This window comes from Sphingobium nicotianae (assembly GCF_018603885.1).
Taxonomy (GTDB): Bacteria; Pseudomonadota; Alphaproteobacteria; order Sphingomonadales; family Sphingomonadaceae; genus Sphingobium; species Sphingobium nicotianae.
Genome location: NZ_JAHGAW010000003.1, coordinates 111,712 through 167,249, shown reverse-complemented (window position 1 = coordinate 167,249; position 55,538 = coordinate 111,712). Strand labels below are relative to the sequence as shown.

The 55,538-nt window shown below is 64.3% G+C and carries 54 protein-coding genes and 1 tRNA gene (2 of these 55 only partly in view); 27 read left to right on the top strand and 28 right to left on the bottom strand.

The window, feature by feature from the left end; genetic code table 11:
• Positions 1–1,491: the 5' portion of a SulP family inorganic anion transporter gene (locus KK488_RS05305; RefSeq protein ID WP_214622103.1), read on the bottom strand. It extends 222 nt beyond the left edge of the window; the window shows 1,491 of its 1,713 coding nt (coding positions 1–1,491); it begins with the start codon at positions 1,489–1,491; its stop codon lies beyond the left edge, outside the window.
• Positions 1,488–1,754, bottom strand: a complete 267-nt coding sequence (locus tag KK488_RS05300; protein WP_214622102.1) for a helix-turn-helix domain-containing protein — start codon at positions 1,752–1,754, stop codon at positions 1,488–1,490. Before KK488_RS05300 ends, KK488_RS05305 begins: the two co-directional genes overlap by 4 nt.
• Positions 1,755–1,980: 226 nt before the next feature.
• Between KK488_RS05300 and KK488_RS05295 the strand changes: the two genes are divergently transcribed.
• The 4 genes from KK488_RS05295 (at position 1,981) to KK488_RS05280 (ending at position 4,763) form a co-directional block, all read left to right on the top strand.
• Positions 1,981–3,357 (top strand): class II 3-deoxy-7-phosphoheptulonate synthase, encoded by a 1,377-nt coding sequence (locus KK488_RS05295; protein WP_214622300.1) that lies wholly within the window; start codon positions 1,981–1,983, stop codon positions 3,355–3,357.
• Positions 3,358–3,499: 142 nt separating this feature from the next.
• On the top strand, positions 3,500–3,934 hold the full coding sequence (locus tag KK488_RS05290; protein WP_214622101.1) for an RrF2 family transcriptional regulator: 435 nt from the start codon (positions 3,500–3,502) through the stop codon (positions 3,932–3,934).
• Complete coding sequence (locus KK488_RS05285) at positions 3,931–4,419, top strand: GFA family protein (RefSeq protein ID WP_214622100.1); 489 nt, start codon at positions 3,931–3,933, stop codon at positions 4,417–4,419. The genes KK488_RS05290 and KK488_RS05285 overlap by 4 nt, the downstream gene beginning before the upstream one ends.
• Positions 4,416–4,763: an arsenate reductase gene (locus KK488_RS05280; protein ID WP_214622299.1), complete on the top strand. Its 348-nt coding sequence runs from the start codon at positions 4,416–4,418 to the stop codon at positions 4,761–4,763. The genes KK488_RS05285 and KK488_RS05280 overlap by 4 nt, the downstream gene beginning before the upstream one ends.
• Before the next feature lie 46 nt (positions 4,764–4,809).
• Here KK488_RS05280 and KK488_RS05275 read toward each other — a convergent pair whose 3' ends face one another.
• On the bottom strand, positions 4,810–5,472 hold the full coding sequence (locus KK488_RS05275; RefSeq protein WP_250890100.1) for a hypothetical protein: 663 nt from the start codon (positions 5,470–5,472) through the stop codon (positions 4,810–4,812).
• Between the two features lie 266 nt (positions 5,473–5,738).
• Here KK488_RS05275 and rpsT point away from each other — a divergent pair, with 266 nt between their 5' ends.
• Positions 5,739–6,002, top strand: coding sequence for a 30S ribosomal protein S20 (rpsT, locus tag KK488_RS05270; protein ID WP_214622099.1), 264 nt, complete (start codon positions 5,739–5,741; stop codon positions 6,000–6,002).
• A 63-nt stretch (positions 6,003–6,065) separates the two neighbouring features.
• Here the strand turns inward: rpsT and KK488_RS05265 are convergent, their stop codons facing one another.
• From KK488_RS05265 to KK488_RS05255, 3 genes are read right to left on the bottom strand one after another with little or no spacing between them, the layout of a single operon-like run.
• On the bottom strand, positions 6,066–6,962 hold the full coding sequence (locus tag KK488_RS05265; RefSeq protein WP_214622098.1) for a transglutaminase family protein: 897 nt from the start codon (positions 6,960–6,962) through the stop codon (positions 6,066–6,068).
• A gap of 10 nt (positions 6,963–6,972) precedes the next feature.
• A complete protein-coding gene (locus tag KK488_RS05260; protein WP_214622297.1) occupies positions 6,973–9,459 on the bottom strand; it encodes a circularly permuted type 2 ATP-grasp protein in 2,487 nt (828 codons plus the stop codon).
• A 5-nt stretch (positions 9,460–9,464) separates the two neighbouring features.
• The gene (locus KK488_RS05255) at positions 9,465–12,806 is read right to left on the bottom strand and encodes a transglutaminase family protein (RefSeq protein WP_214622097.1); all 3,342 of its coding nucleotides are present in this window, start codon (positions 12,804–12,806) and stop codon (positions 9,465–9,467) included.
• A gap of 232 nt (positions 12,807–13,038) precedes the next feature.
• Here KK488_RS05255 and KK488_RS05250 point away from each other — a divergent pair, with 232 nt between their 5' ends.
• Positions 13,039–13,296, top strand: a complete 258-nt coding sequence (locus KK488_RS05250; RefSeq protein ID WP_214622096.1) for a hypothetical protein — start codon at positions 13,039–13,041, stop codon at positions 13,294–13,296.
• A gap of 9 nt (positions 13,297–13,305) precedes the next feature.
• Here KK488_RS05250 and KK488_RS05245 read toward each other — a convergent pair whose 3' ends face one another.
• Positions 13,306–13,716, bottom strand: a complete 411-nt coding sequence (locus tag KK488_RS05245) for a hypothetical protein (RefSeq protein ID WP_214622095.1) — start codon at positions 13,714–13,716, stop codon at positions 13,306–13,308.
• A gap of 68 nt (positions 13,717–13,784) precedes the next feature.
• Here KK488_RS05245 and KK488_RS05240 point away from each other — a divergent pair, with 68 nt between their 5' ends.
• Complete coding sequence (locus tag KK488_RS05240; protein WP_214622094.1) at positions 13,785–14,387, top strand: TetR/AcrR family transcriptional regulator; 603 nt, start codon at positions 13,785–13,787, stop codon at positions 14,385–14,387.
• A 61-nt stretch (positions 14,388–14,448) separates the two neighbouring features.
• Here KK488_RS05240 and lldD read toward each other — a convergent pair whose 3' ends face one another.
• From lldD to KK488_RS05215, 5 genes are all read right to left on the bottom strand, one after another.
• Positions 14,449–15,594, bottom strand: a complete 1,146-nt coding sequence (lldD, locus tag KK488_RS05235; RefSeq protein WP_214622093.1) for an FMN-dependent L-lactate dehydrogenase LldD — start codon at positions 15,592–15,594, stop codon at positions 14,449–14,451.
• Between the two features lie 31 nt (positions 15,595–15,625).
• The gene (locus tag KK488_RS05230) at positions 15,626–16,093 is read right to left on the bottom strand and encodes a nuclear transport factor 2 family protein (protein WP_214622092.1); all 468 of its coding nucleotides are present in this window, start codon (positions 16,091–16,093) and stop codon (positions 15,626–15,628) included.
• Positions 16,094–16,170: 77 nt separating this feature from the next.
• Entirely contained in the window at positions 16,171–16,317 is a 147-nt protein-coding gene (locus tag KK488_RS05225; protein WP_214622091.1) for a hypothetical protein, read from the bottom strand.
• A gap of 178 nt (positions 16,318–16,495) precedes the next feature.
• Positions 16,496–17,599 carry a PEPxxWA-CTERM sorting domain-containing protein gene (locus tag KK488_RS21270; protein WP_432653838.1) on the bottom strand — a complete coding sequence of 368 codons (1,104 nt, stop codon included), beginning with the start codon at positions 17,597–17,599 and terminating at the stop codon, positions 16,496–16,498.
• Positions 17,600–18,273: 674 nt separating this feature from the next.
• Positions 18,274–20,178 carry a winged helix-turn-helix domain-containing protein gene (locus KK488_RS05215; protein ID WP_214622090.1) on the bottom strand — a complete coding sequence of 635 codons (1,905 nt, stop codon included), beginning with the start codon at positions 20,176–20,178 and terminating at the stop codon, positions 18,274–18,276.
• Between the two features lie 368 nt (positions 20,179–20,546).
• On the opposite strand from KK488_RS05215, the gene KK488_RS05210 reads away from it, so the two are divergent.
• A complete protein-coding gene (locus KK488_RS05210; RefSeq protein ID WP_214622089.1) occupies positions 20,547–20,849 on the top strand; it encodes a UrcA family protein in 303 nt (100 codons plus the stop codon).
• A 22-nt stretch (positions 20,850–20,871) separates the two neighbouring features.
• Here KK488_RS05210 and KK488_RS05205 read toward each other — a convergent pair whose 3' ends face one another.
• The gene (locus KK488_RS05205; RefSeq protein ID WP_214622088.1) at positions 20,872–21,441 is read right to left on the bottom strand and encodes a carboxymuconolactone decarboxylase family protein; all 570 of its coding nucleotides are present in this window, start codon (positions 21,439–21,441) and stop codon (positions 20,872–20,874) included.
• Positions 21,442–21,724: 283 nt separating this feature from the next.
• Between KK488_RS05205 and KK488_RS05200 the strand changes: the two genes are divergently transcribed.
• The 4 genes from KK488_RS05200 (at position 21,725) to KK488_RS05185 (ending at position 27,190) form a co-directional block, all read left to right on the top strand.
• Positions 21,725–23,104, top strand: coding sequence for an MFS transporter (locus tag KK488_RS05200; protein ID WP_214622087.1), 1,380 nt, complete (start codon positions 21,725–21,727; stop codon positions 23,102–23,104).
• Positions 23,105–23,643: 539 nt separating this feature from the next.
• Positions 23,644–26,169, top strand: coding sequence for a TonB-dependent receptor (locus KK488_RS05195; RefSeq protein ID WP_214622086.1), 2,526 nt, complete (start codon positions 23,644–23,646; stop codon positions 26,167–26,169).
• Between the two features lie 72 nt (positions 26,170–26,241).
• Complete coding sequence (locus tag KK488_RS05190) at positions 26,242–26,631, top strand: carboxymuconolactone decarboxylase family protein (protein ID WP_214622085.1); 390 nt, start codon at positions 26,242–26,244, stop codon at positions 26,629–26,631.
• Positions 26,632–26,674: 43 nt separating this feature from the next.
• Positions 26,675–27,190: a nuclear transport factor 2 family protein gene (locus tag KK488_RS05185; RefSeq protein WP_214622084.1), complete on the top strand. Its 516-nt coding sequence runs from the start codon at positions 26,675–26,677 to the stop codon at positions 27,188–27,190.
• A gap of 8 nt (positions 27,191–27,198) precedes the next feature.
• On the opposite strand, the gene KK488_RS05180 is transcribed toward KK488_RS05185, so the two are convergent.
• Positions 27,199–28,557 carry an MFS transporter gene (locus tag KK488_RS05180; protein WP_214622083.1) on the bottom strand — a complete coding sequence of 453 codons (1,359 nt, stop codon included), beginning with the start codon at positions 28,555–28,557 and terminating at the stop codon, positions 27,199–27,201.
• A 21-nt stretch (positions 28,558–28,578) separates the two neighbouring features.
• A complete protein-coding gene (locus KK488_RS05175) occupies positions 28,579–29,529 on the bottom strand; it encodes an amidohydrolase family protein (RefSeq protein WP_214622082.1) in 951 nt (316 codons plus the stop codon).
• 266 nt (positions 29,530–29,795) lie between these two features.
• On the opposite strand from KK488_RS05175, the gene KK488_RS05170 reads away from it, so the two are divergent.
• On the top strand, positions 29,796–30,254 hold the full coding sequence (locus KK488_RS05170; protein WP_349356852.1) for a MarR family winged helix-turn-helix transcriptional regulator: 459 nt from the start codon (positions 29,796–29,798) through the stop codon (positions 30,252–30,254).
• 86 nt (positions 30,255–30,340) lie between these two features.
• On the opposite strand, the gene KK488_RS05165 is transcribed toward KK488_RS05170, so the two are convergent.
• Together KK488_RS05165 and KK488_RS05160 are read right to left on the bottom strand one after the other, a co-directional pair.
• Positions 30,341–31,534, bottom strand: a complete 1,194-nt coding sequence (locus tag KK488_RS05165) for an LLM class flavin-dependent oxidoreductase (RefSeq protein WP_214622081.1) — start codon at positions 31,532–31,534, stop codon at positions 30,341–30,343.
• Positions 31,531–32,343, bottom strand: a complete 813-nt coding sequence (locus KK488_RS05160; protein ID WP_214622080.1) for an alpha/beta fold hydrolase — start codon at positions 32,341–32,343, stop codon at positions 31,531–31,533. Before KK488_RS05160 ends, KK488_RS05165 begins: the two co-directional genes overlap by 4 nt.
• Before the next feature lie 170 nt (positions 32,344–32,513).
• Here KK488_RS05160 and KK488_RS05155 point away from each other — a divergent pair, with 170 nt between their 5' ends.
• Positions 32,514–33,425 carry a LysR family transcriptional regulator gene (locus tag KK488_RS05155; RefSeq protein WP_214622079.1) on the top strand — a complete coding sequence of 304 codons (912 nt, stop codon included), beginning with the start codon at positions 32,514–32,516 and terminating at the stop codon, positions 33,423–33,425.
• A gap of 25 nt (positions 33,426–33,450) precedes the next feature.
• Here the strand turns inward: KK488_RS05155 and KK488_RS05150 are convergent, their stop codons facing one another.
• Positions 33,451–34,377: an amidohydrolase family protein gene (locus KK488_RS05150; RefSeq protein ID WP_214622078.1), complete on the bottom strand. Its 927-nt coding sequence runs from the start codon at positions 34,375–34,377 to the stop codon at positions 33,451–33,453.
• A gap of 205 nt (positions 34,378–34,582) precedes the next feature.
• Here KK488_RS05150 and KK488_RS05145 point away from each other — a divergent pair, with 205 nt between their 5' ends.
• The 5 genes from KK488_RS05145 (at position 34,583) to KK488_RS21265 (ending at position 40,048) form a co-directional block, all read left to right on the top strand.
• The gene (locus tag KK488_RS05145; RefSeq protein ID WP_214622077.1) at positions 34,583–35,482 is read left to right on the top strand and encodes a cupin domain-containing protein; all 900 of its coding nucleotides are present in this window, start codon (positions 34,583–34,585) and stop codon (positions 35,480–35,482) included.
• 63 nt (positions 35,483–35,545) lie between these two features.
• Complete coding sequence (locus tag KK488_RS05140) at positions 35,546–36,280, top strand: HpcH/HpaI aldolase family protein (protein WP_214622076.1); 735 nt, start codon at positions 35,546–35,548, stop codon at positions 36,278–36,280.
• Between the two features lie 219 nt (positions 36,281–36,499).
• Positions 36,500–37,231, top strand: coding sequence for a response regulator (locus tag KK488_RS05135; RefSeq protein ID WP_214622075.1), 732 nt, complete (start codon positions 36,500–36,502; stop codon positions 37,229–37,231).
• Entirely contained in the window at positions 37,228–38,967 is a 1,740-nt protein-coding gene (locus KK488_RS05130; RefSeq protein WP_214622074.1) for a sensor histidine kinase, read from the top strand. Before KK488_RS05135 ends, KK488_RS05130 begins: the two co-directional genes overlap by 4 nt.
• 10 nt (positions 38,968–38,977) lie before the next feature.
• Positions 38,978–40,048 (top strand): lectin-like domain-containing protein, encoded by a 1,071-nt coding sequence (locus KK488_RS21265; protein ID WP_250890098.1) that lies wholly within the window; start codon positions 38,978–38,980, stop codon positions 40,046–40,048.
• 143 nt (positions 40,049–40,191) lie between these two features.
• Here KK488_RS21265 and KK488_RS05120 read toward each other — a convergent pair whose 3' ends face one another.
• Both KK488_RS05120 and KK488_RS05115 read right to left on the bottom strand, forming a co-directional pair.
• A complete protein-coding gene (locus KK488_RS05120; protein WP_214622073.1) occupies positions 40,192–40,485 on the bottom strand; it encodes a hypothetical protein in 294 nt (97 codons plus the stop codon).
• Between the two features lie 411 nt (positions 40,486–40,896).
• A tRNA-Ser gene (locus tag KK488_RS05115) sits at positions 40,897–40,988 on the bottom strand.
• Positions 40,989–41,528: 540 nt separating this feature from the next.
• Here KK488_RS05115 and KK488_RS05110 point away from each other — a divergent pair.
• From KK488_RS05110 to KK488_RS05095, 4 genes are all read left to right on the top strand, one after another.
• Complete coding sequence (locus KK488_RS05110) at positions 41,529–42,551, top strand: M23 family metallopeptidase (protein WP_214622072.1); 1,023 nt, start codon at positions 41,529–41,531, stop codon at positions 42,549–42,551.
• On the top strand, positions 42,535–42,909 hold the full coding sequence (locus tag KK488_RS05105) for a bactofilin family protein (RefSeq protein ID WP_250890097.1): 375 nt from the start codon (positions 42,535–42,537) through the stop codon (positions 42,907–42,909). Before KK488_RS05110 ends, KK488_RS05105 begins: the two co-directional genes overlap by 17 nt.
• A 113-nt stretch (positions 42,910–43,022) precedes the next feature.
• Entirely contained in the window at positions 43,023–44,567 is a 1,545-nt protein-coding gene (locus KK488_RS05100; protein ID WP_214622070.1) for a flavin monoamine oxidase family protein, read from the top strand.
• Between the two features lie 57 nt (positions 44,568–44,624).
• On the top strand, positions 44,625–44,846 hold the full coding sequence (locus KK488_RS05095) for a KTSC domain-containing protein (RefSeq protein ID WP_214622069.1): 222 nt from the start codon (positions 44,625–44,627) through the stop codon (positions 44,844–44,846).
• Here the strand turns inward: KK488_RS05095 and KK488_RS05090 are convergent.
• Complete coding sequence (locus KK488_RS05090) at positions 44,843–45,391, bottom strand: GNAT family N-acetyltransferase (protein WP_214622068.1); 549 nt, start codon at positions 45,389–45,391, stop codon at positions 44,843–44,845. The two genes, KK488_RS05095 and KK488_RS05090, sit on opposite strands and share 4 nt — an antisense overlap.
• Positions 45,392–45,398: 7 nt before the next feature.
• Complete coding sequence (locus KK488_RS05085; RefSeq protein ID WP_214622067.1) at positions 45,399–46,979, bottom strand: peptide chain release factor 3; 1,581 nt, start codon at positions 46,977–46,979, stop codon at positions 45,399–45,401.
• An 88-nt stretch (positions 46,980–47,067) separates the two neighbouring features.
• Here KK488_RS05085 and KK488_RS05080 point away from each other — a divergent pair, with 88 nt between their 5' ends.
• Complete coding sequence (locus KK488_RS05080) at positions 47,068–47,748, top strand: hypothetical protein (protein ID WP_214622066.1); 681 nt, start codon at positions 47,068–47,070, stop codon at positions 47,746–47,748.
• On the opposite strand, the gene KK488_RS05075 is transcribed toward KK488_RS05080, so the two are convergent.
• A complete protein-coding gene (locus tag KK488_RS05075; protein WP_214622065.1) occupies positions 47,729–48,598 on the bottom strand; it encodes an aldose 1-epimerase family protein in 870 nt (289 codons plus the stop codon). The two genes, KK488_RS05080 and KK488_RS05075, sit on opposite strands and share 20 nt — an antisense overlap.
• Before the next feature lie 154 nt (positions 48,599–48,752).
• Here KK488_RS05075 and KK488_RS05070 point away from each other — a divergent pair, with 154 nt between their 5' ends.
• On the top strand, positions 48,753–49,055 hold the full coding sequence (locus tag KK488_RS05070) for a hypothetical protein (protein ID WP_214622064.1): 303 nt from the start codon (positions 48,753–48,755) through the stop codon (positions 49,053–49,055).
• Positions 49,056–49,129: 74 nt separating this feature from the next.
• On the top strand, positions 49,130–49,678 hold the full coding sequence (locus KK488_RS05065; protein WP_214622063.1) for a hypothetical protein: 549 nt from the start codon (positions 49,130–49,132) through the stop codon (positions 49,676–49,678).
• Positions 49,679–49,843: 165 nt separating this feature from the next.
• On the opposite strand, the gene pheT is transcribed toward KK488_RS05065, so the two are convergent.
• From pheT to rpmI, 5 genes are all read right to left on the bottom strand, one after another.
• Positions 49,844–52,246, bottom strand: a complete 2,403-nt coding sequence (gene pheT, locus KK488_RS05060; protein WP_214622062.1) for a phenylalanine--tRNA ligase subunit beta — start codon at positions 52,244–52,246, stop codon at positions 49,844–49,846.
• Positions 52,243–53,340: a phenylalanine--tRNA ligase subunit alpha gene (gene pheS, locus KK488_RS05055; RefSeq protein ID WP_214622061.1), complete on the bottom strand. Its 1,098-nt coding sequence runs from the start codon at positions 53,338–53,340 to the stop codon at positions 52,243–52,245. Before pheS ends, pheT begins: the two co-directional genes overlap by 4 nt.
• Positions 53,341–53,434: 94 nt before the next feature.
• Positions 53,435–54,052 carry a LysE family translocator gene (locus KK488_RS05050; RefSeq protein ID WP_214622060.1) on the bottom strand — a complete coding sequence of 206 codons (618 nt, stop codon included), beginning with the start codon at positions 54,050–54,052 and terminating at the stop codon, positions 53,435–53,437.
• 119 nt (positions 54,053–54,171) lie between these two features.
• A complete protein-coding gene (gene rplT / locus KK488_RS05045) occupies positions 54,172–54,534 on the bottom strand; it encodes a 50S ribosomal protein L20 (RefSeq protein ID WP_214622059.1) in 363 nt (120 codons plus the stop codon).
• A gap of 12 nt (positions 54,535–54,546) precedes the next feature.
• A complete protein-coding gene (rpmI, locus tag KK488_RS05040) occupies positions 54,547–54,750 on the bottom strand; it encodes a 50S ribosomal protein L35 (RefSeq protein WP_007711873.1) in 204 nt (67 codons plus the stop codon).
• Positions 54,751–55,028: 278 nt separating this feature from the next.
• Between rpmI and KK488_RS05035 the strand changes: the two genes are divergently transcribed.
• A protein-coding gene (locus KK488_RS05035) for a universal stress protein (RefSeq protein WP_214622058.1) crosses the window boundary here: on the top strand, positions 55,029–55,538 show its 5' portion. The gene runs 285 nt beyond the window's last position; 510 of the gene's 795 nt are visible here — the first part of the coding sequence; it begins with the start codon at positions 55,029–55,031; its stop codon lies beyond the right edge, outside the window.

Genomic DNA, 55,538 nt, shown 5'->3' with positions numbered 1-55,538 from the left:
CACGTCCGAAAGATCGACCACATAGGCGCGCGGATGCTCTCCGAGGCGGTCCAGCGTCGCGCCGACCATGCCGGCCGAGCCAAAGAAGAAGGCTCCGGAAATGCGGCAGAAAGCGATGTCCGGATCACCGGCGGCAGGATTGATCACGCTCGGGCCATTGTCACTGTCGGCGCGATCCCCCTCGATTATCGGAGCGCCGCTTTCGATCGCGACCGCCTGGGCCATGCGCTGCAGCGTGATGATGGCGCCGAGCGAGAAACCGACCAGGATGCCGAGGCCGAGATCGCGGAAGATGACGACGAGGAAGGTCACGACCAGCACCAGCGCCGCGCCGCGCGAGGCACGGAACAAGGTCGTGATCTCGTCGCGTTCGATCATGTTCCAGCAGACGGTCGCGAGCAATCCTGCCAGCCCGGCGAGCGGAATGTAGCTGGCGAGCGGCGCTGCGACCAGAATGAAGGCCAGCAGGAACAGCGCATGCAGCATGCCCGCGACGGGGCCGCGCGCCCCGGCGCGGACATTGGTGGCGGTGCGCGCGATGGTGCCGGTCACGCAGAGGCCGCCGAACAGGGCGGACGCGCAATTGGCCGCGCCCTGCGCCACCAGCTCGCAATTGGAACGGTGGCGCCCGCCGCTCATGCTGTCCGCCACCACGGCCGAAAGCAGGCTCTCGATGGCGCCCAGCAGGGTGAAGGACAGCGCCGAGGGGAGCAGCGCCGTCACGCGCGGGAGCGAGAGATCGGGAAGATGCGGGACCGGTAGCGCGCGCGGAATGCCGCCAAAGCGCGAGCCGATCGTCTCGACCGGAAGATGGAGCGCCAAGGCCAGCACGGCCGTCACGGCGACCGCAATGAGAAAGCCCGGCCAATGCGGTCGCCAGACACGGCAGGCAAAGATGATCGCGATGGCGACCAGCGCGATGCCGACGGCCGCGGCATTGACCGTCGGCAACGCAGCCGCCAGCACTTCGATCTTGGGGATCAGCTCGCCGGGCTCCGGGCCGGACAAGGTCAGGCCGAGCAGATCCTTGATCTGGCTGGCGAAGATGATGATGCCGATGCCCGCGGTGAAACCGACGGTCACGGGATAGGGGATGAACTTGACGAAGGTGCCCAGGCGCAGCCAGCCGACCGTCATCAGCATGAGCCCCGAGAGGAAGGTCGCGATCAGCAGGCCTTCCAGCCCATGCCGTGCCACCGTCGCGGCGACCAGCACGATGAAGGCGCCCGCCGGTCCGCCGATCTGGAAACGGCTGCCGCCGAGCAGCGAGATGAGGAAGCCGCCGATAATCGCGGTGTACAGCCCACGCTCCGGGCTGACGCCGGAGGCGATCGCAATGGCCATGGAGAGCGGCAGCGCCACGATCGCAACGGTGAGGCCGGCCACCGCATCCGCGCGAATCCCGGCAAAGTCATATCCCTCGCGCAGCACCGTCACCAGCTTGGGTGTGTAGAGCTCGGCAAAGCTTGGCGACGCAGCTCGCGCGTTCACGCCGGATCCCTCCGGGCGCGGAGGCGCAGGCGAACGCCACGGCCACCCTCCGGGCTGGGCACATCGTCTCCGATCAGATCGACGCCGGCCCGGCCCAGCGCCTCGACCACCTTGACCAGGCTATCGACATTGCCCCGGACGTTGCCATCACTCGTTTCCATTCGCCGGATCGTGGGCAACGAGACGCCCGACAGTTCGGCCAGTTGGCGCTGGTCGATGCCGAGCAGAGCCCGCGCGGCGCGCATCTGAGTCGAAGTCATCACGAGTCGATCATATCAGATCGCAGAACTGATATCTAGAATATCGATATCGATGATTTTAGCAGCAGTCATGCTCGACAATCGATCAATAATCCCGGTCCCGCTTCGCTGCCGGACGGCCGGACGATGGGGAAGCAATCGCCTTGCTTCGCAGGCCCCGAAAGCGTAGGGGCTTGCCCCCGGCCCGCCGCACCCCATTTTGGGGCGCGTGGACGCATGGAGCCTTGAGATGAAGACGGCGAACTGGAGCCCCGCGAGCTGGCGGGACCATGAAGGGCTGCAAATGCCCAGCTATCGCGACGCGGCCAGTTTGGCCGCGACGGAGGCGCAGCTTGGCAATTTCCCGCCGCTCGTCTTTGCCGGCGAGGCGCGTAGCCTCAAGGCCGATCTTGCCAGGGTCGTTTCCGGCGACTCCTTCCTGCTCCAGGGCGGTGATTGCGCCGAGAGCTTCGCCGAGTTCCATCCGAACAATATTCGCGACACGTTCCGCGTACTGCTCCAGATGGCGGTCGTGCTCACCTTCGCCAGCAAGCTGCCGATCGTCAAGGTCGGCCGCATGGCGGGCCAGTTCGCCAAGCCGCGCTCGGCCCATACCGAGACGATCGATGGCGTCGAGCTGCCGAGCTATCGTGGCGATAATGTGAACGACATCGCCTTCACGGCGGAAGGTCGCGAGCCCGATCCCGAGCGGATGATCCGTGCTTACAATCAGTCGGCCGCCACGCTCAACCTGCTGCGCGCCTTCTCGACCGGCGGTTATGCCAGCCTCGACCGCGTCCATGGCTGGATGCTCGACTTCATGGGCCGCAGCCCCTGGGCGAGGAAATTCCGCGAGATGGCGGACCAGATCGGCACGGCGCTCGACTTCATGCGCGCTTGCGGGCTCAGCCCGGATACCGTGCCGCAGCTCGGCGCGACCAGCTTCTACACCAGCCACGAGGCGCTGCTGCTTGCTTATGAGCAGGCACTGACCCGGCAGGATTCGCTGACCGGTGACTGGTACGACACCAGCGCCCACATGCTCTGGATCGGCGATCGCACACGGTTCGAAGGCAGCGCCCATGTCGAATATCTGCGCGGCGTCGGCAATCCGATCGGCATGAAGTGCGGGCCGAGCCTCGACCCGGACGCGCTGCTGCGCCTGCTCGACATCCTCAATCCCGCGCGCGAGCCGGGCCGGATGACGCTCATCACCCGCTACGGTCACGACAAGATCGAGGCCGGCCTGCCGCCGCTCGTCCGCGCCGTGATGCGCGAGGGGCATCCGGTCGTCTGGTCGTGCGATCCGATGCACGGCAATGTCATCAAGACCAACAACGGCTACAAGACGCGGCCGTTCGACCGCATCCTGGCCGAAGTGCGCGGCTTCTTCGCCGTGCACCGTGCCGAGGGCAGCTTCGGCGGCGGGATCCATGTCGAGATGACCGGCCAGAACGTCACCGAATGCACCGGCGGCGCCATGGACGTGACCCAGATGGACCTGGAGGATCGCTACCACACCCATTGCGATCCGCGCCTTAACGCCGGTCAGAGCATCGAGCTGGCTTTCCTGCTGGCCGAGATGCTCAACGACGAGTTGGCCGAGCGGCGCAAGGTGGCGGCCTGATCATTTGACGTCATCCCAGCGAAAGCTGGGATCCCGTGCGACAGGGCGCTGCGTGTCCGGAGGAGACCCCAGCTTTCGCTGGGGTGACGCATTGTTGCCCAACCCCCTTGCACTGCGCGCATTCTCTGCCAAATAGGTGGATATGCTTTCGCAACGCACTCGCTATTCGATCCGCGCGCTGCAGCATCTCGCGCGCCATTATGGCGAGGGGCCGATTCAGCTCGCTGACATCGCCAGCGCGCAGAATATCCCCGGCAAGTTCCTGACCGTCATCCTCTCGGAGCTGAGCCGCGCCGGCCTGGTCGCGACACGCCGCGGCCGCGATGGCGGCTACTGGCTCGCTCTGCCGCCGATCGACATACGCTATGGCGACATCTTTCGCCTGACTGACGGCGCCCTCGCGCTCGTCCCCTGCGCCAGCCGCTTCGCCCACCAGCCATGCAAGAATTGCGTGCCGGAGGAGGAATGCGAATTGCGCCGCATCATGCTCAAGGTGCGCGACGAGACGGCCGCGATCCTCGACACGCTGACGCTCGCCGACAAGTTCGAGGTAGCGGGCGAGGGCGAGGCCGCGTGAACCGTCTCGATATCGCGGTCACGGGTGGCTGCCAGTGCGGCGCGGTGCGCTACGCATCCAGCCAACTCATGGACAATGCCCATATCTGCCATTGCCGCATGTGCCAGAAGGCGGTCGGCAATTTTTTCGCGGCTCTGGTTGGCGCGCCGAACGACAGGCTTGTCTGGACACGTGGCGAGCCCGCTATCTTCGCCTCGTCGGATCTCGCCGATCGCGGCTTCTGCGCTCAATGTGGCACGCCGCTCTTCTATCGCGGCAAGGGCAGCCCGCGCACTGGCCTCACCATCGGCTCGCTCGACGATCCCAGCCTCGCGCCGCCGCGGGTGCAGGTGGGCATGGAAGGACGCCACGCCTTCTTGGATGACCTCCTCCACCTGCCCGACGAAGGCACGACCGAGGAAGATATGATCGAGGAAGCGCCGCTGATTGCTGCCAGCAATCACCAGCATCCCGATCACGACACGGAGCAATGGCCACCTCGATGACGATCACCCTGCACGGCATCCCCAATTGCGACACCGTCAAGAAGGCGCGGATATGGCTGGAGAGCCGGGACGTCGCCTATGCCTTTCGCGATTACAAGAAAGTGCCGCCGAGCGCGGCGGAACTGAAAGGCTGGACCAGCGAGAGCGGCTGGGAGTCGCTGCTCAACAAGGCAGGAACGACATTCAAGAAGCTACCGGATGGCGACAAGGTGGACATTGATGAAGCGAAAGCCATTGCCCTGATGGTTGCCCATCCGTCAGTCATCAAACGGCCGGTGGTGACGGGCGCGGGGCCGCTGCTTGTCGGGTTCAAGCCCGAAAATTGGGCGAGCCGCTTCGGATGATCCAAAACTGACCCGGCTTCCGTCTGGGGAAGCCGGGCCGGAGTGTTTACGGTGTGCGCGTGGTGATCGTCGTGGTTTCGGTCGCCGTCCGCGTGGCCACGCGGGGGGCGGCCTTGCGGGTCACTTTCACGACCTTCCTGGCGGACCGCGCTTTGGTAACCGGGGCCTTGGTCTCAGTGGTCACGGTCGTCTCAACCTGATTGGCGGCAGCCGCGTTGGCGGCTGCGACCGCGACATCGGCGCGCGCAGCCGATGCAGCCGCGGCCTGCTCCGCATTGGCCGCGCGTGCATTGGCATCGGCGGCCTGCGCCTGGGCCACCGAGGCGTTTTGCTCGGCCTGCTGAGCGCGGGCCTGGATGTCCTGTGCCTGCTGCGCCTGGGCATTGGCCTGGTCTGTCTTGATCTTCTGAGCCTCGCCCAGTGCCGCCTCCGCAATGGCGGTCGCACGATTGGCCTCTGCAATCGCCTCTTCCTTGCGGCCGGCGGAGAGATCTTCCTTGGCCGTGTTCAGCGCCTTGCGCGCTTCGGCCTGCCGCTCCGGCAATGTGGTGGCGACGCCGGCGGCGTCACCTGCCTGGATGCGGCCCTCGGCATGAGCGATCGCGGTCCGGGCACGGTCCGCCTTGCCTTCGGCGTGCGCTGGCATACCGAGCGCGAGCATCATCGCCATCCCGGCGGCAGCCGGGACGTATAGCTTGGATCGAAACATGAGTGCGTCCTCTTCTGATTTTCGACGTGCGGAAAACGTCGGGTGCGACGCGTCGTTCCCGCTCCGGTCACTAAGCGACACTCATCAGGGGGACGACTGACCTTTCCAGCACGCCGAAAGGATTGCATTTGCACATATTCACGCCACACAAGGCGGTTGACGATCAACCCATTCACAGCTAATGGCCCGGCCTTCGCGCGGGCTTGCTGGGTCCATCCCATGGATTCGCGCTGCGCACATCAACAGATTCAAGTTCGAGGAACAGAATGGCCAATACGCCTCAGGCAAAGAAGCGCATCCGTCGCAACGCGAACCGCGCCGCGATCAATGGTGCGCGCACCAGCCGCATCCGCACGCTCGTCAAGAAGGTCGAAGCGGCGCTTGAGGCCGGCGACAAGACGGCGGCTCAGGCTGCGCTCACCGTTGCCCAGCCGGAAATGGCGCGTGGCGTCGCCCGCGGCGTGCTTCACAAGAACACTGCCTCGCGCAAGTTTGGCCGCCTCACCAAGCGCGTCGCCGCGCTCGGCTAAACCTTCAATCCAGTCTTCTGGATTTTACGAAACGGCGTCGGGTCTCCGGCGCCTTTTTCGTGCTCAGCTCACCGCCAGTCGCGCATCGATCGGCGATACATCGACCGAATTGTACGTCTTCTGCGACGCACCACCTACGAACACCCCGTCGATCGGTGAAATATCCGAATAGTCCCGCCCCATGCCGACCACGAGATGATCGGCATTGGCCAACACGCCATTGGTCGGATCGATACCAACCCAGCCGCGCTGCGGCCCGCACCAGAGCGCAACCCAGGCATGCATCGCATCGGCGCCGACCAGGCGCGGCTGGCCCGGCAGCGGATACGTGCGCAGATAACCGCTCACATAGGCGGCCGGCAGACCGACCGAGCGCAGCGCGACGATCAGCACATGGGCAAAATCCTGGCATACGCCGCGCCGGATCGAGAAGGCATCCTCGACCGGCGTATCCGCCTCGGTCGCCTTGGTGTCATAGACGAAACCGCTTTTGATCGCCCGCGCGAGCGCCAGGCCGCCGGTCAGGCAATCGGCATCGGACGGCAGTTGCGGCCTCGCCCACGCCATGATCTCGGGGACCAGCGGCAGCAGGCGCGATGGAAACAGATAATGCGCCGGTGCCATCAGGCCGGCATCGCGCTCGGCCAGCGCCGCCTGCGCGACATCCGCGATGGACATGGTCTGGACAGCAAGGTCGAGCTGGGCATCGCCGACATCGGCTATGAAGGTCGATCGCACTTCGAGCGTCTTGACGGGCTTGAGAATTTCCACCCGTGTCAGGTTGAACGGATAGGCGCCAGCCCGCTCCTCGCGCTTCTCCGGCAACGGATCGATTGCCAGCTTATAGGACTCGACACGCTGGCCAGGCCAGTCGATCGGCATCAGCCGCAGGTTGAAATGCGCCACCCGCACCGGCGGTTCATAGTCGACGCGGATGATATGGCTGACCTTGTATCTCATGCCATATCCTTCATGCGAGCCTCGTCATGCCGGAAGCGCGCGGCGCGTCCTCGCCTTTCAGGAAGAAGCGATCGCTGATCCGGTCGGACAGGTCGAGGAAAAGCTGCTCGATGGCGTCGAGGTCGCCGGCGGTCAGAGTCACGGCATCCGTGGCGCGCAGGCGGGCCGCGATGGCCGTGGCCAGCTGCACGGGTGGCTCCGGCATGCCATCGTCGCGCAGGGTCGGCAGGGCGAGCAGATGCTCCAGGATCGTATCGGCCTGGAAAGCGAGCGAGCGCGGATTGCCCGGTTCCAGCACCAGCATGTCGCGCACCGGCACCAGCGCGAGCCCGGCGAGATAGCGCGTGCGGTAACTGATCTGGCAATCGCACAGATCGAGCAGCAGATTGAGGTCGTGCGCGCTGGCCTGATCGCTGGCGAAGGTCTTGACCAGCCGGCAGATGTGGATCGCTCGCTCCATCCGCCGCCCCATGTCGAGGAAACGCCAGCCGGCGCCCCGCACCATGTTCTCGGCGGCGAGACCCGACAGCGCCGCGCAGCGATCCAGCAGGCGCGCGACATGGGCGATGAGCAGAGGCGTCTGCCCCTGCCTCACCGAGCCGATCTGCTGGTTGAGCAAGCGCCAGAAGTCGATCGCGAGGCGCTCGCGTAGCCCTCGTCCGATCGATTCGGCCACCGCGAACAAGGTGTGGACGCTGCCCGGCATCGCGGGATCGCCAAGCGCATCGACGCAAAGGGTGTTCATCCCCGCCTTCAGCGCATCCTTGCGCGCCGCACCCCAGGCGATCAGCGTGCTGGCGACCCGGTCCAGCGTCATCTGGTCGAGGCTCGATCCCGTCTCCCCCTCGATGCTGCCGCCGATCAGGCCGCGCACCATGCGCAGCACCATCTCGCCACGCTCCAGATAGCGCGCCAGCCAGAAGAAGTTGTCCGCCGCCTTGCTTGGCAATGTGCCCGCGATCCGGCGGATCGTCACCGGCGCGCTTTCGAGCAGGGTCATCGAGCTTTGCGGCTCGTCCGCCACGATGCACACATCGGCCGACATGTCGCCCTCGCCCATCAGCACGGCGCGCATGTCATCATGGGCGGCGAGGCGCGCGAATCCTCCCGGCATGGCGCGCCACCGTCCCTCCGGATCACGAGCAAGAAAGGCGCGCAGGATGAAGGGTCGCGGCAGCAGCTCGCCATTGACCAGAGCGGGCGTGGTCGACAGCTGCACGAGTTCCTGTCCGATATAGTCCATTGCCCGCCTGTCCAGCTCGGCGAGCAATGTCGCTCGCTCCTCCCTGGTCAGTCGCGCTGCCAGGCGGATGCGACCGTGCGGAATGGCGGGAATGGGCCGACCGAACGCCGAGCCGACGACCAGCATATCGACACGGTCCCGAACATAGGCCCGCTCGGTCTCCTGACCGCACCACCATGTCGCGACGTTGGGGATGCGCAACGGTTCGCCGAGCAGTGTCTCGCACAGGCGCGGCAGGAAGGCCGCCAGCGCCGGCGTCTCGACCACGCCAGCGCCCGGCCAGTTGGCCATTGCGAGATTGCCGTGCCGGATCGCTTCGAACAGGTCCGGCACCCCGATGGTCGAGCGTGCGTCGAATGCGAGAGGGTCGAGAAGATCCGTGCCCATCCGCCGCCAGAGCCCATCGATTCGCTTCACGCCCTCGATCGTACGCACGAGAAGTTGGCCATCGCGCACCGTCAGATCGTCGCCCTCGACCAGCAGGATACCAAGATAGCGCGCGAGGTGCGCCTGCTCGGGATAGCTCTGGTTGAGCCGGCCTGGGGTCAAGAGCGCGATGCGCGGATCGCTGCGCGGGCTGATCGCCGCCAGACCCTGGCGGAAGTCCGCGAAGAATGGCGCCAGTCGCGCAAAGTTCATCGCCCCCAGGGCGTCGTCCGTCGCGCGCGTCATGGCGAGGCGGTTTTCCAACGCATAGCCGGCGCCGACGGGCGCTCGGACGTAATCGGCCAGCACGCGCCACTCGCCATCCGGTCCGCGTGCCAGATCGACTGCGTAAAATTGCAGCCGGTGCCCGCGCGGCGGCGGAACCTCATGCATCTGCCGCCAATATTCCGGGCTGCCAGTGATGATCGCGGCGGGCAGCACCCCATCAGCCACCAGCCGCGCTTCGCCATAAATGTCGCCGAGCACGGCTTCGAGCAGGTCGGCGCGCTGGGCGAGGCCATTCTCAAGCCCTTGCCATTGCGAGGCGTGCAGCAACATCGGAATGGGGCTGAGCGGCCAGACCCGCTCCTCGACCTCGCCGGTCAGGCGGAAGGCCATGCCGAGGTCGAGCACCTGCTGGCCGGCCCGCTCGTTGAGCGCCGCGAGGCTACCGCGCTCCGGCGCCGCGAGCGCCGCCAGCATGTCTGCCCAGTGCTGCGCCATGCCGGTCTCGTCCCGCGCGCTCAGCATGAGGTCGCTGCGGCTCGCCTCGCGCCGATAGCGGCGCAGGGCGAGATCGATGTCCGTCTCGACCGTCGCGCCTTGCATGTCGCTCACAGGGTCGCGGGCCTGCGCAGATCCAGCGTCAAAGGAAATTCTCCCGTCCTCTCCTCGGGCGGCAGCGCCATCGATCCGGGCGTATGGCCATGATCCTGGAACCGCGCCTTGCACCGGGCTTCCGCCTCATAGGCGTTGATCGGCACGTCATCATAATTGCGCCCGCCCGGATGCGCCACATGATAGACGCAGCCGCCGAGCGAGCGCCCGCTCCAGGCGTCGAACAGGTCGAAGGTCAGCGGCGCATTGACAGGCAGGCGTGGATGCAGGCAGTCGGCCGGCGCCCAGGCCTTGTAGCGTATACCGCCGACCGCCTCGCCATAAACGCCCGTCGGCGCCATCGGCACCCGGCGACCATTGCAGGCGACAATGTGCCGTCCCTCGACGAGGCCGCTGACCCGCACCTGCAGTCGCTCCGTCGAGCTGTCGACATAGCGCACCGTGCCGCCGATCGCGCCGGTCTCGCCCAGCACATGCCAGGGCTCGAGCGCATGGCTGATCTCCAGATCGACACCGCCCGCACGCACCACGCCATGGACGGGGAAACGGAACTGGCGCTGCGCCTCGAACCAGTTGGGGTCGAAATCATAGCCGGCCCGGCGCAGATCGCCGAGCACATCGAGGAAATCCTCCCAGACGAAATGCGGGAGCATGAACCGGTCGTGCAGCCGCGTGCCCCAGCGGACCAGCAATCCCTCCTGCGGCTCGCGCCAGAACCACGCGGTGAGCGCGCGCAGCAGAAGCTGCTGCGCCAGGCTCATCCGCGCGTCCGGTGGCATTTCGAAGCCGCGAAACTCGACGAGGCCGAGGCGCCCGGTCGGCCCATCGGGCGAGAAGAGCTTGTCGATGCAAATCTCTGTGCGGTGGGTGTTGCCGGTCACGTCAACCAGGAGGTTGCGGAACAGCCGGTCGACCAGCCAGGGCAGCGGTGCTTCACCCTGGCCGGGTGCAGGCACCTGCGCCAGCGCCACTTCCAGCTCGTAGAGTCCGTCATGCCGCGCCTCGTCAATGCGCGGCGCCTGGCTGGTCGGGCCGATGAACATGCCCGAGAAGAGATAGCTCAGCGCGGGATGACGTTGCCAATAGAGCACGAAGCTCTTGAGCAGGTCCGGCCGGCGAATGAACGGGCTATCGCCGATGCTGGGGCCGCCGAGTACGAGATGATTGCCGCCGCCGGTGCCGACCGCGCGTCCGTCGACCATGAACTTATCGGCCGTGAGCTTCTGTTCGCGGGCGATGTCGTAGAGCGATTCGGTAAGGTCGACCGCCTCCGCCCAGGTCGAGACGGGCTGGACGTTCACCTCGATCACGCCGGGATCGGGCGTGATCTTGAGCACCTGCAGCCGCGGATCAGGCGGCGGGGCGTAGCCCTCGATCCGCACCTCGATCCGGAGCGCGGCGGCGGCCGCCTCGACCTCGGCCACAAGCTCGAGATAATCCTCCAGCTCTTTCACCGGCGGCAGGAACACCGAAAGATAGTGCGCCTTGGGCTCGACGGTGATCGCGGTGCGCACCGCGCCTTCGATAATCTCCTGCTCGACGCGTTGCTGTCGCGCGGCCTCGGTGTTTTCGCCGCGCGCCAGCATCCTCTGCTCGCGCGGATCGGGCAGCGCGCGCTCCGTGCGTCCGACATGATAGTCGGCGAGCGGCTCTCGCGCCTCGCTGGTGTCGCGGGGATGGATATAGGGGAAGGCGGCCGGCGGCACGTAAGGCAGTGCGCCGAGCGGCAGGCGATAACCGATCGAGCTATCGCCGGGAACGGCATGGAGCCTGCCGCGCCGCACCTGCCAGACTTCGCTCATCCAGCGCGGCACTGCCTGCGCTGCCTGCCAGCGCTGGATTGGCAACGCGAAACCGATCGGATTGACCAGACCATGTTCGAAGGCCTTCTTCATCCGCTCGCGCGCCTCGATGTCCGAGAGCTTGGACTCTTCCGGCGTCACATTGACCGGGAGATCCTCCTCCTTTTTCGACCATTCGATGTCATCTTCGTACACCGGCGCGATGTAGGCGGCGCCGACGCCGAGGCCGGAGGCAATGGCGGCCAGGAAGCGCTCCGCCAGTTCGGTGGTCGCGTTCGGCTTTCCCTCGCCATCCTCCTTCGCGATAAGGCCCGCGTCGCGCCATACCGGCACGCCATCCTTGCGCCAGTAGATCGCATAGGCCCAGCGCGGCAGGCTTTCCCCCGGATACCATTTGCCCTGACCGTGGTGGAGCATGCCGCCCGGAGCAAATTTTTGGCGCAGGGCGCGGGTGAGCTTGTCGGCATAGCCCTGCTTGGTCGGGCCGACGGCGCCGCCGTTCCATTCATCTTCCTGACCGCCATTTTCCGCCACGAACGTCGGCTCGCCCCCCGTGGTGAGCCGCACGTCCTGCGCCAGCAGATCGGCATCGACCCGCTCGCCCAACGCCTGCACCGCAGCCCAGCGGTCGTCCGTGAACGGCTTGGTGATGCGCACCGCCTCGGCAATGCGCGAGACTCGCATCTCGAAGTCGAAATCGACCTCGGCCGGCTCCGCCATACCCTCGATCGGTGCGGCGGAACGATAATGCGGTGCCGCACAAAGCGGGATGTGCCCTTCACCCGCAAACATGCCTGACGTTGCATCGAGCGCGATCCAGCCCGCGCCCGGCACATAGATTTCGGCCCAGGCGTGCAGGTCTACCACATCCTTCGCGACGCCTTTGGGACCATCCACCGGCTCGACGTCGGCGACGAGCTGGATCGAATAGCCCGACACGAAGCGCGCGGCGAAACCGAGGCGGCGGACCAGTTGAACCAGCAGCCAGGCACTGTCGCGGCAGGAGCCGATGCCGACCTGCAGCGTCTCTTCCGGCGTTTGCACGCCGGTCTCCATGCGGATCACATAGCCGATGCGCTGCTGGAGCTGGCGATTGACCTCGACGAGGAAGTCGATCGTGCGGCCCTCATGGCCGGCATGGCTGGCGACCAGCTTCTCGAAGAGCGGCCCCTGCGGCTCCATCTCGAAATAAGCGGCAAGATCGCCGGCCAGCGCCTCGTCATAGGTGAATGGGTAATTCTCGGCATAAGGCTCGACGAAGAAGTCGAAGGGATTGATGACGTCGAGATCGGCCAGCAGATCGACCTCGACCACGAAGCGATCGACCGGGTCCGGAAAGACCAGCCGCGCCTGCCAGTTGCCGTGCGGATCCTGCTGCCAGTTGATGAAATGCCCCTCCGGCTCGATGCGCAGCGCATAATTGGGCACCTTGGTGCGGCTGTGCGGCGCAGGGCGCAGACGAATGATCTGCGGCCCGAGTCGGATCGGTCTGCTGTAGTGATAGGCCGTGCGATGATAGACTGCGGCTTTCAGCATGAGCCGCAATCAACGGGAATATTGTGCAATGCGCAATAGCCAATCCGCCTGTTTCCCACATCCGCGATCGATTTTGGCGGAGTCGCACAATGGGATGCCCTGCTGCCGGGGCCATTGTTACGACTCTATTGAGCCTTTCCGGGAATTTAACGAAAATGGCGCAAGGAAACGCGCGGGAACAGGCGCACTGGGGGAATTGATGGCGCAGGAGCAGAGGCCCCGCGGATCGGAAGTGACCGGCGCACTCATCGGCTGGGAACGGCGCGGATCGCGTCACGGCGTCGTCATGACGCTGCAGATCGTCGAAAATGCGGCCCAATATCAGGACCATCGCTATCATCGCGTGTCCGTTGCGCTCAACGATCGCCAGCTGCGGTCGATGGCGCGCGATCTGGCTCGCGCCGCCCGCTCCCGCGGCCTCGATCTGCGCGCCAGACCACCGCTGCGTGCGAGGATATGGACGCGACTCAAGTCTCTGGTGATGAAATAGACCGTCGCCTCAGACTCGACCTGCCAGCGGCGCTCCCCGGCTTTCGGCCCAGGATGTCCAGGCGACCGCCATCGCCAGCGCAACGCCATATCCCCACATGAGATCGGCCCCCACCAGCATCAGCGCCTTCACGGACGATCCGTAGAGCGCCGGGAACCAGCGAATTGCGACGGCATCGAGCATCATCGCAACCGCGCCGACAATCACGATACCGGGCAGCATCTGAGGCGCGGAAAGCCGGCCGACAAATTTGCACAGCAGGATGCTGATCGCCCCGCCGAGGGGCGCCGTCGCATGGCGCCATAGCGCGCCCGAATAGTCGAGTGACGCCTCGGGATGACGCGCGACGCCAAGCGTCACGAGGCCCCACATCGCGACTCCCAAAACCAGGAGAAGGACAATCTGCCAGAACTTGAGCATGGAACCCTCCGCTATTTTGTAGCACATGCTACATTTACATTTCGTAGCAACTGCTTCAACGCGCGTCAATGACTGACGGGCGCAAGGGAACTGCGGGAAGAAGAGCACGCACGAGCCGGGAGGCGCTGACGGCCGGCATCGCGGACATCCTGCTCGCCGACGGCGTCGCGACCTTGCCGTTGCGGGAGCTTGCGGCACGCCTGAACACCAGCGACCGGATGCTGCTCTATTATTTCGACAACAAGTCCGCGCTCATAGAAGCATCGATCGCGGCGCTGGCCGCGCGGCTCGACGAACTTCTAAGCACTGTCACGCGCGCACCGGACCGCCTGACCCCGGTCGACCTGCTGCGGGAAACGGCGGGCCTGATGGCCGTGCCCGGCATGGCGGCGTTCCGCATGGTCTGGGCCGACATTCTGGCGCGCGGCGGCCGGGGCGAAGCGCCGTTCGCATCGATCGCCCATGCGCTTGTCCAGGGCTCGCTGGCGAGCCTGGAGGCGAAGCTCGCGATCGGCGATCCGACCCGGCGCAGGCGTGTCGCCGCCAGCATCCTCGCCGTCATCGAAGGCATGTGGCTCGTCGGCATGGTCGCGCCCGGCTCGACCGACGGCACGCTGGATATAATGATCGAGCGTTTTGCGGGAAGCTGGAGCGATACCGGCTTGGATTGAGGTTCAACGGGCGTCGTCAGCACGACGTATCAAAGGCAGACCAATCCCGCGTCAATCCGCTTCACAAGGTCACCAGATTATCCCGACCAATGTCCGCTATGCTGGCCGCGCCGCACAGGGTCATGGCGACGCGCATTTCGGCGTCGATGAGCTTGAGCACATGGTCGATCCCGGCTTCGCCGCGCGCCGCCATGGCATAGATCCAGGTCCGGCCGAGCAGCACGCCCTTCGCGCCCAGCGCCAGCATGCGCACGACATCGAGACCCGAGCGGATGCCGCCATCGGCCAGCACCGTCAGCCGGTCGCCCACCGCATCGGCGATCGCCGGCAGGGCCCGCGCCGTCGATGGTACGCCATCGAGCTGCCGCCCGCCATGATTGGAGACGACGAGGCCATCGGCACCCAAAGCGGCGGCTTCATGCGCATCCTCGGCATCCAAAATGCCTTTGATGATCAGCGGTCCGGTCCATTCCGAGCGGATGAAATCGAGATCCTTCCAGGTGACGGACGGATCGAAATTGTCGCGCATCCAGGCGAAATAATCCTCGATGCCAGAATTGCGTCCGAGCACCGGCAGGAGATTGCCGAGCGAGTGGGGTCGGCCATGAATGCCCACATCCCAGGCCCAGCCCGGCTTCACCGCGCCCTGCAAGGTACGGCGTAGCCCGCCACGGAAACCCGGCGCGCCGGCGAGGCCGCTGCGCTGATCGCGATAGCGGCTGCCCGGCAGCGGCATGTCGACGGTGAAGATCAGCGCCGAGCACCCGATCGCGCGGGCGCGGGCGAGCAGATCCCGCATGAAGGCGCGGTCGCGGATCATATAGAGCTGGAACCAGAAAGGCTTGGCGGCCGCCTCGGCGACCTCCTCCAGCGCGCAGGCCGAGACGGTCGAGAGCGTGAAGGGAATGCCGGCGCGCTCGGCGGCGCGGACCGCCTGACGCTCGCCGCGCCGCGCCGCGAGGCCGCCAAGGCCGATTGGCGCAAGCCCCACCGGCAACGCCATCGGCTGGCCGAACAGGCTGGTTGTCAGATCGACCGCGTCGACGCCGCTCAGCACGCGCTGGCGCAACTCGACATGTTCGAGATCCTCGACGTTCCGGCGCAGCGTCACCTGGGCATAGGAGCCGCCGTCGATATATTCGAACAGGAAATGCGGTAGGCGACGGCGAGCGAGCTCGCGATAGTCGATGGCGGATGCGGCGATCATCGCCGCACCCATAAGCCCCCGTTCCGCAACGTCAACGCGGCGGCACGTCGTCCAGATTGGGATTGGTCGCCGGTGTCCCGCCTTCGAACAAGGTCTCGAACCGGCGATAGCTGCACAACCATTCGCCGCCCGACCCGCGCCGGAACCGCTCGGTCAGCAGCGAGACGGTGATCGGCGGATGGGTCGGCAGCGGCTTCACGCCGTTGGCCGCATAGATATACATGTAATAGGTCGCCTCGCTGCTGTCCGGACCGGTATAGCGCGCGCGCAGATTGGTGAAGCAATGGTTGGCGAGGCGCGGTCCCTGGGCAATGCGCCAGTCGTAGAACTGCTGGATCTTGGCCGGGCCGATATAGGACGCGGCAGGACCGTGGAATTCCGCATCATCGGTGTAATAACGTGCGGCGTCGCGGCCCATGTTGAAATCGACCTCATGCCAATAGTCCGCGAGCAGCAATGAAAGCTCCGCGTTGAGTTTCAGCACATCCTGATCAGCCACCGCGCGTCTCCACCCTGTCGTTGCGAGATGACCGGACCTAGAGTCTGCCCCGCGGCATGGTTTGCTCGGCGCGGCAGTCAATGTTGACCGGCGCTCGGCGTGTTGTTGGCTGACCATATCCCGCGAAACGGTCGGGACGCGCCGAACGGTACCCCGACAAAGGCCGTGCCCACTTCAGCCTGGCGCAGCGCGAATGCGATCTGCTCGCGCGTGAACTTCGACATCTTCATCGGCAAAATCCAGCTCGCTCAGCTTCGATTTGCCAGACCTCCCGTTCAAACCCGGATACATTTTACGGGACAAGGTCGACCGCCCTTCAACCAACGGGTCTTTTTGACGCGGAACGGCACCCTTCAATTGGGAGGGGAAGCTCTGGCCGCCGCTACCCCTCCAAACTGAGCGCTATTTGCCGGCCAACGAAAGGAGTTGGGGATTTCTTCGACGCATTACGGCGCCAATGAATGCAAGACCGCCAATCGTCATCGCCCAAGTTGCAGGTTCGGGAACGGCCGCGTTGAAGGCTTTTCCGGCAAGGACATATTGCCCGACCTGCCGACCAAGTAGCAAGCCGGCTTCGTTGTCGCTTGAGAAATGAATGCCGCCCCACAGGCGGCTGTTTGCGCCATCGAGTGATGCCTGATGGATGCCGGTGAAGCTCCGCGTATCACCAGCAAGGGTCAAGGTGAATCCTTCATCGTCGCCGAAAATCGAAGTCAGCACGGTCTCTGCGGCGCCCGAGAAGAAGGAATGCGCAGACGGATAGCTTGGATGATTGGGTGTTGTGAACAAGGGCGACCAGCTTGGGTCCGGGTCGGCCGGATCCTCGCGAATGGCCGTGATCGGGCGCCAGAACGCATATTCATATTTGGCATCAAAGCCCGCGATTGCCGCATCCGCGAGGCTGACCGACAGCAAGCTGAAGGCCCGGGAAAAATCCAGGGTGGAGAATCCCTCATCCTCGCCCACGAGCAGTCCGATCTTTACCCAGGTGACCCCGTTGGCGGCATCCCAGAAGAGCGCGCTGGCTGTCTGATCGGCCGTCCGCGTCGCACTCGTGGCGGATCCGATTTCACGAACTTCGGCGAGCACGGCGTCATACTCCGGGGTTCCCACAGCAGGCGGTGGTGCCGGCTTGAACTGCTCGGAAGAGGTCAGCTCGAAGGTTTTGACGCCTCCCCACTGCGGGAAGGCGGCCGGTGCGGGCGATGTCGGTTTCCAGTTTCCGGGCGTCCCGGTTGGGACATAAGTGACCGACGCTGTTGATCCGTCGTTTGTGCGTTGCGCGACGATTGCATTGGCGAAAGCCGATCCCGTTGCCACGCCATTGGCGCGTGCGACGGGGTCCGCAGACAGGGCAAGGCTTTGGTTGAGCGCTGTGGCGTAATCGGCGGCGTGCAATGGATCCGTTGCGACCAAGACATTATATGCGGCTTGTGAGGCAGCCGCCCGAACGTCACCGCCAAAGCCGCTAATGCCGGTGAGATAGGGACTATCCGGCTGTCCCATGATTGAGTTGATCGCGTCGTGCATAGCAATGTTCATCATCGCCATCACCCGGGTTTGCGCAGGCGGGCCAATCGTTAGGAGCGTCGAAGCGCGCTCGTTCCAGTATAGGATTGGATCCGAGTTGACCGTGATCGTTGCCACGGCGGGGCTGCTCATAAGCGCTGCAAGGACGCCTGTTTGAACCGCCAAACCCAGTCGCACGGAAAGCGCACCCGACTTTCGGAATCTGCTGAGCTTTTTCGTCATTGTCCCACTCCTTGTAAAAGAGCCGCCTGGTTCGACGCGGCCCGAGAGGAGCCTGCACGGTTGCTTGTCGAAAATCCTGGACTGGAACCTGATTTCTCGCTGATCGGGAGGTGATTTCATGACGTTATTGCGAGCAACGGCCTGTTAAACCGGTAATTGGGCACGTCGGGAGCACTGCGGCGCCATGAACTTTGAACGCCCGCGATCCGCCGCGCCGGACGGCTTGTTCACGATCCCGCCTGACCTCGCCCATCTCGAACCATTCCGTCAGGGTGCGGCCCCTCGTGCCGGCGACGCGGTCTAGGCGGGCAGAACGGACCCCTGGTCGTGCTGCGACCGCTTGCCCTGTACGTTCTCGTGTCGCTGGCACATTTTGAGGGCGACACGCTTTCGTGGGACGACATTGCCACGAAATCAGAAAACCGAACCTAAATCATCCGACAGAAGGGGAACTTGCTCTTCGTCAGGCATATATCGGGCTTGGTGCGCGACGTCCTCCAATAGGTCATGAGGCCAAGCTGTGTCGCGACGGCCGGGAAGTCTGGCTCGTTCAGGACGCCACGCATGCTTCGACGCCAGAAGAGCCACGGTTTCCGGGCTGCAACCTGTAAGGCCTGGCGGTTCGCGCCCAGGGTTCCCAGCATGGTTGCTACCGTGTCGCTCTGCTTGTCCTTCGGCAGAGCGAGCAGCCCCTGGATCGCCTTCAGCTTCGCCTTGGGTTCGCCCGATGCCAGAGCCTGATATCCCGCCAAGAGGGCGGCGCGGCTGTCTTCGGGAATTTGAAACTGCGGGCTGCGAAGAACGGTTATGGCGGCCGCATAGTCACCGGTTTCGATGCCGTCGGTTACGGCGATCCGTTTATCAGAATTTGGATTCTTGCTGAGAGCGATCGCCGCCTCGATGTAGGGCCTGGCCTGCTCGCTCCGACCCGTTGCCACAAGCGCGCGAGCCAGGGCGCGCTGGGAGTCGGGCCAAAGGGCGAGCATGTCCGTGGCAGCACGAAATTGTTCGATTGCCGCACCAACGCGTCCCACGCTTTCCAGCTTCAGGCCGTAGCCATAATGTTCGCAGCCACAATCAAGTGGCCGGACCGCGATTGCGCTTTTGAACAGCGCCTCCTGACCGACCCAATCGCGCTGATCGATCAGGTAAGCCTTGTGCGCCAGGGCCTCACTGTTGCTGCGGTCGAGCGCCAGCGCCTTGTCCTCCGCCTGCCGCCCGGCCGCGCGCATCGCCTCGGCGCGCCGGCCGTCACGTTCCGCATCGGCGGTCTGCATGAATCCGTTCGCAACCGCAGACCATCCCCAGGAGAAATCGGGAACCGCAGCGACAACGCGTTGCGCGAAGTGAAGGGTCCTGCTCCCGCCGTAGGACCAATATTCCTGACAATATTGCATATAATTGCTCAGGACCGGATCGGGCAGCGATTTACGATAGGTCGCAGCGCCGGAGAGACCGCAACGAATAACCGTGCCGACATTGACGGCTATCTTGTGAGGAATTTTGGAGATCTGATCGGACGCATAGTCCGTGCTGTCAGACCACAGAACCACGCCGGAACGTTCGTTGGTAAATCGGGTAATCACCCGAATCGAGTGACCGACCGGATAAAGCGTTCCGTCCAGCGAATATGCCGGCGCGGGGCCGGGCGTTGGGGCTGTCGTGGTGGAAACGCCGATCAGGCCGTCGACGTTGAACGCTGCGGTGATCTCGGCATTGATCGATTCGCGCATCGTTGTCGGCAGGTCGGCCGACAGAGCCCGGAAGCCAGAGAGGCGCACCATCATACTGTGTGCCGCTGCGGGCGTTGGCCGAAACCACAACCAAGTGCCAGCGCTCATGACCAGCAGAAGCAGCCCGGCCGCAATTGCCATCGGATGCTGGGCGAAGAAAACCGTCCGGCGACGGGCGGCATGTGCCCGAGATGGCCGGTCTTTTGCCGTGGCCAGAGCCTCGCCACTCGCCGACAGGAGGCGATAACCGACCTTGGTGATAGTCTCGATGCGGAACTGCCCGCCCGCTTCGTTCTCCGCGACGCCCCTCAATCGGGAGACGACACGATTGATCGCATCTTCGCCGACGATCCGTCCCCCCCAACAGGATTGAAGGAGGTCGTCTTTATTGACGACCGCGCCTTCTGCCCGGCGTAACGCGATCAGCACCTGCATGACTCGCGGCTCGATGATGGATGTTCGGGTCGCAAAACGGACTTCGCGGGTCGCGGGACGAAATTCGGCATCCCCGATCTGGAATGATTGTTCATGGGCAAGGACGATTGGCGCGTGCCGATGCCCGATCTCGTTTCCCTGTGATTGAAGCGTATCCCCGCTCATCATGCTGACCTTTTACCAATATAACGGCCAACTAACAGGGCTTCGATAGCGCAGCCCCGATCCAAGGCACCATGGACAAAGGTTAATTTGGGCGCCGCGGTCTCTTCGAGGCTGTCTCTTGAACGAATTGCAGGGATGGCTCTGCAGTCGAACGACGCGAATGCTTCATTTGGGGCGAGAATAGCCGGTTCAATCCAGGTCACGGTGCTGCCGCTAGGTCGAACAGGCGATGTCGTAGGCGCAGTCGGCATTTCATCGGCATCTGATCGGCGCTTTATCCGCTCCTCCTCCAGGACGTCGGGATCGAACCGGTTCATTTCCGAGCCGTCCGAAGCACCGCCGCGACGGCTTATTCGAGGACCGCATCCATGCGCACAGTCATTATCGCCTCAGCCCTGTTTGCTTTCAGCGCTATCCCGCCAGCTCTCGCCAAGGGCGGCGACCCAAAGACCACGATCGTCCGCATTGGGGATCTTGATCTCGCCTCACCCGACGGCCAGAAAATCCTGCGCCAACGCATCGGTCGTGCTCTGGAGCGCGTATGCGGCGCGTACACCGATCCCAATCCGTATGCACAGGACCAGGTTACGGCCTGCCGGATCGTCGCCAGGGCCTCGATCGATCAGCAGTTTGCAGCGCTCGGTCGGTCGAGCACCCTTGCTACAAGGTGACGCTGCCGCCGTTCCTTCATCGTCAACTCATATCGAGATCGGGATCGAGTTCCAGGCCCGGGTCGATCTGCGTTCCCGCGGTGTTCACGAGCATCGCTGCCATCGTGTAGCGGCCGCACAGAAGGATGGCGTCGATGCACTGCTTCTCGTCGAAATTCGCCTTGAGCTGCGCCCAGAGATCGTCGCTCAGATAGAAATCCGCCGTGAGCGCGTCGACGCATCTGATCAGGGTGGCGTCGCCCTCGGTCCAGGCGCCTTGCTCGACAGGCCTCTTGAGCGCTTCAATCTCGCGCCTGTCGAGGCCGGCGTTCAGCGCCATCGAGATATGACGGGTCCATTGATAGCCGGCCCGGCAACGCCACACCGTCCGCATGGTGACGATCTCGCTCTGCCGCTTGCTCAGCGTGTTGTCGGCGGAGAAGGTATGGCTGGCAAAGGCGTTGTAGGCCTGCAGCGCGCGCCGGTGGCGAAGGAAGGTCCGTGCGATGGCATAGTCGGAGCCGGTTTTCCGGAAACGCTCGACGACCTCCTCCTGCTCGGCATCGAGCTCGTCGTCCCTGAGCGGCGGCAATCGCGGCGTTTTGGTGCGCATCAGATCTTCTCCTTCATCATTTCGTTTCCGAGGCGTGTGCGGCTGGCGACTCGATCAACGCGACATTTAGTTCACACATTCATTAAATTGCATGTCCGAGGCAAGGCCGCTTCGTTGCCTTTTCCAGATCTCGACCGAGAGTGGCACGAAGAAATGACGAAATCTGGCGCCGTTCCGGCGCTGATCTATGCGCTTCCGGATACGTCATACCCGCTTGTCGGTCGGGAAAAGTTGGTTCATAGTTCACATGTTAAATAGAATCTGTGAAAAGCGGGAGAGGGCGATGCACGCCGAGATCAAGGCTGGCGATGATGCTGGCGAAGCGGGGGACGTGGCGCGAGCCGGCCTGCCTGGAGCGATGTCGCACAGGGCGGCATGGTACACCGTCGATATGACCGCGATCGTCGGCGTGATGTCGCAAATCGACCGCGGCGTTCTCTCGCTGTTCGTTCAGCCGATCAAGCGGGACTATCATCTCACGGACACGCAGGTCAGCTTCCTGCTCGGCTTCGCCTTCACCTTCTTTTATGCGATCGGCGGGCCGGTCCTTTCGAGCATGGCCGATCGCGGCGTCCGCAAGACCGTGATCGCAGGCTGCCTTGCCGTGTGGAGCCTCGCCACGGCTCTGAGTGGCCTGGCCCAGGGCTTCTGGGGTTTCTTTGCCTCGCGTGCGGTCGTCGGTGCCACCGAGGCCGGCTGCGGCCCGGCCAGCATGTCGATGATCGCCGATGCGATTCCGAAGGAGAAGCTGCCGCGCGCTTATGCGATCTACACCTCCGGCTTTCTCGGCGGCACGGCATTGTCGCTCTTCTTCGGCGGCCTGCTGCTGAACGTCCTGGCTGATGTGCCGCCGATCCAGTTGGCTGGCTACGGGACAATTCACAACTGGCAGCTCGTCTTCTTCATGCTCGGCGCGCCGGGCCTGCTGATCGCGCTCATCTTCCTGCTCACGGTGCAGGAGCCTCAGCGCAAGGGCGTGACGAAAGCGGGCGGCTATTCGCTCCGCGACGTCATCGGCTATATGTCGACCGAGCGCCGGCTGCACTTTCCGCTCGTCGGAGCGCTCTTGCTGATGGGGTTTCAGACCCACGGGCTCAACGCCTGGATGCCGGCCTTCTACGAGCGAACCTATGGTTGGGGGCCGGCCACGGTCGGGATGCTGATGGGCGTGATCTCGCTCGTCGCCAGCACGCTTGGCCTGTTCGCCGGCGCCCGGCTCGCCGAGAGTCTCGGCCACCGGCGGGATGACGCCAACATGTTCGTGCTTTTTCTGGCCCAGACCCTGCCGATACCGCTCCTCATCGCCGCGCCGCTGATGCCGACGCCGCAATTGGCTCTCGGCATGGCGTCGGTCGGGTCCTTCCTCACCGTGATGGGCGGGGCGGGGTTCAATACCGCCATAAACCTGTCGACGCCCAATCAGATGCGCAGCCAGATCGTCGCGCTCTACTTCATTCTCCAGAATGCGGTTGCCGGCTCGCTCGGGCCGACGCTCGTCGCTCTCGCGACCGATTTCGTCGCGCATTCCGAAGCCGATCTTCGCTACGTGATCGTCGGCTTTCGGATCATCGTGTGCCCGCTGACCACGATCTTCCTGTGGTACACGCTCAAGCCCTATGCGGAGCTCTATCGTCGTCGCATCCAGGAGGGTGCGATCGATTAGAGTTCAGCCGCCGGCTTGAAGCATGTCTTGAGCCCCGCGTTTGAGGATGGCGCCGGATCATCCGGTCACGCCACTTCGGTCCGGCGGTTAGATGCCTCTCTCGGTGGTGGGCATGGCCGGTTCGGTATCTTGGTCGATCGCGTCCGGTTGCGTCGGGAAGATCCTCATCCGACGTGAGTCTTCGAGCCACCAAATCACTCGATTTGTCATCGGAAAATTTATTTAACGTGTTTGATAATCTGGATTATCGAGGCGGTGAAAAGCGTATCGCAGATGGATGTCATGTCCGACGGTTATCATAATTATCTAGATATATCAATGTGATGTGATTTTACAGATGAGAAGAGAGCATCACCTCTCCAAGCGGCTTGACATCCGACATCCTCCAGTTATTTATCATGTTATCTTTTTATCGCGACGGGTGAATCGAGGCCCCAACGAAGGGTCGCCCGGCGCGAGAGATCAGGAGGGGAGCCGAAATGAGCAATCGGAGAAGGTTATTCGCAGGCGCGCATGGTCTCTTGGCCGGCACCTGTTTCATGGCGCTTTTGCTGCTTCCGCAAGTGGCGTCCGCCCAGGAGGCGGCGCAGCCCGGCGCGACGGCGGGAGCCGCCGACAGCGGCGGTCAGGACGATGATCAGATTGGCGACATCGTTGTGACGGCGCGTTACGTTTCGGAAAGGGTGCAGGATGCGCCGATGGCGATAACCGCCCAGACCGATACGCAGCTCCAGGCCGCCAATGTCACCAATATCGGTACGCTCGGGGCAGTGGTGCCGAACTTGCAGACGGTGCCCGGCGACGCCCAGTCTGCCGGCACGCCGTTCATTTCGCTGCGCGGCGTCCAGCAGGGGGCGACCTCGAGCCTCGCCGTTCCGCCCGCCATCGCCATCTACACGGACGACGTCTATCACGCGACGACGGCCGGGTCGGAGCTCGACTTTACCGACGTTGTGCGGGTCGAGGTCAATCGCGGCCCCCAGAGCACCTTGTCCGGCAATGCGTCGATCGGCGGTTCGATCAAACTCTTCACGCAGGATCCCAAGGGCGACGGCTCCGGCTTCATCAGCCTTGGCGGCGGCACTCGCAAGCATATGGAAGCCTCCGGCGCGATCGACCTGGGCATCACGCCGACGCTGTCGATGCGCGCGCTCGGGCATTTCGACCGGCAGGAGGGCTTCGGCAATCGGCTCGACTTCACCTGCATGATGAAGAAGCTCGGCACCCCGGCTCTTGCCGGCACGACGCCTTACTTCCAGCCGGATTCGGACAATCGCGGCTGCGTCATCGGCCATACCGGCGGCGGCACGGCGGCGGTCGGGCAAGTCAAGCTGCTGTGGAAGCCCGCGGACAATGTCTCGTTGCTGCTGACCGGCCGTCACCGCGAGGAGGACATGGAAGAGACGAACGAAGTGACGCTCTTCTATCAAAAGATCTGCACGCAACCGACGCCCGAATTCCCGCAAGGCATCGGCGTGCAGCCTTGTCCCTTGTCTGGCACGGGCGCTGTGCTCGGGACGACCCAGCTTTATCAGCTCGCCGTCTTCAAGGCGTTCGGCGTCGTGATCGACAATCGGTTCATGCCGCCGGAGCGCAACGGAGGCATTTACGATACCTACGGCACCAATTGCCGCCCGGACATTGATCTGACGGTCAAGGTTGGGACCACCGGCTTCCCGGCCGGCTACCCGGACGGTCTATGCTACTCACCGAACAAGACGGCGCGTCATACGCAGCTCTCGGCCAAGCTGGAAGTCGGCCTCAGTGACGACGTCAACCTGACCGCCATCGGCGGTTACACGAACTATGCCAACGAATTCAGCTCAAACGGCGATGCGACGCCCTACGGCGTCGTCCTCTCTCACTTCAACAACGTCGACAAGATGTATTCGGGCGAGCTGCGTCTGGACGGAAAACTGTTCGATGGTCGCCTGCAGTGGATCGTTGGCGCTTTCGCCATGAAGCTGGACGGCTACCAGAAGAACCTCAACACCTCGACCAACAGCTACCAGAAGAGCGTTGTCCACGGTGTCGACGATTCCCAGTCCGGCTTCGTCCATTTCGATTTCAACATCACCGATGCCTGGCGCGTGTCCGGCGGCGGGCGCTACAGCTATACCGATATCAACATCTCGATCGACAATCCGCAGGCGCTGTCGTTCAGCGATCGGCACTCGACCCAGAAGCGCTGGGACTGGTTGTTGTCTACCGACTATAAGATCACCGACGATGTGATGATCTACGCGACCGCGGCGACGGGGTCGCGTCCGCCCGGCCTGATCACGATCGTCCAGGACGCACGCCAGGTCGGGCCGACCTCGGAAGAGGAACTGGTCAGCTACGAACTGGGCCTGAAGGCGGACTTTCTCGACCGCCATTTGAGGACCAACCTCACCGCCTTCTACCTCGATTACAAGAAGCTCTCGACCGGCGTGACGGGTACCCAGTGCCTCGCCGAGCCCGGCACGGGGCAGGCGACCTTCTACAATCTCAATTTCACCAGTGCCGAAGCCACGGCGCTCTGCCAGCAGCTTTATGGCTCGCCGTCGATCCGGCAATATAGTTACAATGTCGGCATCCCGGCAAAGGTGAAAGGCTTCGAGTGGGAGATCACCGCGCTTCCGCTCCGCGGCCTGCGCATCGACTGGACCGGCGGCTACAACAAGTTCACCTCGGGCATCACCACGCCGGGCCAGCCGGGCTATCTCTGGCCGGGCAATCACCGCCAGGCCGAGTGGAACATGCACGCCAATGTATCCTACGACATTGAAACGTCCGCCGGAACCATAACGCCCCGCCTCGACTGGAACTGGCAGTCCCAGCAGGACTATGACACGAGCTCGAGCACCCGGCCGCCGCAAGCTGCGTACATCATCCCGGCCTATTCGATGTGGAACGGGCAAATCGCCTATGAATCTCCGGACGGCGACTGGAGCGCGACGCTATCGGGTACGAATCTCGCCAACCGCTTCACTTACTATCAGATGATGGTGGGGCAGATTAACTCGCGTGCCCGCGTCGGACCGCCGCGGGAATGGATGCTCACGCTGCGCAAGAAGTTTTGAATCGCCGCTACTCCTCGGCCCGCAGCGCTCGCGGCGCTGCGGGATTTTTTCCCGGCTCGGAAGGACAAAAAAATGGCTTTCAAGACCGATGATCCAGCGTTCGAGGCCGGGCGCGAGATGCGCCGCACGCTTTACGGCGACGCGGCCGTTGCACGGTTGGACGCCACCGACGACTTTCATGAGCCGCTCGAGGATTATGTGAACCGGGCGGTGTTCGGTGAGACCTGGACACGGGCCGGCCTGACGATCCGCGAGCGCGCCTTCATCACGATCGGGATCACTGCCGCGCTGGGCCGCAAGGTTCCGCTCGAACGCCAGATCATGGCCGCGATCAACACCGGTGCAACCAAGGACGATATCAAGGAAGTCCTGCTCCAGACGACGATGTACATCGGCGTCGCGGGCGGGGTGGAAAGCTGGCAGGTCGCGGCCGACACTTTGAAAGCGATTGGGAAATATTGATCAAAGGCGGCCTGCCCGTGCGCCCTCCAAGAAAGGAACCTGCATGACTGATGCGGCGATGCTTCGAGATATCCAGGACCAACTCGCCGCGGTCGAGCATCGCCTCCAGGCGGTTGAGGATCGCGACGCCATCTACAGCCTTTTCCTCGAGCTGCAGAAGGCGACGGACGGGCGCGACAAGGACAAATATGCGGCTTGCTTCACCGAGGATGGAGAGTGGAGCGGCGTCAGCGGCCGGGCCGTGGGCCGCGCGGAGATCACAGAGATCATGGGCAGGATCTTCAAGCCGTGGGCCAGCGAAAACGAGCGCACCTATCATAGCATTTCCGACGTCGAGATAGATCTGGACGGTGACCGGGCTACCGCGCGGGTCGTCTATCGTCACATCAAGCTCGAAAACGATTTGCCGGTGACCTTCCATCTCGGCCACTATGACGCGGTTCTGGAGCGGGCCGCAGAAGGCTGGCGATTCAAGCGGCGCGCGAGCTATCTCGACCTTCCTTATTTTGAGCCCAAATTCCAGCTCATCGGCCTCGCTGCGGATGGAAATCAGGGGTAGCCGATCGACTAGGCGCCCTCAGGCTCGGGGTCGGCGGTGATCATCGCAGACTCCCGGCGAACCGTTGCAAGAGCGAGCATCAGCAGCGCGACGCCGAGCGGCAATATCGCTTCGAGCGCCAGCGTGAGCTTCAGGGAAAATTGCTGGGCAAGGGCAAAGCCCCCCGCGATCGGTGCGATCACCGCGCCGACGCGCGCGGCACCTCCCGCCCACCCGAGCGCGGTCGAGCGCATCCGTGGCGGATAGATATGGGTCATCATCGTGTTGATGCCGCCCGATCCCCCAGACTGGAAGAAGGCCCAGCAAACTACGACAACGATGAAAGCCGGCGTTCCGAACGGTACCCAGGCGAGCATGTTGAGAGAGATCGCCAGCATCACGTAGAAAGAGGCAAGCAGCAAGGCAGGGCGCGTCTTGTCCATCAGCCAGCCGACGATGAGCGGCCCCCCCACGCCGCCCAGATAGCCGATCAGCGCGACCACGGCGAATTTCTGGATGGGAACACCGGCCATTTCCTGAAAGAAGCTGGGCAGCCAGGTGCCAAGAACGACGGTATTCGTGACCGAGAGCGTGCTGGCCGCCCAGATGAGCGCCGTCGTCGTGAGACGGCCTTCGGAGAATATGTCGACGAGCCTTGCCCGCCGCCCTTTGCTGTTGGCCGATCCGAGAACGAAGATCTCGTCGCCGCGGAGCGACTCGTTGGGATCGAGGCGTCGCACCGTCCCGGCGATACGCACGTCCGCCGGATTGCGCTCAGCGCAGAACTTGAGGGATTCCGGGACAAAGAAGAGGAGGAGCGGGAGGCAGACCAGTGGCACGGCGCCCCCGATCAGGAAGCCGCTCTGCCAGCCAAAATCATCAAGCAGCCAGGCGGCAACGATCCCGCTCGCCGCGCTGCCCATCGAATAGCCCGCCAACGCCACCGCCACGAAGGTCGAACGTCGGCGCAGCGGCGTCAGCTCGGACACCAATGCCATGGCCATCGGCAGGCCGGCGGCCATGAAGATGCCGGCCAGGCCGCGCATCACGGCAAGCATATGGAGACTTTGCACCTGCGTGCTCGCCAGCATGATGATGCCCAGAAAGAGGCAGGCGATGATGAGCATGAGGCGCCGTCCGATGCGATCGGCCAGGGGGCTGATAACGAAGGCGCCGACGGCAAGCCCGACCTGCTGATAAACGAAGGCCGGGGTCATGGCGGCCGAGGTTTCACCGAAATGTTTGGCGATCGCCGGCGCGATTTTCCCGAGCAGTACCAGATCGAAACCATCGATGAAGCAGACCATGGCGCAGACGATCAGGGTGATGCTCTGGGTGACCCCGATCGGTGTGCGATCGATAAACTCTTCAATATCGAACCTGGTCATATGCCATATCCCTTGCCGTGATCAGCCCGCCCAGCCGGTGAAGACGCGCCGCCCCGTGTCGTGGAGCACCTTGCGGCGCTCCTCGTCGGTCAGGAGCGCCGTCGCGTCGATCGCCCGCGCAACCATGTCCTTGTAGGTACCCGACGAGGTGCCGATGTCCGATCCCCACATGATCTTGTCCGCGCCATAATGGTCGACGAGCCGGCGAAGCACCTCGGCGGGGCTGACGCCTTGCTCGCGGATCACATCCATGTTGAGGCAGGTGAATTTGTAGGTGATGTTGTCGCGCGCAGCCAAACCGGGGAAGCATTCGTCGATGCTGAAACCGGCTTCGTTGTCGAACGGCAGCACCGGCAGATAGACATGATCGAGCACGATGCGCAGCCTCGGGAAGCGATCGGCGAGCTGCTCGATGACCTGCATCATCTCCCGCCAGTCTTCCTTCGGTCCTTCGATGTCGACCACCAGCTCAAGCTCGTCGGCGAGTTGCCAGACCTCGAGCGCCTCGGGCGAATTGAGCCAGCCGGCCTTGTCCTCGACGTTCACAGGAAAGAAGCGAATACCGATGATCCCGCGCGCGGCGCCGTCGCGGATCATCGGGAGAGTCTTCTCCTCCAGCGGATCGATGATAATCACCGCCCGCATCTCGTCCGGGAACAGGTCGGCGGCATCCATGATGTAGCTATTGTCGGTGCCGTATATCATGCCCTTTTGGACGGCGGCGATGGCGACCACGCCTTCCTCTGCCATCCACGCGTGCATTTGCTCGGCGGTCGGCTTTTCGTTCGTCGGGCTGGGCCCGTGCATTCCGCCTGCGATGCCAACCGTCCCCGCTCCGAAGGGCGGAAGCTGAGCCCGGCTCGGGCCAGGCTTGCGGGGAATGATGAAACCCTTGCGCGGATAGCGCGCGGGATCGTCAGAGACGAGATGCGCGTGGGAATCATAAATCGGATAGCGCGCGGCATCTGACATCGGACAGCCCCTCCTCGTTGGCTGTTTGACTGACGGATCGGCGGAGATCGGAGATGAGTTTGGCCCATCGTCCTGCGGGACGGCGCGATCGATCAGTTGCAGCAGGAAACTTCACATGTTAATAATCTGCCGGTGGGCACGGGACAAGGGAGCTGTTGCGGCATTGCTGCAAATCCTGAATAGCGTCGAGGACCGGGCAATCGCTCGCGAGCCTGGCTCGCTCATTGTGCGGCAACACGAAAATATGGATCGGAAAGGCGGCAGGTGTGAACGATTCTGGCACAGTCGTAAAATTGCCGGAGTTCGAGGAATCGTTGGCCTGGATCATCCTCGGGGCCAAGGATGCGGTGATTGCGCCCATGCGCTCCAAGCTGAACATGTTCGACATCACGGAGCCCCAGTGGCGCGTGATGCGCGTGCTCAACGATCGAGGTAAAACCGACGCCACGGCCCTTGCCGACGCAGGATTGCTGCAAGGCCCGAGCGTTACGCGCATCCTCCAGCAACTGGAGAAGCGCAAGCTCATCGTTCGCAAGCCGGATCCCAACGACGGAAGGCGGACGATGGTCACGCTCTCACCGGGCGGCCATGCGGTCGTGCAGATCCTGTCGCGTGACGTGCTGCATTACACGAACGCCTTCGCGCAGCAGTTCGGTACCGAAAGGCTCTCTCGGCTGGCCGAGGAACTCAAGGCCCTTACGGAGGCGATCAAGAATATCGAATGAGCCAAGGCCTCGACCGCGCCCCTCGATCAGGCCTGCGCAAGCAGCCATATTGATTATCATGTTAATTTCCTCTCCGATCGCTCTCGTTATCCGACGCCTTCGTAACGGACCTCGAGTGGCGAGACGTCCGGCATCTCCGCGAGGCGGGGCGCGACTTCCTTGGCGATCAGCGTCAGGCTGTCCGCCGTGTCGGCATGGCTGAGCTCCCCTGCCTGTCCCATCATCAGCAGATTTCCGAAACCGCCGACGTCGACATTGAACTGGGCAAGCTGCTCATAAACATCGTCGGGTGTGCCGACGAACATGAGTTGGGCGCTGACATAGTCCTCGACCGATGCGTCGGGGCCGAGTGGTTCGCCATTGCGCAGCCGGGGGCGCATCGCACTCGCCCCGGCCGTCAGGGCCCGCAGGTTCGCCTCGACGGGATTGAAGCCCATCACGTTGCGGAACGGAGCGTCGAAGCGTGGCGCGGCGAGGAAATATTTCCGCATTTCCTCCGCGCGGCGATAAGCTTCCTTGCGATCCGACGCGCAGGCGACGACCGCGAGATAGCCAAGCCGATCGGCGCTTGGTTGCTTGCCGAAAGCCTCGATATAGGCGTCGCGATATCCGGTGAAGACGGAGCGCGCGACAGCGCCGGACAGAAAGGTCGCGCAGGTATAGCCGCGAGCGCCATACATGCGCGCGCTCGATGCGCTCGAGGCGGTGCCCCAGACCGGCGGGTGGGGTTGCTGGACCGGCCGCGGCCAAAGCGCGGAGGTGCGGATATGATAATGCTCGCCCTCCCAGGAAAAGGTCTCGCCCAGGTTGGACATCGCCGCGATGATGAGGTCGTGGGCTTCCCAGAAACGGTCCATGAACTGGGTCGGTTGCCGGTTGGAGACGATCACTTCCAGCGGAACGCCCTTGACCAGACCCATCTCAATCCGGCCGCCGGACAGGCAATCGGCCAGCGCGACCTCCTCGGCGACACGCATGGGGTTGGCGCGATTGGCGAGCGGGATGCCGAGCGCCAGCAGCCGCGCCTTGCTCGTCTCGCGCGCCAGGATCGCGAGCGTGGTCATGACGCTGGTCGACATGCAGGTCGCCGTCGCATGATGCTCGTTGACCATGATGTTCAGCCCGAGCTCGTCCGCGAGGCAATATTCGTCGAGATAGCGATTGAGCAACTGGCCCGCTTCCACGGGATCGCAGTGATATTGCGGGAAGTTCACGCGCAATCCCGCCGGCTCACCCCATGCCGGGTGATAGGCCTGCTCGGAAAAATGCCAGATCTTCATTTCGCTGCTCCCTTGGTGAATTGGCCGATGAGCGTTGCCAACTCGGCCGGCTTGTCGGCGTGACTGCGGTGGCCGGCGCCGGACAGCAGCTTGACCTGGGCCTGCGGCAGCGCGTCGCGCCAGCGCGCGCGATATTCCGGCTCGATCATGGCGTCCTTGTCGCCCCACACGATCATGGCCGGACAGGAAATCCGGTGCAGCCGGTCGCCCAGCTTGGGATTGCACATGTAGGGTGACCAGCCATAAAGGCTGAGAGCTTCGTCGTTTCGCAGAACGCGGCGCAGCCTGGCTTCGCTCATTTCCGGCATGCTCTGCTCGTCCGCCGGGCCGACCTGCAGCCGCGCGCCGAGCTCCTGCTTCGAGATCATGAAAAGATCCGCCACCCAATGCTCGCGCCGCTCGGCCGTCTTGAGTCCGAGCGGCGACGCCAGCACCAGGGACCGCGCCCGGCCGGGCTCCTTGGTCAGCATCTCGCAGGCCACCCAGGCACCGAATGACGTGCCGACAATGATCGGCGCGTCGAGGCCGAGCGCATTGAGCATATCGAGATAGAAATACCCCATGTCATCGACCCGAGACATGCCGGCGGGTCGCTCCGACGCGCCGAAGCCGGGATGGGAGGGCGCATAGACGGAGAAGGATTTGGCCAGCTCCCGCAGGCCTTGCGCGCTCCCCTCTAGGCCATCGATGCCATGCAGGAACAGGAGCGGGGTGCCGCTGCCGGCGCGAAACAGCTCGATGTCCGTGCCGAGGATGTCGACGGTGTCCAGCGTCCCGAAATCCAGACCATCGAGCTCGATCGTGCTCATGTGCATCCTCCCGTTGTGCGTGTGGGGCGAATGTGCAGAGGCGAGCAGGGCGAATCCAATATTTTGATCTTCGCGAAATCCATGCCGATTTGGCATGGAAATGACGCGACGGGGCGCGAGCGGCTCGTCTTCGGGATTGGTGATCCTATGCCGCGCTGTTATGGTTGCTTATGGAGCTCCGTCACCTCAGATATTTTCGCGCCATCGCGCGCGAGGAGAATTTCAGCCGAGCCGCCCAGGCGTTGCGCGTCGCGCAACCGGCGCTCACCCGCCGGATCCGCGACCTTGAGGAAGAGCTCGGCGTCGAGCTGTTCGAGCGTCTGCCGCGCGGCATCCGGCTGTCCCCGGCGGGGCGCGTGTTCCTGACGGAAGTCGAGGAAATCCTGGCGCATGTCGATCGCGCAGTCGATGGCACGCGACGCTATGCGAACGGCAATCTCGGCACCATTCGCGTCGGCCTCAGCGAGATTATCGCGGGTGATGAATTCATCACGCGGAGCCTTCTGCATTTCCGGGAGACGGAGCCGGGCGTCGTCCTCGAATTGCGCTCGCTCGGCGCTCTCCTTCAAATCGCGGTATTCAAGAATGCCCAGCTCGATGCTGGCATTCTCTATGATGCCAATATTGACGAGCATGATGCGACGCTTCTCAACCGGGCGAAACTGGGGCGGGGCGAGGTCATGCTCGCGGTTCATCGCGGCCACCGGTTCGCGGAGCGCGACAGCGTCGGGATGGCTGAACTGGCCGACGAGCCGATGCTGTGGCCCGAGCGCAGGCTCCAGCCCGACTATCATGACCGGCTGATGCGCGCCTGGCTCAAGAAGGGAGCGCCGCCGAACATCGTGCAGGATTGCACGACGAACTCGATCCTGTTGAGCTTCGTCTCGGTAGGCATGGGGATCGGCCCGGTGACGGCGACGCAGCCCGTCGTGGCCGCCCGCGACATACGCCTGGTGCGGATCAGTGACCTGGGCCTGGCCTTCGACCTGCTGCTGGTCTGGCGCAAACATGATCCGTCCGCAGCGCTGCGCCGCTTTGTCGATGCGATGGTGGCGAGGAGCGCGGCCGGACGTGCCGGTTAAGCCCAGTCGGCCGCGGTGATGGCAGTCAGCCGGTCCAGCCGGTGAGGATGCGGCGACCCGTGTCGTGCAGGACTTTCCGGCGCTCCTCCGCCGTCAGCAGGACTGTGGAATCGACGGCGCGGGACAGCATTTCCCGGTACGTGCCGGACGAGGTTCCGATGTCCGATCCCCACATGATCTTGTCGGCGCCATAGAAGTCGACCGCGCGGCGCAGCACGTCTTCCGGCTTCACGCCTTGCTCGCGGATGACGTCCATATTCAGGCAGGTGAACTTGTAACTGATATTGTCCCTGGCGGCGAGGCCGTCATAGCGGGAATCGATGCCGAAGTCGGGATCGGTGACGACCGGGCCATAGAGATGTTCGAGCACGATGCGCAGCCTGGGAAAACGGTCGGCATAATCCTCGATGACGTGCATCGTCTCGCGCCAGTCGTCTTTTGGTCCCTCGATGTCGACGACCAGGTCGAGTTCCTCTGCAGTCTGCCAGACAGTGGCGGCTTCGGGCGAGCCGAGCCAGCCGGCGACATCCCAGATATTGGCCGGAAAGAAGCGGATGCCGATGATCTCGCGCTTCGCGCCTTCCCGCATCAGAGGCAGGGTCTGCTCCTCGGTGGGATCGACGATGATGATCGCGCGCATCTTGCCCGGAAAAAGATCCGCTGCGTCCATGATGTAGCTGTTGTCGGTGCCATAGATGCGCCCTTTCTGGACGGCCGCTATCCCGACGACGCCTTCCGCGTCCATCCAACCGCTCATCTGTTCGGCGGTCGGCTTCTCGTTCACCGGATCAGGGCCGTGCATGCCGCCGGGAGCGCCCACGGTGCCCGGCGTCGCGACTCTCTTCTTTCCGTCCGGGCGCTGCAGGTAGGGGATGTTCTTGCGCGGATAGCGGACGCCATCGGCGGAAACGAGATGGGCGTGCGTATCGTAGATCGGCTGGGTTTGAGGCATCGCATACTCTCCCACTTTCAGGCCAGATATATAACATGATAATTATGTGGATGCGGTTGCTCCGTCAATCGGATTGGTGCTATTTTCGTTGAAAATCGTCGACTCAACGGAAAGGTCGGCCTTAGTAAATATATTTATCATGTTATATTTCGACGGGTGCGGCGTGGCCTTCCCGACACGCCGGCCGCTTCAGGAGAGGATGAAGATGAACGCCGAGACCGAACGCGCGAAGCCCCAGGAATTCAGGAAAGAGGACATTGGCGGTAATGCTCAGATGGAGAGCTACGGCCTCTATTATAGCGAGCAACCGGTCGAGGCCGACGCCAATGGCAAGAGCTGGTACACACGCAATCAGACCCTGATCGTGAATTATATCGAAGCGGCGCCGGGCGCGGTCTTCGCGCGTCAGGGTCAGGTGGACGAATATATGGTGATGGTCCCTGACGAGAACACGCCCTACAAGGTCAGCACCTTGGGCGAAACCGGCCAGGGGGCGGGTCATCAGGTCATCATCATGCCGCCCGGCGACAGCGAGATCAGCCTGCCAGAAGGCGGGCGGATCGTGCGGCTGTTCACGACGCGGTCGGACGACCTCAAAGCCAAATGCGCCAATGCCGATGCCTATGCCGAGCCGCATTCCGATGTTGCGCCCTTCAAGCCCTGGCCCGCGCCGTCATCGGGCTACAAGCTGCGCATCTATGATCTCTGGAAGGAGCGAAAGGGCGGCTTCTGGGGTGCGCTGCGCTGCTCGACGATGATGATCAGTTTTCCGCCGCCGGTGCTCGAGGCGCGCGATCGAAGCAGAATGTCGCCGCACAGCCACGCCGATTTCGATCAATGTTCGCTGCTGCTGCAAGGGTCCGTGATCCACCACATGCGCTGGATGTGGGGCCTTGATCTCAATGAATGGCGCGAGGATGTGCACGCGCTTGTCCATTCGCCCTCGGCGATGATGATTCCCGCGCAGGTGATCCACACGACCGAGCGGCTCGGCAGCACGCGCATGGGTGACGTCTTCGCGCCGCCCCGGCTCGATTTCGCGATGCGGGAAGGCTTCTTCGCGAATGCCGACGAATATCCGCTACCCGAAGAGGCAACCGCCTGATCATATCGATGTGCCGGATGGCTTGAGCGAGTTCTGCCTGCCCCAAACACCGGAGTTGCGTCCATGAGCGATGCCTCGCGTCCGAACCCTCGCGATTTTCGCAAGCGCCTGCTTGCATGCGAGCCGCTGCTCGGAACCTTTCTGAAGACGCCGACCTCCCATCATACCGAGATTCTGGGCTCGATCGGCTTCGATTTCGTCATGCTCGACGAGGAGCATGCTCCCTGGGGTCGTCGCGATCTCCAGGCGGGCTTCCTGGCGGGACGGGCCTTCGGCACGGCGGGTTTCGTCCGGATTTCGCGGCCCGATGCGGCCAGCATTCTGCAGGTGCTGGACAGCGGCGCGATCGGCATCATGGTGCCGCACGTGTCGAGCGCGAAGATGGCACGCAACATCGCCTCCTGGGCACGCTATCGCGCCGGCGACTATGGCAAGCGGGGCGCCGACGATCATTATGATTTCACAGACAGCCTCACCACCGTCATCGCCGTGATCGAAGACTGCGAAGCGCTTGACCGGATCGACGAGATCATGGCGGTCGACGGCATCGACGCCTTCTTCATCGGCCGGGGCGATCTAGGCCTTTCGCTCAGCAATCGCTTGGGTCCGAAGCCCACGGTGGAGGAGGTCACCCTGAACGTGTTTCAGGGTCCGTCGCGCGATCGAGATCAGGGTTATCGAACAAGATGGATGCTGAAACAAGTTCAGCATGACGCGTTTTTTTGGGAGTGTCTGCTAACCACGACTTTTCAGCCATCCGGCGTCGATTGTCAGCGCTTAAGAGCGGACAATCATTGAAGCGGGAATTTGTCCACGCAGCCTAGTTTGAATGACCGGCGTCGGGGAATTAAACCATCTGCTCACCTTGGGGGCTGATCCTTAGTAAATATCGACTGAAATACCCGCGAATTGGGGATTGTTATTGTTCAACACCGGGTCGATCAAGCAGGCGGGCTATCCGCATTGATATTTCGGTGACCGATCCGCAAGATTCGGACTGCGTGGGCGAACTAGCTAATGGGTCTGACGCTGGAAATGGCTGTGACCCGCCCGAACGTGGGCTGCGCAACCCGGTGTGGGCGAAAGGGTGACGGCGAGGTGCAAGCAAAAGTCGTGATCGTCGAGGATGATCCGCGGATCGCCGCGCACGTCGCCCATGGAGTGACCGCTCATCGCGGCCTGTCCCTGCTCGGAACGGCTGGCTCGCTCGCCGAGGCACGCGCGCTGCTCGACCATGATGCTGATTTGTTCATCCTCGATCTTGGCCTTCCCGATGGCAACGGGATCGACCTGATCGCGGAGATTCGTGCCCGGCGCGGCCCGGAGCCGAAGATTCTGGTCTTGTCCGTTCTGGGCGATCAGACGACGGTATTGGCGGCGGTGCTGGCCGGCGCGGACGGCTATCTGCTGAAAGACCTCGACCGCCTCGACATCGGCCAGCAGGCGGCCGCTGCGCTGTCCGGCGGGGCGCCGCTCTCGCCCAGCATCGCCGCCTATGTGCTGCGTTACCTGCGCGGCCAGCAGGAACAACCGAAGCCGGACGACGAGGATCCCGACCTGTCGCCTCGTGAGTACGAGTTGCTCCAGTTGCTGGCGCGCGGCCAGAGCAACCGGCAGGCGGCGGAGGCGCTGTCGCTGTCGCCGCACACGGTCGGCGATCATGTGAAGTCGATCTACCGCAAGCTCGGGGTGAGCAGCCGGGGCGAGGCGATGGTGCGCGCCTTTCGGAGCGGATTGCTACGCCCATGACGGTGACGCTCCGGCGGTGGGGATGGCGCCGCGCGCTCGCGACCGTGCTGGGTGCGCAATTGCTGTTCTGGAGCTTCTATGCCCTGATAGTGCTGGGCTTTCATCCGGCGGTGGCGTGGGGCGACTATCGTTTGCCGGCGGGGCGTGCCGGGCTGGCGTCCACGAATGGTCCGACTGGCGCCTGGGCAGCTGGCCTTTCAGAGCCGGCGGTGCTGCATATCCCAGGCTGGCAGCCCGCCATCCTTTATCCAGCACACATGACGCTCCTCTCGCCCTCCGAGCGGAGCGCGGCGGGAGGGGCATGGTCGCTCACTTGCCTGCGCTCGCCCTGCGGGGCGACGGACGCGGTCTATGCGGGCCCGTATGACCGGATCGGCAAGGCGGCCGGCTGGGAGCGGTTCCAGCGTTTCGACATGGTCTGGCTGGCCATCGCCGTTGAAGGGCTGCTCGGCATGGCCCTGCTCGTGCTGCTGCCCCTCAGCCGCTTTTCCCGGCTCCAGACCATCACCGGCCTGTTCATGATCCTGGTGAGCGCGGATGCCTGGTTCACCGCCTTCGGAGCGGATGCGCTGCCCTACGCCTGGTTCCCCCTGCTGCGCTATGGCGTGGAATATCTGATGCTGGCGACGGTGGCGCTGACCGTGAACGCCTTTGCCGGCTGGCAGGCGCGAGCGGCACGGATCGCGCTCGCCTGCTCCGCGATCGCCTTCACTGTGTTGATCGCCGCCATGCTGGTGCGTGGCGATGTTGCGCCCGTCGTCCCCTTGCTCGACGCCACTGCGCTCGCTTTGCTGTCCGCCTATGGGATTGCTGCCCTGCTGCGGATGAGCCTCGCCGCGCCCGGCCCGGCGATCCGGGTGATGGCTATCCTGCTGGTCGGCATCACCTCGACCGTTTGGGATCTCCTTATCCATCCGGCGCCCTCCGGCCCCATGTTGCAAGCCTCGGTGCTGACGCCGACCTTGACCACCTTCCTCATCCTGTTTGAACTCGCCCTCCAGGGCCGCCAGCTCAGCCGGGAGGCCGACGAAGCACGCACCGATCTGGAACGGCAGGTGCTGGAACAGGATGCGAGCCTGCTGCGCTCGTCCAGCCTGCTGCGACATCAGGAACGGCGGATCGCGATCGACGCCGAACGCCAGCGCCTGTTGCGGGACATGCACGACGGCGTGGGTGGCATACTGACCCATCTGCTGCTCGACACTCGCGAGGGGCGCCTTACACACGCGGAGATCGGGGAGGCGCTGCAATCGGCGGTCGACGACCTGCGGAACATGGCCAGCGCGTTCGACGCCGCCGACGAGCCGATCGACGAGGCACTGGCGATGTTCCGTGAACGCATGTGGGTCCGGCTGGCCCGATCGGGCATCGCCTTTGACTGGCGCTGCCAGCTCGCCTCTCCTGCGCCGCGTCTCGATGCCCCGCGGCTGCTCAGCCTTTACCGGCTGCTGCAGGAGGGGATCGCCAACACACTGCGCCACGGCCAAGCGACGCGGATCGCGCTCATGGCGGAGCCCGCGGACGGTGATCGCCTCCTCGTGACGCTCTCGGACAACGGCGTGGGCTTCGATCCCCTCGATGCCAGGGGCTCTCCGGGTGAGGGACGCGGCCTCACCAACATGCAGCGCCGCGCCACGCAGATGGGCGGTGATCTGCGCATCGAAAGCGCGCCGGGACAAGGGGTCCGGCTGGCCCTCGCTGTCCCGATAGAAGACAGCTGGAAGCGAAAATCGTGAAAATTTATCAATGATTAACCACGGCAATCCCCGGAACCGGGGATTGCTGGATATGGCGCGAAACAGCCATGATACCTCCCGACACGCCGCGAAGAGGGCTTCGTGGCCGAAACAGTGGGAGAATGAAATGCGGTTCGATGCGAAGGGATGCCGGACGAGCCTGTTGGCGCTCGGGATTGGCGGGTTGATGGCGACGTCGGCGCATGCGGAGATATTCTCCTACGCGGGCTTCGCCGATACAACGGGACTGCAGCTCAACGGCGAGGCCACCGCGGTGGATATCGCGGGTCGTACCGTGATGCAGCTTACGCCGCCCAAGGGTAACTCCGGTGGTTCCATGTTCAGTGCGGGGGCCATCGCGCTGACCAACGACTACAGCTTCAGCACCCGCTTCACCCTTAACATCAATTCCAATCATCTCACTCAATATGGCGAAATCGGAGCGGACGGCATCGCTTTCGTCATCCAGACCTTGTCCAATAACGTCGGCGGCCTTGGCGGCGGCCTGGGCTATGCCGGCATCACCCCAAGCATCGAGGTTGAATTCGATCCCTACAGCAATGGCGGCTTTGATCCCCGCTTGCCCGGCAACGGCGCCCTCAACGGGAACGATCACATCGCAATCATGGAGAATGGCGACCCGGCGAACCATCTGGCCTACGCGATCGTGTCGCCCACACTGGAGCTTGACGGCGGCCAGGACATCACCGCATTCGTCGACTATAACGGCGCCACCGATCTGATGGAGGTGCGCTGGTCCACGAACGGCCTGCGACCCAATGATGCCGGCCTCAGCTATTCGATTGATCTGGCGAGCCTGTTCGGCACGGATCAGGTCTTTGTCGGTTTCACGGCCAGCACGGGCGCGGACTGGAGCGCGCAGGATATTGTGGACTGGACGTTCACCGACAATTACGCCCCGATCACGACGCCTCCGACCGGGACCAATCCGCCCGGGTCGCCCCAACCCGGCGCCGTGCCGGAGCCCGCGACCTGGGCGATGATGATTGCCGGCTTCGGCGCCGTGGGCGCGGTCACGCGCCGGAAGCGCCGTCAGACGGTCCGTTATAGCCTCGGTTGAATCGACCCATTATCCGTAAGGCGAAGCTGGAGGAGAGGGCCTGTTGCGCTCTCCTCCAGCTGTCCGTTCGTGGCAAAAGGTGGCGTCGATCGCTAGCCACTCGATGTCGGGATCATCAAACACCGCCTCGAAGATCCGGTCGATCACCACTTACTCAACCCCGTGACGATAGCGTCGCTTGGTCGCTCGACAGGAACCGAACGGCCCAGGCAGGTCACGCCGACATAGCGGTCATCTAAGTACCGGGGGGCGCCAAAGTCGGTTATCGCCTGCTGTCGGCAAACGGTGAGGCTTTGGACGCGGATCCTATCTCTGTGTGATAGCCGGGGGTGGAATTCCCACCATCCGGCCATCTGGCCAGCGTAGGTGCTGAGGGTGTTGCGCCACTGTTGGCGGTGTTTTGCATTTTTGAAGCCTTCTTCGATGTCGTCGATCATCTGCGCTGCGAACGCACCGAAAGGTCAGCTCCCGCTTTGAGCCTCGCTTGCGCCAATGTAACGTCCAGGAATGAGCCAATATCCATTTCGTGTCGCTTGCCGTTTAGGAGTGCATGAAGAACCATGACCGTGTCCCAGCATCACGGACTCGAAGGTAAGCCCGCCGCCGTCGGAATAGAAGCCCGGCTTCGAAAACGCCTTTATCTGATTCGCGTTGAGTTTGTTTCGCGTTCGCATTGGCGCGTTGGTCGTCGTTGTTAGCGCGATTGAGCGACGCCAGTCACAAATAGCATTGCGGTTGCACGCGATTTATCGCGAACGATGGCGATCGCGATCCAGCTAGATTTTGCTGAAAATCCGCTGAAACCTCCGATCGAGCGTGTTTCTGGGAGTTCGCCGAAGAGCAGGATCTGGCGGAGACGGAGGGATTCGAACCCTCGGTGCCGAATTCTCAGCACGACGGTTTAGCAAACCGTTGGTTTCAGCCACTCACCCACGTCTCCGCGCACCGACGGGCAGTGGCAGCCCGCTCGGCAGAAGGCGGCCTATAACGGGGCAAGGGAAGCATGGCAACGTCCGTATCGGCTTCAAGGACATCGGGCGAGGCAGGGTCCGCGCACGGTTCAGTGGCGCCCGATTGCGCATGACATCAATTGGAAGACCGAGGTGCAAAGCCCGCAAAAGGCCCGTTTCCGGAGTGCCAGCCGGCAACGGGTCGGCCGCGACTCGGAGTTCTCGGCGATTCGACGGGAATCTCGAGAACCAAGGCAGAACACGATGCCACGCCACGTCAGGCCCACTCGACTCGTCCCATCGTGCCTTCGATTCGTCGCGGGGTTCCAGGCGCCGATTCGCCCGGGGGGAACCCATCTGTTAGCGCCGGGAACTCAAAACATAACGCATATAAGAGCAATCGGGTGGCATCTTCCAAACCACGACCCGGAGGGGTGGTCGCATATCTGTTGTCTCTGGCGCCTGAGCGAGAGATCTTCCTCCGCACTGGCGGACATGTGCGATTCCTCCGGATTTCGACACGTTTTCAAATGATCGTCGCAGGCATGGCTGCGGCGGTGCTGCTGCTATGGGCGGCCGGCACGCTGGCGATGCTGTGGAGTCAGGCGAGCCTGCTGTTCGAGCGCAACAGGGTCGCGCGCGACCGCGCGGCGATCAGCTCGCGGGAGGCGCAGGTGAAGGCCTATCACGGCGACGTCGACGCGATCGCGCGCGATATCGAGCGGCGTCAGGCGGCGATCGAGCAGATACTGGACGCCAATCCCTCCGCAACGATCGCGGCACAGCCAGCGCCCGCCAAGGCCGATGCCAAGGGCAAGCCGCTTACCGCCGCTTCGCCGGAGATTGGTCGGCTCGACAAGCTGCGCCAGCGCCAGTTCGCGCTGGAGCGCGCGATTACGAGCGCCGCACGGGTGCGCCTCGCCAAGGTCGAGAAGGCGATCCGCAGCTTCGGCCTCAATCCCGCCGCGCTGAACAGCAATATGGACGGGCAGGGCGGCCCCTTCGTCCCCGCATCGAGCGCCATCGCCGCCGAACCGGCGCTGCGTGATCTGGCGCTGTTGCTGACACGGCTCAACGCGATGGAAACGACGCTGGCTGCGATCCCCTCCGGCCGGCCGACCGCCGCACCGATGGAGACCAGCTCCTATGGCTATCGGCGCGATCCGTTCAACGGCCAGCTCGCCTTTCACGCCGGCCTCGATTTCCGTGGCGCTTATGGTCAGCCAATCCTGGCCGCGGCGCCGGGCCGGATAAGCTATGTCGGGCCGCGCCAGGGTTATGGCAATGTCGTGGAAGTCGATCATGGCAAGGGGCTCATGACTCGCTATGCGCATCTCTCCGGCTATGGTGTGCATGTCGGGCAGGACGTCAGGCGCGGCGAGGCGATCGCCCGCATGGGCTCAACCGGCCGCTCGACCGGCACGCATCTGCATTTCGAAGTGCGGGTCAACGGCGCGGCGGTCAACCCGCGCCCCTTTCTGGAGGCAAGGCAGGATGTTCTCGAGGTCCAGAAACTCGCCAAGCGGCGCACCCCCGATGGCTACCGGGGCTAAACACACGCCCTTTTCGATCATCGGCGGTGACGTCGTGATCACGGGCAATGTCGAGGCCAGCGTGGACCTGCATATCGACGGACGGATCGAGGGCGATCTCTCCTGCGCGGCGCTCGTCCAGGGGCCGGACAGCGCGATCCACGGCCACGTCACAGCCAGGAGCGCGCGCATCGGTGGCCTGATCGAAGGCTCGATCACCGCCGAGGAGCTGATCGTCGAGGCCAGCGCGCGGATCACAGGCGAGGTCACCTATGACGTGATCAGCATCGCCACCGGCGGCCAGATCGACGGCCGGATGAGCCATATGGGCGGAGCGCGCGCGGCTGAGCTCAAACTGGTCAAGAGCGATGCGAGCTAGGTTGCGCCGGATGGGGCTGCGTGCGCGCCCGGTCGTGATCGGGCCGCCTGCTGCCTCATTTCGTCGCCATCCGCCGGACGCTATGCTCCCCACCTTGTCTGGGAGGGCTCGTCATGCATGGTTCGACACTGGTTCGCCGGGCGCTGGAGCATGCCCGCCGGGAGCTTCGTGAGCAGCAGGGTCTGGCTTCGCCGCGTCCGGGCCATGACGGGATCAGCCGCCGCGCGCTCATCAAAGCGATCGGCGCGGGCGCTGCAATGGCCGCCGCACCGGCTGTCGCGGCAGGCCCCAAGCCGCGCAGCGTAGCGATCGTCGGCAGCGGCCTCGCCGGACTGGTCGCGCTCGACAAGCTGGTAGAGGCAGGCATCGAGGCGCGCCTCTACGAGGGACGCAACCGGGTTGGCGGGCGGGTGTTCACCGTTCCCGACGCGAACAACCCGGGCGGCTGGATCGAAATCGGGGGCCAGCTGGTTAACAGCGATCATGCCGACATGCTGGCGCTGGCCAAGCGGTTCGACATTCCACTGATCGACCGTAAGGCGATGCCTGGGCGCGAAGTGCTGCTGCGCGACAAGCGAATTCTCGACGACAAGGCGTTCGCGGCGGCGCTCATGCCCATCGCCGGGCAGATCGCGGCCGACAGCGAGCGGCTCGATTCCGAGCCGGACAAGGCCATCGCCGAGCTCGATACGATTTCGGTCGCGGCCTATCTCGACAAGCATGCCGCGCTGCTCCTCGATCCGGTGGTGCGGCAGCTGCTGGAACAGACGATCCGCACCGAGTTCGGTGCCGAGCCGCGTGAGGCGAGCGCCGTCCAGCTCATCTTCAACCTGCCGACCGTCGATGGCGAAGCCTACGAGATTCTCGGCAAGAGCGACGAGCATTATGTGCTCGCCGGCGGTTCGGGGCGGATCCCGGCGGCGCTTGCCAAGCTGCATGCCGACAGGATCGAGCTCAACCGCCGGCTGGTCTCGATCTCGCGCGGGCCGGGCGGCGTGACATTGCGGTTCGATCGCGGTGCCCCGGTCACCGCCGACCGCGTGATCCTGACGGTGCCCGCGCCCGTGCTCGGCACCCTGCCGCATGGTGGGCTTTTCTCGCCCAAATGGGCCGCCTTCGCTAGGGAGGTCCGTCTCGGCCGCTGCGCCAAGCTCAACGCGCCCTATCGCTCGCGTCCTTGGGCGCAGAGCGCGATGGGGCCGGCCGGCTCGACATGGGACCTGAGCAAGGGCGCGACCTTTGCCGAGGTGTGGGAATGCACCATGGGTCAGACCGGCTCTGGCGGTACGCTCACCTGGTATCTCGGCGGCGATCAAGTCAATGCCGCGCGCGATCGGCTCGGCCTGCGCGCCAGCGTCGAAGCTGCGGTCGGCGGCGCGATGGGCGACCCGGCGGGCGCCGCGCTGCCGAACAGCCTTGTCACCGGCTGGCTCGACGATCCCTTCACGCGCGGCGCCTACACCAATTTCCGGCCGGGCCAGTTCATCAAATATGGCGGCCAGCTTTGGCTGGAGGAGCAGGGCGTCGCCAAGCAGATCGCGCGATCGGGACCGATCTTCTTTGCCGGTGAGCATGTGTCCGATGCCTGGCCCGGCTTCATGAACGGCGGCGCGCAGACCGGCCGGCTGGCGGCGCAGGCGATCATCGACGGGATTTAGCGTGGGGTCGTCAAGCGATGCCTGGAAACCAGCGCCGGCGCGCCGCGTTTGCCTGTCATGCCCTCCACAGTCATCCACAGCTATCAATATGATCCGGCCGCCTGTCGTCTCGACATCCGCTTCGTCAGCGGCGAGACTTACAGCTATTTCGACGTGCCGCAGCGGATCGTAGCAGGACTGGCCCGCGCCATCTCCAAGGGACGGTATTTCCAGAGTCATATTCGCGACCGGTTCGCCTATCGTCGCGACCGGACTGGGCAAGCTCGGGCGGCTTCCTAAGAAGCGTCAAAGCTCGGCCGGGATCCCTGCTGCGCTATCCAGACGATGGTTGGCCATCGATTGGACATGTGGTCAACGAAGACATAGTCCCTTTCCGGAGCGCGAAGCAGAGTAAGTCGTGCAACGACCGCCTGCGATCTCCGGTTGTCCGGCGCCGTCATAGCCAGAATCTCGGTGCCTGGCAGATGCATCGCCGCATGAGCCAGTGCTGCCCCGGCACTCTCCGTCGCATAGCCATGGCCCCAGGCGGAGCGAATGAATCGCCAGCCTATTTCATAGTGGGGACCGAGCGGATGATCGGGATCGGGGCGCGGCATGACGCCGGCATAGCCAAGAAACCTGCCGTCGCGGTCCTCGACGGCCCAGCGCGAAATGCCGCGTTCCTGCTGTGCCGCGCGATACAGGCGCAGCTTGGTGTCGCTCTGCTCCTGCGTGATAGGCCCGCCCAGATCGGCCATCACGACCGGATCGGCATTCATGGCCGCGAACGCGCCGCGATGCGTGTCGGACCAGGGCACCAATCGCAGGCGCTCTGTCCGAAGCATCGGTACGCTATCGCTCCTTGGTCGCGCTGAAGGCGATGTCCGGATTGCGCTCGGACTGGTAGCCGACATCCCAGGCGGAGCGCGCGAGGAACACCGGATTGCCGTCCCGGTCCTTGGCCATGTTCGAGCGGTTGATACCCGAGAAGTCGTCGAGCTTGCGCGCCTCGCCGGAGAGCCAGCGGGCCGTGTCGAACGGCGCCGGCTCCAACACCGCCTCCACCTTGTATTCCGCCTCCAGCCGCGAGATCAGAACTTCGAGCTGGAGCTGGCCGACCACGCCGATGATCCACTGACTGCCGATCTCGGGATAGAAGACCTGGATGACGCCCTCCTCGGAAAGGTCGTCGAGCGCCTTGCGCAGCTGCTTGGTCTTGGTCGGATCCTTGAGCGCGATGCGGCGCAGGATTTCCGGCGCGAAATTCGGCAGGCCGGTGAAGCGCACGTCCGCCTTTTCGGAGAGGCTGTCGCCGACCCGCAGGGTGCCGTGATTTGGGATGCCGATGATGTCGCCGGGGAAAGCCTCATCGGCAATCTCGCGGTCCTGTGCGAAGAAAAGGATCGGCGAATGGACCGCCATCGGCTTGCCGGTGCCGCTCGGCGTCAGCTTCATGCCGCGTTTGAACCTGCCCGAGCAGAGCCGCATGAAGGCGATGCGGTCGCGATGCTGCGGGTCCATATTGGCTTGCACCTTGAAGATGAAGCCGGTGACGTCGCCGCGCTCGGGTTCGACCGGCGCCGGCTCGGCCGGCTGGGGGCGCGGCGGCGGCGCGTACCTCGCCAATGCCTCGATCAGTTCACCGACGCCGAAGCGCTTGAGTGCCGAGCCGAAATAGACTGGCGTCAGGTCGCCATGGCGATAGGCATTGAGATCGAAGCTCGCATAGCCGCCCTGCGCCAGCTCTGCCTCATCGCGCAGCTTGGCGAGGCCATGGGCGGAGAGGGCCGCGGCGAGCTTGGGATCGTCTAGGCCGGCGAATTGCTGGAAGCTGTCGTCAAACTCGCGGCTCGGCCCGTGCGGCTGGAACAGCCGGTTGGTCGCGAAGTCGTAAATGCCCTCGAACTCACCGCCCATGCCGACCGGCCAGCTCATCGGGCAGACGTCGAGAGCCAGTTTGTCCGCCACCTCGTCGAGCAGCTCGAAGGGATTGCGGCCCTCGCGATCGACCTTGTTGACGAAGGTGATGATCGGCACCGAGCGCAGGCGGCACACCTCGAACAGCTTGAGCGTCTGTGGCTCGATGCCCTTGGCCGCGTCGATCACCATGACGGCGCTGTCGACGGCAGTCAGCGTCCGGTAGGTATCCTCAGAGAAGTCCTCGTGGCCCGGCGTGTCGAGCAGGTTGAAGGTGATGATGCTGCCGTCCGCCTGCGGTCGTTCGAAGGTCATGACCGACGAGGTCACCGAGATGCCGCGCTGCTGCTCGATCTTCATCCAGTCCGAGCGTGCGCGCCGGTTGGCACCGCGCGCCTTGACCTCGCCGGCGAGATGGATGGCGCCGCCGGCGAGCAGCAGCTTCTCGGTAAGAGTCGTCTTTCCCGCGTCGGGATGCGATATAATTGCGAAGGTGCGGCGCTCTGGAGTCGTCATTGGGTGACCGGTGCTGGATCGTTGGGAAGCGCGCTGCGTTACTCGGTTCAGCGCGATGAAAGTCGGGCCCCTATAGGGAAAACGGAGGATGAACCGCAAGCTGATCGAATCTCCGGCCAATCGTGCCCGCTGGCGAGCCGGTCGCCGCGGTGGTTGCCTCGTCGCCGGTATGATCTTGGCGGTCACGCATGGCTCGCTGGCGGCGCAGGAAGGTTCTTCCGATCCCTATTGGCCGCCGCCGCGCCTGCCCTATCGCTATCCGGCGCCCACGCCTTCGCCGACGCCCTCTCCCACCTCGTCCCAGCAACAGCCGCAAGCGCAGCCGCCGAGCGTCGACCGGACCGACGATGCGCTCGACAAGGCCGGCAAGATCGCGATCCAGCCGGCGCGCGATGTCGGCATCAGCAAGTCGAGCATACCGCTGGTGCTGCAGGAGGCGGTGAAGGATCCTTATGCGCCGCTACATCGGCAGAATTGCGCCTGGGTCGATTATGAGCTTGCCCGGCTCAATCAGGCGCTGGGCGCCGATTTCGACGCCAACCAGAAGGCCAATGAGGACAAGGCGACCCAGATCGCGCTGGCCGGCGGCGAGATGGTCGTCAACTCGCTGATCCCTTTCCGCAGCCTGGTGCGCGAGATTTCAGGCGCCGCGCCCGCGGACCGGCGCAAGACCGCGGCCGTCAATGCCGGCCTCGCGCGGCGCGGCTATGTCCGCGGGATCGGTGTCGTGCTGAACTGTCCCGCGCGGATCACGACGGCGTCAAAGTGACCCGCATCCAGTGCGTCACGCTTTCGCCCGCGCCAAGGCGGTGGATGCCGGGCTTGTTCCATATCTCGCCCGCGAAGCCCTGCGGATCGGCGATGCCGTCCCATGGCTCGATGCAAACATAGGTCGCGCCGGGCTTGGTCCAGATGCCGAGGCTCGGCATCTCACTCCAGTCGACGCGCAAATTCGGGCCGCCTGGCACGCCATAGAGGCAGCCGCGGCTGCGCGGATGGCGCCAGATCAGCGCGTCCTGTGCGAAGATATCGTCGTTGAGCGCCAGCATGCGGCCGTCGACCGGGCTCGGCCTGTCGTCCGTCGCGATGAGCCCCGTGCTGTCGAGCAGGCAGAGCGTGTCCGGCTCCGCCGCGTCAAACAGGATGCGATGGTCGGTGCGCGGCAGCCCATAAGGCAGCGGCCAGGCGAAGGCGGGATGATAGCCCATACTGACCGGCATGTCCGCCTCGCCGGCATTGGTAGCGCTGAGAGTCATCGTCAGGCTCGCGCCGTCGATGCTGAATTCGGCATCAAACTGGAACGCGAAAGGGTAAGCGACGCGAGTCGCCTCGTTGTCGGTGAGGCGGAAGAGTGCGCGATCGGGCTCTTGCGCGACGAGATCGAAGCTCTGGCGCCGCGCGACGCCATGCCGAGCCATGCTGTAGCGGAGCCCGTCGAGACGATAGCTGTCGTCCCGCAAGCCGCCGACGATCGGGAAGAGCAAGGGCGCGCGTCCCACCCAGATCGCCGGATCGCCATCGTGCAGGAGCCGCCTGCCCGTACCGTCACTCAGGCTCCACAGCTCGGCACCGAGCGGATTGATCGTCGCCGAGAGGCCATCGCCGGTGATGTCGATCATCGAATGGGTTCTCCTTCGCCTGCTATGGCGGGATATCGCCTTGGACCCTGCGCGCGCAACCGATCATCGGTTCCTGCTTCCGGATGCTGGCCTTGGGCATTCCGACGCGCTATCGGCGACCGGGCGGGATAATCTCCCGGCATCGGAGGATCGAATGGCCGACACCAAGACGCGGATGATCAGGGACGAGGTCCTGCACTATCTCGAGGAGGTCAGCGCGGATCGCAGCGACCAGCCTGAGCCGCCGTCGAGCTATTTCATGGCCAGCATCGAGCTGATGGCGATGAGCGTGTTCGAGCGCAACGGAACGCTCAGCAAATGGATGCATCGCCAGGGCCTCGATCCGCACATGGGTCCGGACGCGGTGCTCGGCGTCGCCATGATGCTCATCCTCGACGCCAAGAAGAATCCCCGCCCGGCTCCGCTCGCCGACGACGAGATCGAGGACGATCACTAGGCGCGGGACATCGCGCGGAACCATCCGCTCGTCCCGCTGGTTACAAGAGTAGTCAGCCGCGCGAGGAAACCGCCATGTCGTTCCGTCCGATCATCCTGCTCGCCGCGTTGAGCCTGAACGGCGCCGTCTCCGCACAGGAGCGGACCGAGCAGCCGAAAAAGGAAGAGGCGCCGCAGAAGGAAGACGATACGCTGAAGAAAGCGGGTCATATCGTCACCCAACCGGGCCGCGATGTCGGCATCGACAAGGCCAAGGTGCCGCCCATTCTCGCCGCCGCCGTCAAGCAGCCTTACGCCGATCCCGGCAAGGGCTGCCGGCCGGTGGTCGCGGCGATCGGCGAATTGAACGCGGTGATCGGGCCGGACTTCGGCAGCAACAGCGCCGAGAATGAGAACAAGTTTGGCAAGCTGGCCGCTGCGGGCGGCGAGGCCGTGGTCAATTCGCTCATCCCGTTCCGCGGACTGGTGCGCGAGGTGAGCGGCGCCGCCCCGGCCGACCGGCGTTTCGACGCGGCTGTCAATGCCGGCCTCGCCCGGCGCGGCTATTTGCACGGGCTGGCGGTCAGCCGCGGCTGCCGGCTGCCGGCGGGCGGCACGGCGCCGATCCCGGGCAAGAAGCGCTAAATGATCGCTCATCCGGGGAAATCGAACCGCTCGTTATGTTCCGTTCGCCTTGAACTTTTCGAAGGGTGACCTTTTCTTATCGGCGTCTCAGGCAGAAGAACGGCCCTTCGACAAGCTCAGGGCGAACGGAGAATGTAACGGTTCTCGGGTTAAAACGGCCAGACGCTAACCCCGCAAGGACGCACCCACCTTGCCCGCCGCCGCGACGATGCGCTCGGCAATGCCCTTCAGTTCGTCGTCGGTGAAGCTCTTCTCGCCCGGCTGGAGCGTCACCTCGATGGCGAGGCTCTTGTGCCCCTCGGGCACGCCTTGTCCTGCGAAGACATCGAAGAGGCGTGCCTCGACGATGGCATTCCTGTCGGCGCCACGCACGGCCCGCACCAGCGCGTCACCTTCCAGCGCTTCGGGCACCAGGAAGGCGAAGTCACGCGTCACCGCCTGCAAGGCGGGTGGTGCATAAGGCGCGCGCATGAAACCGCTCTTCTTGCGCTGCGGAATGGCATCCAGATAGATTTCCGCGGCAACCACCGTACCATCCAGATCGAAGGCCCGGGCGAGGCGCGGGTGGAGCACGCCATAGGCCGCGACCACGGTCTTGGGACCGAGCCGCAGGGTGCCTGACTGACCGGGATGATAGGCATGGCCCGCGTCGCCCATCATTTGCAGCTTGGCGACCGGTGCATCAATGGCGGTCAGCAGGGCGAGAACTTCGGCCTTGGCGTCGAACGCGTCGAACGCCTTTGCCTTGCCATCCTGCCAGCCGCGCGGCTGCTTTTCGCCGGCCATTACCAGCCCGAGCGTCGGATGCTCGCTGCTGGAGCCGTCTGTGTCGCGGAAATAGCGTCGGCCGATCTCGAACAGGCGGACTGAGGCGGCGCCACGATCCGCATTGCGCCGCGCGGCGGACAATAGCCCGGCCAGCAAGGTCGGGCGCATGACCTTCATGTCCTCGCTGATCGGATTGGCCAAGGTCCAGTCGCCGCCGCCGAAGGGCGCGGCCTCGGCTTCCGAGATGAAGGACCAGTTGATCGCCTCGTTGAGGCCATGTGCGGCGGCGGCCCGGCGCGCCCGGCGCTCGACGAGCTGAAGCGGCGTCGCGGTCGGCCGGGCGACGCCGGGCGCGCGCGGCAGCGGCGTCGAGGGCACCTTGTCCAAGCCCTCGATACGCACGACTTCCTCGACGATGTCGGCCGTGCCGGCAATGTCGCGGCGCCAGCTCGGCGCGGTGACGGCCCAGGTCTCGCCGCTCTCGACCGTGAAGCCGAGCGATGCGAGGATCGCCTGCTGCCGGTCCGGCGCGACGCTGACGCCGGCGAGGCCCTCGACCATTTCGGGCAGATAACCGGTGACGATGTTGGGCTGTGTCGGCGGCGTGCCCGCGCGGGTCACCGCGCTGGCTTTGCCGCCGCACAGCGCAAGCACGAGCCGCGTCGCGATCGCCAGACCCTCGTCGAGGAAGGCGGGATCGACGCCGCGTTCGAAGCGCTGGCGCGCGTCCGAGGTGAGGGCAAGCGCCTGGCCGGTCTGGGCAATCGTCTCCGGCGTAAAATAGGCGCATTCGATGAGGACGTCGGTGGTGCCGTCCTGCGCGCCCGAATGCTCGCCGCCCATGATGCCGCCGATGTCGTGCACCGTCTCGGCGTCGGCGATGACGGTCATGGTCTCGGTCAGCGCGTAGGTCTTGCCGTTGAGCGCCAGCACCTGCTCGCCCGCCATCGCCTTGCGCGCGACGAGGCCGCCCTTGAGGCTCGCCATGTCATAGACGTGCAGCGGGCGGCCGAGGCCGATCATGATGAAGTTGGTGATGTCGACGAGCGCGCTGATCGGTTTCTGGCCGATCGCCTTGAGGCGGCGCTGCAGCCACTCCGGCGCCGGGCCGTTGCTGACGCTATGGACGCTCTGCGCATAGAAAGCGGGGCAGCCGTCCGGATCGTCCGTGCGCACGTCCGGTCCCGGCCCGTCCGGCGCGATCTGCGGCAGCATGGCGACGATGTCGTCGAGCGCGCGCAGGCGGCCGAGGCCCTTGGCGGCAAGATCGCGGGCAATGCCGCGTACACCCATGCAATCCTGCCGGTTGGGCGTAATCGAGACGTCGATGACTGGGTCGTCAAGCTGCGCATAGTCGGCGAAGGCCGTGCCGACTGGCGCGTCGGCCGGCAGCTCGATGATGCCCTCATGATCGTCGCCCAGCTCCAGCTCGCGGCTGGAGCACATCATACCGTTCGATTCGACACCGCGGATGGCGGCGACGCGCAGCACCATGCCGTTGGCGGGCACCGTCGTTCCGGGCGTGCCGAACACGCCGACCAGGCCCGCCCGCGCATTGGGCGCGCCGCAGACGACCTGCATCGGGCCGTCGCCCGCGTCGACGCTCAGCACCTGCAGTTTGTCGGCCTGCGGATGCGGCGCGGCGGTCAGCACCTTGGCGATCTTGAACCCAGCGAGCTTCTCGGCTGGATTCTCGACGCCTTCGACCTCCAGGCCGACATCGGTCAGGGCGACCAGAACCTCGTCAAGCGTGGCGTCGGTCTCAAGATGCTCCTTGAGCCAGGACAGGGTGAACTTCATGCGCCCACTCCCCCGCTCAGCGTGGGCACGTCCAGCGCCGAGAAGCCGTAGTGACGCAGCCAGCGCAGGTCCCCGTCGAAGAAGGCGCGCAGGTCGTTCATGCCATATTTGAGCATGGCGAGGCGATCGACGCCGATGCCGAAGGCGAAGCCCTGCCACTCCTGCGGATCGAGCCCGCAGGCACGGATGACATTGGGATGCACCATGCCAGAGCCGCCAAGCTCCATGAAGCCGTCATTGCCGCCCAGCACTCGCTGGCCGTTGACCAGCGAATAGCTGGCATCGAACTCCACCGAGGGCTCGGTGAAGGGGAAGAAGCTCGGCCGCAGGCGGATGGCAAGATCGTCGCGCTCGAAATAGGCCTTGAGGAAGGTCTCCAGCGTCCATTTGAGATGGCCAAGGGTGATGCCCTTGTCGATCACCAGCCCCTCGATCTGATGGAACATCGGCGTGTGCGTGGCGTCGCTGTCCGAGCGATAGACGCGTCCCGGCGCGATGATGCGGATCGGCGGCGCCTCGTTCATCATCGTGCGGATCTGCACCGGTGAGGTGTGGGTGCGCAGCAGCATGGCGGCCGGATTGCCGTCTCCGCCGGTGGCCCTCGCGTTGTCGCCGAAATAGAAGGTGTCATGCATAGCACGGGCGGGATGCGTCTCGGGAATGTTGAGCGCGGTGAAATTGCGCCAATCGTCCTCGATCTCCGGGCCGGTGGCGACGGAGAAGCCGAGGTCGGCGAAGATTTCGGCCAGCTCGTCCATCACCTGGCTGACCGGATGAACGCTGCCCTGCGGCACCGGTTGGGCCGGCAGGCTCATGTCGATCCGCTCGGCGGCGAGACGGGCATCGAGCGCTGCGCTCTCCAGCGCGGCCTTGCGCGCCGTGATCGCGGCGGTGACGCTCTCGCGCAGATCGTGGATCGCCGGGCCCTTGGCCTGGCGCTCCTCGGGCGTCATCGCGCCCAATGTCTTGAGCAGGCCGGTCACGACGCCGCTCTTGCCGAGTGCGCCGACCCGCAGCGCCTCGACCGCGTCCAGCGTGTCCGCCGTGGCGATGTCGGCCAGGAGGCCGTCTCTCAGGGATGTGATCTCGCTCATGGGCCGGTCCGCTAGCCTAATTCCCCGCAAACGAAAAGGGCGCCGGAGATATCACCAGCCCTCCTCGCGAATTGTTGCGCGGCGGCCGCGCCGGTCAGGCCCTGCTGCCGAGCAGGGCGCCGCCAAAGCCGACGAACAGGGCACCGGTCAGCCGGTTGAACAGCCGCTGGCGCGCGACCGGTCGCAGCCAGGCGGCCAACCGCATCCCGCCGAACGCATAGACGGCATACCAGAAGCTTTCGATAACCACGAAGCTCCCCACAAGGATCGCAAGTTGCGGTGCGAAGGCGCGCTGCGGATCGATGAACTGGGGGAAGAGCGCGGCGGCGAAGACGATCAGCTTCGGATTGCTGAGCCCGGTCAATAGGCCGGTGCCGAACAGGGTCCAGCCGCTGCGCGGGGACCCCGGCCCTTCGTCATCGGTCGAGATGCGCGCGCGCCACGCCCTGATACCGAGATAGATGAGATAGGCAACGCCCGCGTAGCGCAGCAGATCGAACAGGCGCGGCGCCGCCTTGAACAAGGCTCCGAGGCCGAGCGCGGAGGCGACCAGGCAGAGCAGCACGGCGCTCATCAGGCCGCACATGGTGGCGAGCGCGCGGCGCGGGCCGAAATGGATCGACTGGCTCATGACGTGCAGCATGTTCGGCCCCGGCGTGGCGGAGATCAGGAACACGGCCACCACATAGAGCGACCAGACATGCAGCGTCATTTCTATCCTCTTTCCTGCGATGCCCGGGCGGAGAGCCGCGGGCGCGAGAGCCGAAAACAAGAGCGGGCGCCGAAGCTGTCTGCCTCGGCGCCCGCCTGGATCACTTGGGTTGAAGACCCTTATGCCGCCGGGAGCGCCGCGCGCGCCTGCGCGATGATGCCCTTGAAGACATCGCCGTCGTTCATCGCGATGTCGGCCAGCACCTTGCGGTCGAGCTCGACGCCGGCCAGCTTCAGGCCGTGCATGAACACGCCATAGGTCAGGCCCTCGGCGCGGACGGCGGCATTGATGCGCTGGATCCACAGGCCGCGGAAGCTGCGCTTCTTAACCTTGCGGTCGCGATAGGCATACTGACCGGCCTTCTCGACGGCCTGGCGGGCGATGCGGATGGTGTTCTTGCGACGGCCATAATAGCCCTTCGCCTGCTCCAGAATCCGCTTGTGCTTGGCGCGTGTGGTTGTGCCGCGCTTGATACGTGCCATGTGCCCTACTCCTTACTTGAGGCCATAGGGCGCCCAGAGGCGCACATGAGCAACATCCGCGTCGGACAGCACGGAGGTGCCGCGGTTCTGGCGAATATATTTCGCGTTGTGGCTGATCAGGCGGTGGCGCTTGCCGGCGACACCATGCTTGACCTTGCCGGTGGCGGTGAATTTGAAGCGCTTCTTCACACCGCTCTTGGTCTTCATCTTGGGCATTTTCGTCTCCTTGTCTTTTGGCGCGGCGGCTCTTGCGAGCGCTCGCAGACGTTTGCGGACGAACACGGCAGCCCTACTGGCCGGCCCGTCCCTCTTGCTTTCCACGGATAACATGGAAGCGCGGCGCTATAGTCAGGCAGGGCGCCTGAGGCAAGTCCCAAGAATCCCCGCTTCCCGTGACGGCTTCCGTTTGACTCGGGTCAAGGAACAGGCGCCATAATGCGACACTATGAAAGAAGTTCGAAGAGGATGAGTCGGACGCGACAGGAGGCGTTGCCATGAAGACCGTGATGGTGCTGATCCATGATGATGTGTGTCAGGAGGCGCGGCTGCAATGTGCGCTGGATGTGGTGCGCGCCGTCGAGGGGCATCTCGTCTGCCTCGACGTCGTGCAGATGCCGGTCATCGCGGACGGGTTCGGCATTGGCGGCGCGCCGGGCGTCATGCTGCTGGATGAGCGCGAGAATGAGGACGGCAATGTCGATCGCCTCGAGCCTCGCCTCGCCAATGAAGGCGTCAGCTATGAATGGGCCCGGGTGCACAGCCAGTCGGATACGGCGATCACCGACAATGCGCGGCTCGTCGACCTGATCGTGGTCGGCAAGCGGGGCGTCGGCGAGATCGCCGAATCGGGTAGCGCCGCCTCGCGCCTTGCCGAGCTCACCTCGGCGCCGATCCTGCTGGTGCCGACCGAGCAGACCCGCGGCGTCGACCTCAGCGGCAAGGCGCTGGTGACCTGGGACGGCAGCGCGGCGGCCGATGCCGCGATTCGCGCCGCCGTGCCGCTG

Excerpts from the sequence above, each read along its gene's own strand:
- KK488_RS05295 (WP_214622300.1), top strand. The coding sequence starts at position 1,981 with ATGAAGACGGCGAACTGGAGCCCCGCGAGCTGGCGGGACCATGAAGGG.
- KK488_RS05290 (WP_214622101.1), top strand. The coding sequence starts at position 3,500 with ATGCTTTCGCAACGCACTCGCTATTCGATCCGCGCGCTGCAGCATCTC.
- KK488_RS05280 (WP_214622299.1), top strand. The coding sequence starts at position 4,416 with ATGACGATCACCCTGCACGGCATCCCCAATTGCGACACCGTCAAGAAG.
- KK488_RS05275 (WP_250890100.1), bottom strand. The coding sequence starts at position 5,472 with ATGTTTCGATCCAAGCTATACGTCCCGGCTGCCGCCGGGATGGCGATG.
- rpsT (WP_214622099.1), top strand. The coding sequence starts at position 5,739 with ATGGCCAATACGCCTCAGGCAAAGAAGCGCATCCGTCGCAACGCGAAC.
- KK488_RS05265 (WP_214622098.1), bottom strand. The coding sequence starts at position 6,962 with ATGAGATACAAGGTCAGCCATATCATCCGCGTCGACTATGAACCGCCG.
- KK488_RS05260 (WP_214622297.1), bottom strand. The coding sequence starts at position 9,459 with ATGCAAGGCGCGACGGTCGAGACGGACATCGATCTCGCCCTGCGCCGC.
- KK488_RS05255 (WP_214622097.1), bottom strand. The coding sequence starts at position 12,806 with ATGCTGAAAGCCGCAGTCTATCATCGCACGGCCTATCACTACAGCAGA.
- KK488_RS05245 (WP_214622095.1), bottom strand. The coding sequence starts at position 13,716 with ATGCTCAAGTTCTGGCAGATTGTCCTTCTCCTGGTTTTGGGAGTCGCG.
- KK488_RS05240 (WP_214622094.1), top strand. The coding sequence starts at position 13,785 with ATGACTGACGGGCGCAAGGGAACTGCGGGAAGAAGAGCACGCACGAGC.
- lldD (WP_214622093.1), bottom strand. The coding sequence starts at position 15,594 with ATGATCGCCGCATCCGCCATCGACTATCGCGAGCTCGCTCGCCGTCGC.
- KK488_RS05225 (WP_214622091.1), bottom strand. The coding sequence starts at position 16,317 with ATGTCGAAGTTCACGCGCGAGCAGATCGCATTCGCGCTGCGCCAGGCT.
- KK488_RS21270 (WP_432653838.1), bottom strand. The coding sequence starts at position 17,599 with ATGGGACAGCCGGATAGTCCCTATCTCACCGGCATTAGCGGCTTTGGC.
- KK488_RS05215 (WP_214622090.1), bottom strand. The coding sequence starts at position 20,178 with ATGAGCGGGGATACGCTTCAATCACAGGGAAACGAGATCGGGCATCGG.
- KK488_RS05210 (WP_214622089.1), top strand. The coding sequence starts at position 20,547 with ATGCGCACAGTCATTATCGCCTCAGCCCTGTTTGCTTTCAGCGCTATC.
- KK488_RS05205 (WP_214622088.1), bottom strand. The coding sequence starts at position 21,441 with ATGCGCACCAAAACGCCGCGATTGCCGCCGCTCAGGGACGACGAGCTC.
- KK488_RS05200 (WP_214622087.1), top strand. The coding sequence starts at position 21,725 with ATGCACGCCGAGATCAAGGCTGGCGATGATGCTGGCGAAGCGGGGGAC.
- KK488_RS05195 (WP_214622086.1), top strand. The coding sequence starts at position 23,644 with ATGGCGCTTTTGCTGCTTCCGCAAGTGGCGTCCGCCCAGGAGGCGGCG.
- KK488_RS05190 (WP_214622085.1), top strand. The coding sequence starts at position 26,242 with ATGGCTTTCAAGACCGATGATCCAGCGTTCGAGGCCGGGCGCGAGATG.
- KK488_RS05185 (WP_214622084.1), top strand. The coding sequence starts at position 26,675 with ATGACTGATGCGGCGATGCTTCGAGATATCCAGGACCAACTCGCCGCG.
- KK488_RS05180 (WP_214622083.1), bottom strand. The coding sequence starts at position 28,557 with ATGACCAGGTTCGATATTGAAGAGTTTATCGATCGCACACCGATCGGG.
- KK488_RS05175 (WP_214622082.1), bottom strand. The coding sequence starts at position 29,529 with ATGTCAGATGCCGCGCGCTATCCGATTTATGATTCCCACGCGCATCTC.
- KK488_RS05165 (WP_214622081.1), bottom strand. The coding sequence starts at position 31,534 with ATGAAGATCTGGCATTTTTCCGAGCAGGCCTATCACCCGGCATGGGGT.
- KK488_RS05160 (WP_214622080.1), bottom strand. The coding sequence starts at position 32,343 with ATGAGCACGATCGAGCTCGATGGTCTGGATTTCGGGACGCTGGACACC.
- KK488_RS05155 (WP_214622079.1), top strand. The coding sequence starts at position 32,514 with ATGGAGCTCCGTCACCTCAGATATTTTCGCGCCATCGCGCGCGAGGAG.
- KK488_RS05150 (WP_214622078.1), bottom strand. The coding sequence starts at position 34,377 with ATGCCTCAAACCCAGCCGATCTACGATACGCACGCCCATCTCGTTTCC.
- KK488_RS05145 (WP_214622077.1), top strand. The coding sequence starts at position 34,583 with ATGAACGCCGAGACCGAACGCGCGAAGCCCCAGGAATTCAGGAAAGAG.
- KK488_RS05140 (WP_214622076.1), top strand. The coding sequence starts at position 35,546 with ATGAGCGATGCCTCGCGTCCGAACCCTCGCGATTTTCGCAAGCGCCTG.
- KK488_RS05135 (WP_214622075.1), top strand. The coding sequence starts at position 36,500 with ATGGGTCTGACGCTGGAAATGGCTGTGACCCGCCCGAACGTGGGCTGC.
- KK488_RS05130 (WP_214622074.1), top strand. The coding sequence starts at position 37,228 with ATGACGGTGACGCTCCGGCGGTGGGGATGGCGCCGCGCGCTCGCGACC.
- KK488_RS21265 (WP_250890098.1), top strand. The coding sequence starts at position 38,978 with ATGATTAACCACGGCAATCCCCGGAACCGGGGATTGCTGGATATGGCG.
- KK488_RS05120 (WP_214622073.1), bottom strand. The coding sequence starts at position 40,485 with ATGATCGACGACATCGAAGAAGGCTTCAAAAATGCAAAACACCGCCAA.
- KK488_RS05110 (WP_214622072.1), top strand. The coding sequence starts at position 41,529 with ATGATCGTCGCAGGCATGGCTGCGGCGGTGCTGCTGCTATGGGCGGCC.
- KK488_RS05105 (WP_250890097.1), top strand. The coding sequence starts at position 42,535 with ATGGCTACCGGGGCTAAACACACGCCCTTTTCGATCATCGGCGGTGAC.
- KK488_RS05100 (WP_214622070.1), top strand. The coding sequence starts at position 43,023 with ATGCATGGTTCGACACTGGTTCGCCGGGCGCTGGAGCATGCCCGCCGG.
- KK488_RS05095 (WP_214622069.1), top strand. The coding sequence starts at position 44,625 with ATGCCCTCCACAGTCATCCACAGCTATCAATATGATCCGGCCGCCTGT.
- KK488_RS05090 (WP_214622068.1), bottom strand. The coding sequence starts at position 45,391 with ATGCTTCGGACAGAGCGCCTGCGATTGGTGCCCTGGTCCGACACGCAT.
- KK488_RS05085 (WP_214622067.1), bottom strand. The coding sequence starts at position 46,979 with ATGACGACTCCAGAGCGCCGCACCTTCGCAATTATATCGCATCCCGAC.
- KK488_RS05080 (WP_214622066.1), top strand. The coding sequence starts at position 47,068 with ATGAACCGCAAGCTGATCGAATCTCCGGCCAATCGTGCCCGCTGGCGA.
- KK488_RS05075 (WP_214622065.1), bottom strand. The coding sequence starts at position 48,598 with ATGATCGACATCACCGGCGATGGCCTCTCGGCGACGATCAATCCGCTC.
- KK488_RS05070 (WP_214622064.1), top strand. The coding sequence starts at position 48,753 with ATGGCCGACACCAAGACGCGGATGATCAGGGACGAGGTCCTGCACTAT.
- KK488_RS05065 (WP_214622063.1), top strand. The coding sequence starts at position 49,130 with ATGTCGTTCCGTCCGATCATCCTGCTCGCCGCGTTGAGCCTGAACGGC.
- pheT (WP_214622062.1), bottom strand. The coding sequence starts at position 52,246 with ATGAAGTTCACCCTGTCCTGGCTCAAGGAGCATCTTGAGACCGACGCC.
- pheS (WP_214622061.1), bottom strand. The coding sequence starts at position 53,340 with ATGAGCGAGATCACATCCCTGAGAGACGGCCTCCTGGCCGACATCGCC.
- KK488_RS05050 (WP_214622060.1), bottom strand. The coding sequence starts at position 54,052 with ATGACGCTGCATGTCTGGTCGCTCTATGTGGTGGCCGTGTTCCTGATC.
- rplT (WP_214622059.1), bottom strand. The coding sequence starts at position 54,534 with ATGGCACGTATCAAGCGCGGCACAACCACACGCGCCAAGCACAAGCGG.
- rpmI (WP_007711873.1), bottom strand. The coding sequence starts at position 54,750 with ATGCCCAAGATGAAGACCAAGAGCGGTGTGAAGAAGCGCTTCAAATTC.